Source organism: Vreelandella zhaodongensis (assembly GCF_013415115.1).
Lineage (GTDB): Bacteria > Pseudomonadota > Gammaproteobacteria > Pseudomonadales > Halomonadaceae > Vreelandella > Vreelandella zhaodongensis.
The window spans coordinates 288357-345423 of sequence record NZ_JACCDD010000004.1 but is presented as its reverse complement, the minus strand read 5'-3'; the positions used below and the strand labels follow the sequence as shown (position 1 = coordinate 345423).

The following is a 57067-nucleotide window of genomic DNA, read 5'->3' as shown; positions in this document are numbered from 1 at the left end:
CCCGCTGGGCATTGAGCGTCAGGGTAGTGCCGCTGCTCCAGGTGACTTCGTCGTTGACGAAGATATCGCCGTTGCCGTCTTCTCCGCCTTTAACACTTTCAATGGTGACGTTGTTATCGGCGAGGTTATTGGACAGGGCGTTGCCGGTCATATCGCCGCCGGCTGGTGCGACGGTGTAATCCTGCGGATCAATCAGCCATTCGCCGGTCTCGCCGTTATCGGCGCGGGTGGTCACGGTGGCTTCGTCCATGATGCTGACTTTGGCGGCACTGGTTTCCACAAAGCCGCCGTCGCCGCCGTCAGGGTTCTGCGCAGCAGGCGCCGAGGCATCCAGAGTGCCGGCCACCTGGGTTTCGCCGCTGTCCATATCGCCCATCAACCAGATTTCACCCTGCTCGTTTTCCGCAAGGGTTCTGGCCTGGGTCACACCGGTGTGGTTGATCACGCTGGCGGCCAGGTCACCGGCGGCTTTGGCGGTGAGGTAAACGCGTCCACCGTCGGCCTGTATTGCGCCGCCTTGCTCAATGTAAGTGTCGAGTAGCGCTTCTTCGACCTCAATTTTGATAGGGCCGCCCATGTCCAGGGTGACGCGACTGCCCGCACCCATCATCACATCACCGCGAGGCGCACTGATATTCCCTCGGTTGATGATTTCGGCGGCAATTAGGGCGACATAGCCTTCATTACTGGCGCGGATGTTGCCCTGATTAATAATCGCGCTGCTGCTGGCGCCTTCGAAAGTGAAATCTCCGGCCATGAAGTCTTCAGGGCTAATATCCAGAGTGGAAGCCACCAGTCCGCCGACATCGACCTGGGCGGTGTCACTAAACACAATGCCGTTGGGGTTGACTAGAAAGACCTGACCGTTGGCATTAATCGCACCGCGAATCTGCGATAGCTGATCGCCGGTGACGCGGTTAAGGGCAGCGGCATCACGGCCGGGTTGATGGAAGTCAACGCGATGGCCTTCCTCCACGGAGAAGTCATCCCAGTCAATGGCCATGCGGTCACTGTTCTGATTGATCTGCATGGTGTGGCCAGACTGTTCGATACTACCGCTACCGGCACGTATATCGCCGCCCGAAGGCAAACCGCTGGCAAAGGCGCTTAAGGGAAACAGCAGCAGACTCCCGGCCGCCAGGCTTGCAACGGTACCAACAGTGCCCGAGCGTCGCGATACCGTTTTACCGCGACGTTTGACGTTCTCTGGTGCGACTTGCCATTGGCCCTTGGCTGCGTTCCAAACGGTGCGATAAATCCGGTTCATGCCGTGCCCCTTGCGAATGACGGTTTGTTAAACAGTGTGACTTGTTGGCAAGGGGGGGGCTTCCACTCAGCGCTACACTTTGACCAGTTAATCAATACCTCGAATGGGTAGCGATATGGCGCGCTTCGCCAGGGGGTATCCCAAACCGGTGTTTGAAGGCGCGGTAAAACCAAGAGAGATGATTGAATCCAGCGCGAAAGGCAATGTCGCTGACGGATCGTTGTTGCGTTGCTTGAGTGTTGGTGAGCGCGTCAAACGCAAGTTGTAGCCGCTGTTCGAGCAAGTAGTCGGTAAATGACGTGCCTTTACTATTAAACAGCACACGTATGTAGCTGGGCGATACCGAGTGTCGTAACGCTAAGTCTTCAAGGCACAGGGGAGTGCGAGCATGCATATTGATATCAGCCTTGATGGCTTTTAAGCGGGCATCTCTTAAGCCGCCTCGACGAGAGCGGATGCCTGCATCGCGAGTGGCACCTAGTGAGAGACACGCCAAGTCGAGTAGTTGACCGCTAAGCTGGGCGGTTGAGTGTCCATTGATAGCATCAGAACGCCGAGTAAGCGCCAGCGCGAGGCGGGTGAGGTGCTGAAGTGGCTCTCCAGGTGGCAGTAACGTTTTGGGTAAGCGATCAATGTCATCAATCAGTGGCATTAATTGCGCTCTTGAAAAAGCGATACTGAGGAAGTTGGCGCGCTCACCATAGAAGTCAACGCTACCTAACTGATGATTGAGCACAATGCGTGCACGGCCAGGCGTGCAGGCTAGTGAATCGTGTGCTTGCAGATGAGAAAGCCATCCGCCCGTACCACCAGGGTGGATCAAAAATGTAATATCGTCGTTGCCGTCGGCCACTTGAGGTGACTTGCGTGATGCATGCAATGAAGATGCTGTCACACTAGCTATGGAAACCCCAGGCAACAGCCTAATGCGCGTCTCAACATGAGGCGTTTGCTTTTTTGGCGCCCGAAGTTGCACTTGTGCCATTGCGCTGTAGATATCTTGAGCAGCTTCGAGTCGCTCGTTAGGAGCGAATTGACGGGTCGAAAATGAGAAAAATGCCATAACAAGTCAGCATGATAAGAAGTAATCGTTGTAAGTATGATTTTATTAATAAACATTAAGTGCGTTGAAGGCAAGTAAGCTGAAAAAGCTATGCCTGCCACTCTGGGTCGTGTACCTGGCAACGTGGCTAGCGGATGTCTTAGGGATAAAGCACCGGCTTTTTCGTTTGCACTACTGTTCATGCTCCCAAAAAGCTATTTTTATAACTGTATTTATAAGGCTGTTTGTGCCGCCCACTGCTGATCAAAACGGCAGTGAGGCAACGCTTAATTGGAGAAAACGATGTGAACGCGTTAGCTTAGCCTTAACGTATTTACGACTCTCCAGGGAACGGCCATGACCTCGCTATCACCACAGCAGACGCTGAAGGCAGTATTCGGATTTGATGATTTTCGCGGCGGCCAGCAGGCGGTGGTGTCCAGAGTCTTGTGCGGGCACTCTACCGCGGCGATTTTTGCCACTGGGGCGGGGAAGTCGCTCTGTTATCAACTGCCTGCACTTCATCTTCCGCACCTGACTCTGGTGGTATCACCACTGTTGGCGCTGATGCAGGATCAGCTCGCTTTTTTGGCACGCCATGGTGTTGCAGCGGCCAGTATTGATTCCACCCAGGATCGCGATACGACCCGCGAGGTGATGGAACGTGCCAAAAGTGGTGAGCTAAAAATCCTCATGGTGTCGGTGGAGCGGCTTAAGAACGAGCGCTTTCGGCACTTTCTACGTCAGGTACAGATATCACTGCTAGTGGTTGATGAAGCGCATTGTCTCTCTGAGTGGGGGCATAACTTCCGCCCCGATTACCTCAAACTGCCGGATTACCAGCGAGATTTCGCTATTCCCCAAGTGTTGCTACTGACAGCCACGGCCACGCCAGCGGTTATCGCTGATATGCGTGAGAAGTTTTCCATCGCTCCGGAAAATGTCATTACCACTGGCTTTTATCGCGCTAACTTAGCGCTTCTGGTGGTTCCCGCAATGGAAAATCGTCAGCAACAGCTGATTGATTGGCTTAAACCGCAAATGCCGCCTGGCAACGAAGCGCCCACGATTATTTACGTCACCTTGCAGCAAACCGCCGAGCAGGTGGCAAACGCGCTAGCGGCCCAGGGGATTGCCGCCCAGGCCTACCATGCGGGGTTGGATTCAGTCCGCCGTGACGAGATCCAGGGTCAGTTTATGAGCGGCGAGTCGCCCTGCATTGTGGCTACTATTGCCTTTGGCATGGGGATTGATAAAGGCAATATCCGCAACGTTGTGCACTTTGATCTCCCCAAATCGATTGAGAATTACAGCCAGGAAATTGGCCGAGCGGGTCGCGACGGGTTGCCTTCGACTTGCTTGACGATCGCTAGGCGCGATGGACTGAGGGTGCTGGAGAACTTCGTTTACGGCGACACGCCTGAATACGTGGGTATTCTGCGCTTACTGGAAGAAATCTCATCAGCTGGGCAGGCGCCAGATCGTCAGTGGGAAGTGTTGCTTACTACGCTTTCCCGAGATACCAATATCCGTCTGTTGCCGCTAAAAACGCTGCTGGTGAGGCTGGAAATGCACGGCATTATTGCGCCGCGCTTTGCGTTCTTAGCCGAGTATCGGTTGCGCTACCATATTGAACCTACTGCCTTGGTGGGGCGTTTTGAAGGGGAGCGGGCAGCCTTCGTACGCTTGTTGATCGACAATATTTCTATCGCCCGCACCTGGGGAACGGTGGATTTTGATCGACTGCATCAAGCTGGGCAGGCACTGCAAATTGATGCTTCAAGGGCCCGCGTGATTACCGCGCTTGAGTACTTCCAGGATAAAGGCTGGCTGACCCTGGAAGGTAAACGCATGACCGACGTGTATGAAATTTGTCAGCCGGGATTTTCGGTCGAGGCGGTGGCGAGCCAGTTGTTTAATGAGTGCCTGAATCGGGAGCGAATCGAAATTGAGCGATTACATTCCATGCTGGCGCTGTTTGAATCGGAAAGCTGCCTGACTAGGCGGCTGGCTGAGCATTTTGGGGATGCCACCTTTGATGGGCCTATTGGTACAGAGCAGAACCGCTGTGGTCACTGCTCTGTGTGCTACGGCAACCCAGTTAGGTTGCCGGATGCGCCGCCGTTGCCCGCTCTGTCTGATAATGATTTTACCTGCTATGCCACACCGCTGATTGAGCGCCACACGGAAAAGCTCGGCCAGCCACCCAGCGCCCAGCGGCTGGCACACTTCTTATGTGGCTTAACCATGCCGGTGTTTACTTCGCTCAAAGCGCGCGGCCTTAACGGCTTTGCGGTCTTTGAGCAGCGTGCCTATCCCGAGGTGCGACAGTGGGCAGAGCGCTATTTGACCAGTTCAGGCGGCGACACCTTACTACCAAACGGGGAAAGGATCGGGTAGCTGCTTCCAGGCTTCCATGCCTTCCAGCAGCTCCGCTTCGCTTAGCAAGCAGGCGTCCAGCGCTTCGCGCATGTTGTCTTGGTCTAAGTTCTGGCCGATAAACACCAGCTCCTGGCGCATGTCGCCAAACGGCTCCTGCCACTTTTCCATAATGAACTGGCGGGTTTCAGGATCTTCCGGCCAGTTGGCTTCGGGAATGGCTTTCCAGAACACCCCTGCAGGGCCGTGATGGGCAATGCCGCCTGCTTGGCTCCATTGGCCTGCATAGCGTGGCCGAGTCGCAAGCCAGAAAAAGCCTTTCGAACGCAGCAGTCCTTTACCAAACCACTCTTCGTTGAGTAGGTCGTGGAATTTCTGCGGGTGGAAGGGGCGGCGAGCGTGGTAGGCAAAGCTGCCGATGCCGTACTCTTCGGTTTCTGGTACATGCTCACCACGCATCTCTTTTAGCCAACCAGGCGCTTGCTGGGCGCGCTCAAAATTGAACTTGCCAGTATCCAGCACTTTCTCTAGCGGCACGCTGCCTTGAGAGATAGGTACCAGCTCCGCATCGGGGTTCAGCGAACGTAGAATCGCCTTTAACGCCTCGAGCTCTTTTTCACTGATCAAGTCGGTTTTGCTAATCAACAGCACATCACAAAACTCGATCTGGTCGACCAGCAGGTCGGCGACATTACGCTCGTCGTCTTCACCCAAGCTTTCGCCCGCTTCCGCGAGGCTCTGCGCTTCGCGGTACTGCTCAAGAAAATTGGCGCCATCGACCACGGTGACCAGCGTATCAAGGCGTGCAACCTGGGAAAGACTCTGGCCGCTTTCGTCTTCAAAGGTGAAGGTTTCCGCCACCGGTAGTGGTTCAGAAATGCCAGTGGACTCAATCACTAGGTAATCGAATTTACCTTCCCTGGCCAGTTGGCTAACCTCTTCTAGCAAGTCTTCACGCAGCGTGCAGCAAATGCAGCCGTTGCTCATCTCGACTAAACGCTCTTCAGAGCGGTTCAGCGCCACCTCGCCATCTAATGTTGATTCGCCAGGGCCGCCGCGCACTAATGCCCCGTCGATATTGACCTCGCTCATATCATTGACGATGACCGCAACACGGCGACCTTCGCGGTTAGCTAAAATATGATTGAGTACGGTCGTTTTACCGGCACCAAGAAAGCCCGAGAGCACGGTCACGGGTAGGGGAGAGAACGCGGTCATTGCTGATCACCTCTAAGCGGGTCTATGTTATGTGATAATATAACACTTGGTGGGCGGTTAGAAAGGTCCGTTTAGAAAATGATGGCGTTCCATTATCGTTGGATAAGTGAATTAGCGCTTATACTGCGTTGGGCAGTAGCCGCGTAACACATCAGGTGAGCGCAAAGCCGTATGTTTAGTCGCGCGACCAGTAACGCGTTTACGCCATAGCCGAAACGAAGCAGGCTTGAGCTGGTGGCGCATTACTTCGATAACGTCCGGCTCACCAAGGCCAAACAGTGTTTCTATCGCTTCAAACGGAGTGCGGTCTTCCCAGGCCATTTCAATCACACGGGACTGTTCTTCTTCGGGTAGACGACGAAAGCGTTTTACAGCAGCTTTAGGCATTAGGCACCTTACATATTGATGAAGCGTGCAAGCGACAAATAAGTATTAACTGTACCAGAGTTGGACGCTGATGTTTCTGTTGTACTAATGTCTCGATGGATGTGACGGTGTGACAGGCAGGCGGTTATAAAAGCCAGTCTGCGAATGGTTCAGTAAGGGTTACTTTGCAGCTAACAGCGCGCGAAAAAGGCCATTCATCAATACGGGTTCGTCGCGGCGGATGTTGAAACCTGCTTGTTGAAGCAGTGGCGTTGCCTGGCGGGTGATGTCGGTCGCGATCAATGAGGTAAGCGCATTTAATGCTCGTCGGCTGGGTCCGGCAGGGTGTGTGTCGGGTTGAAATTTATCCATCACACAAAGCTGCCCGCCGCTTCTTAACACGCGGTGTGTTTCGGCTAACCCCCGCTCTGGGTTTGGCATTACGGCTAGAATCAAGTGCATGATAACCACGTCAAAATGTTCATCTGGGTAATCCAGCTGGGTAGCATCCATCACGCGACATACCACGTCTCGTTGGGCATGTTCGGCACGTTCACGCGCCCGTTTCACCATGGCAGGCGTCAGGTCGGTTAAATGAATTTCTAATTCACGGGGCAAGTAGGGTAGGTCTAAGCCGGTGCCAGCGCCCACCAATAAAACACGCATGCCGGGCTCCCAGTCTATTTGTGCTAAGGCTTTCCGGCGTGGTTTGCGAAACGCCCTAGTAGCCACTAAATCGTAGACGGGTGCGTAGACGGTATATCGCAAACGATTCCAAGCCGTGGTGTTGATCATTGGCTACCTCTATAAAACACGTTTACTAAACTGTACTTAGCGTTTGCGAAGGGCTTTCACCAAATTGCTGCTTATAATCATGAGCAAATTGCCCCAAATGCCAAAAGCCCCAGTAGGTGGCAATTTCAGTTACCGTCTGGTGAGGTTCGGCATTGCGCAGGGCGCGGCGCACCCGATTAAGCCGTGTTAAACGTAAAAACTGCAGCGGACTAATTCCTAGGATAGTCGTAAAACTGTACTGCAGCGTACGCCTGCTGACATGGGTGAGTTCGCATAGAGTTTCCATGGTCACTGGGCCTTCTAAATGCTCATCAACATAGCGCTTCACTCGGTCAACTACTGCTTTTCGGTGGGCATAGCTGGGTGGTGGTTCATGGCTTGCTTGGTTGGCTTTTAGTAGCTCTAGCAGGCCCGTTAGCAAAATATCTTGATGCACGTTTTCAGCAATGGCGCCCTGCTGGTGAGAGAGCAGGCGTTCAAGTAAAAACGACACGGCATGGAGTGTTTCAGGCGTCACTCGGCGGCGCGGTGACCCGTGCCATTCATGATCAAGTAGCACACCTTGCCGCTGGGCGGCAGCTTGTAAGATCGGTAGACGTATCACTAATCCATAGATATCAAATACCTCTGGCGTTACCAGCTCAAAATCGCGACCACCAGGGTGGCACATCACGTCATGCTCTTCCAATGACTGCCCGTTGATGCGCGACCCCAGTGCCCGAGTGGGGATGCCCAGCCACAAGGAATCAGCCCACACTCGGCAGTCTTGGCGTAGCGCTTGCCCTGTATGTTCTTTAAATACCTGCATGGCGGGCAGCGAAATTTCATCCAGCCGCCCATAGAAACGGCCAGGACTAAGTTGGTCGTACTGTTGCTGCCAACGGGTCAGGTTTTGGGCATGCTCATCGGCATCAAACGCCTCTTGCATGCACTTCTTTGGTGCGAAGTCTTGGCTCGTCAGGGTCATTTGAAGCTCCTGTGGACGCGATGACAGCGCTATCACGTCACTTAGCTATTCCTAATTTATTGTATTTGTTTTGTTTTTTATCAGTATGGCAGATTTGCCGAAACTCGATACTCCCCGTTAAGTGATAACGCTATTGTAGAAACAAGCAAGTTCTGTTCCTCAACGCGCATGCGGTGCCGTTGTCTTTTAACTATAAAAAAGGAAGGTCCTATGGCGCAGACCTATCACACCACAGTGGGAAGCCGCCGCTACCGCTTTAAAGGTTTGGCAGAATTAATGGCTAAAGCCACGCCGCCACGCTCCGGTGACCGTTTGGCAGGTGTCATTGCAGAATCCGCAGAAGAGCGGGTAGTGGCACAAATGGTGCTGGCAGAGCTGCCGCTTACCACGTTTTTGAATGATGTACTGATTCCCTATGAGAAAGACGAGATTACTCGATTAATCATCGATGAGCACGATGCTGCTGCGTTTGCGCCGCTGAAGCATTTAACCGTGGGTGACTTTCGCAACTGGCTGCTGTCCGACCATGCCACCAGCGATGTTTTAGCTGCGGCTCGCCCTGGCATTACCCCTGAAATGGCCGCCGCTGTTAGCAAGTTGATGCGCAATCAAGATTTGATGCTAGTGGCCAAGAAGTGTCAGGTGACAACCGCATTTCGCAATACTATTGGTTTGCCGGGACGGTTATCCACCCGTTTGCAGCCCAACCATCCTACCGATGACGTGACCGGGATTGCCGCCAGTATTCTGGATGGCCTGTTGTATGGCAGTGGCGACGCGGTCATTGGTATCAATCCTGCTACTGATAATGTCGCCCAAAGCATCAAGTTAATGCGCCTGATGGATGACGTTATCCAGAAATACGAAATTCCCACCCAATCCTGCGTGCTTACCCATGTGACCAATACGCTAGAAGCGATTGAGCAGGGCGCGCCAGTAGATCTTGTCTTTCAATCCATTGGCGGTACCGAAGCCACCAACCGCAGTTTTGGCTTTGATCTGAGTACGCTGGCGGAAGCCGAAGCGGCCGCTCAGACGCTGGATCGCGGTACGGTTGGGCGCAATGTGATGTATTTCGAAACCGGCCAGGGCAGCTCGCTTTCCGCTGACGCCCATCATGGCCTGGACCAGCAAACTTGTGAATCCCGTGCCTATGCCGTGGCGCGTAAGTTCAACCCACTGTTGGTGAATACGGTGGTGGGATTTATCGGTCCTGAGTATTTGTACGATGGCAAAGAGATTACCCGAGCGGGGCTGGAAGACCACTTTTGCGGCAAGTTATTAGGCGTGCCCATGGGCTGCGACGTGTGCTACACCAATCATGCTGAAGCCGATCAAAACGATATGGACAACCTGCTGACGCTATTAGGCGTGGCGGGCTGTAGCTTTGTGATGGGGATCCCCGGTTCTGACGACATAATGCTCAACTATCAAACCACCTCTTTTCACGATGCGCTGTATGCGCGGCGGGTGCTTGGGTTGAAGGCTGCCCCTGAGTTCGAGCAGTGGCTGGCGAAGATGCAAATCTTCCAAGACGTTTCTTCCTATCGGCTAAACGATCAGCTACCAGCCGCTTTCGCTAACAGCCTGCGCCACCTGCCAAAGGAGGCTGCCCGCGATGTCTGATAATGAATCGAAAGAGTCCCCACCTATCGTCATCGCGAACCCATGGGAGCGGCTGAGGGCATTTACCGATGCCCGTATTGGGCTTGGTCGTGCGGGCATCAGCCTGCCTACACATCAGCTGTTGGCGTTTCAGCTGGCTCATGCCCAGGCCCAGGACGCCGTTCACTGCCCCCTTGAGTGCGACGCGTTGGCCAGCGAGTTAACGACAGCGCTTAGCCTGAGCCAGACGCCTATTCATGTACACAGCCACGCGGCAGACCGAGCCATGTATCTGCAACGCCCTGATTATGGCCGTCGTCTTAACGACGACTCGCGAGAGAAACTGCAGCAAGCAGCGGAAAGCGGCCAGCGCTTCGATTTGGCGGTGGTTATTGTCGATGGGCTTTCCGCACTGGCGGTGCAGCAGAATAGCGCGCCGTTTCTTACTGCGCTGTATCGCGCCTTTGAACATGATCAGTGGGAGTGGCAACTCGCGCCGTTAACCATTGTCGAGCAGGGGCGTGTGGCGATTGGCGATGAGGTTGGCGCGCTGCTTAATGCCGATGCTGTGCTGGTGATGATTGGTGAGCGCCCAGGGTTAAGCTCCCCCGATAGCCTCGGGCTGTATATGACCTGGGCACCCGAAGTGGGCTTAAAGGATGACCGCCGTAATTGTATTTCTAACGTTCGCCCAGCAGGTCTGAAACCTGAAGAGGCCGCGCGGCGGTTGCTGTTGCTATTAGTCGAGGCCCGTCAGCGGCAACTGTCTGGTGTTCAACTGAAAGATCGTAGCGAAGATAACGTATTAGAAGGTGCATCGGGTGGCTCACCACAAAACTTCCTGGTGGCCGATTAACGGGGGCTTGCGCGCTAAGCGCAACCCATGAACAACCTGCCAATAACGACATATCAATAACAACACTTATAGAAACGCTCCTAACAACGCTCCTAACAACAATATGGAACCAACCCCCTGACTCAGCACGCCGCTGACAACGATTGCGTTCCACACTAAAAAGGGTAAGACAATGACACAACCTTCTGTCGATCAAGCGTATCTGGCCAAGCGCCAGCTGCGAAAAGGAACCGCTGGCTGGCTATTACTGGCGGGGCTTGGGGTTTCATACGTTATTTCTGGTGACTTTGCTGGCTGGAACTTCGGTATTGCCGAGGCGGGCTGGGGCGGCTTTGCTATTGCCGCTTGTTTAATGGCGCTGATGTACCTTGCGCTGGTGCTGTCTCTGGCGGAGATGTCGGCGGCGATTCCAGCCGCTGGCGGAGGCTACAGCTTTGCCCGTCAAGCGATGGGGCCAACGGGAGGTTACCTAACGGGGCTTGCGGTGTTGATCGAGTATGCCCTTGCGCCAGCCGCTATTGTGATTTTTATAGGCTCGGCAGTTGAAGCGCTGCTGGGCATTAATGGGCCGTTGGTTTACCTGCTGTTCTACGCAGTGTTTATCGGTATTCATTTAGCAGGCGTAGGTGAAGCGCTAAAAGTCATGATGGTGATTAGCGGCCTGGCGGTGTTTGCGATTTTGGCAACGGCAGTGGCGTTGATTGGCAATTTCGACTCAGCGAACCTATTTGATATTGCGCCCACTGATGCTGCTGGCGCGAGTACCTTTATGCCCTATGGCTGGTACGGTATTTGGGCCGCGCTGCCGTTTGGTATGTGGCTATTTTTAGCGGTTGAGGGTGTGCCCCTAGCGGCAGAAGAAGCCAAAGACCCCGCGCGCGATATGCCTAAAGGCATTATTGCTGCAATGCTGTTTTTGCTGTTCACGGCCTTATTAGTCGTGGTGTTACTGGCAGGCGCGGCGGGTGCTGAAATGATTGGTCAAAGCGGTGTGCCGCTGGTGGATGCGCTCAATGCGACGGGCAACCCAACCTTGGCGACATTAGTGAATGTGTTGGGCTTGGCAGGACTAATTGCCTCCTTCTTTTCTATTATTTATGGCTATAGTCGGTTGGTATTCGCACTTTCGCGGGCGGGGTACCTCCCTAAGAAGCTGTCGCTGACCAGCGAGCGTAAAGTGCCTTATCTGGCGTTGATTGTGCCGGGTGTTTTCGGCTTCTTGGCCTCATTAAGCGGCGAAGGCGATCTTATGTTAGCAATGGCGGTCGTCGGCGCAACGATCTCTTACGCGCTGATGGCACTGAGCCATATCCTACTGCGCGTACAGCAACCAGACTTGCCACGGCCTTATAAAACCCCAGGTGGCATCGTGACTTCATCGGTTGCGCTGGTATTGGCAATTGTCGCTCTCACCGGTGTTTATGCTTTCGACCCGCGTGCGTTCAATTACACCATTGTGCTGTTCATTGCCGGTGCGGCGTACTACTTCTTCTATAGCAAAAATCAGCTGGTGGCGAAAACCGCTGAAGAGGAGTTTGCACTGGTGACGGCGTCGCCGGAAGCGTTAGACGATGACGAGTTACTGCCTGCCGCCGCTAAGCTGTAGTTTTTGGTGCTAATCGCCTAGGCTGACTAGGCAGTTGAAGCCTCTGTGCCCTGATGGCCCAGGGGCTTTTTAGTTTAATCAGCAACGAGCAGCGCAACGTTGACTGCTACAGGAGCCAACATGACGTTAACCTTCGGGCCCCGTGTTAACGACCCTAGTGTTAATCAGCGCGGTGAGGAGCAACGCTGGTTCGCAGTAAATGATGGTGTGATGGGGGGCGTGTCTCACAGTACGTTTCGTATCGAGGCGGGGATGGGATGTTTTATCGGTGAGGTATCGCTAGAGAATGGCGGTGGCTTTGCCTCGATACGCCGCCAACCCGACCACTTCGAGCCATCACTCACCAACGGCGAAGGCCTTACACTGCGGGTGAATGGTGACGGTCGCACTTATCAATTGCGCTTGAAAAGTACCGCGTTAGACGAGGCTAGCGCCTACCGAGTGATATTTACGCCTGCCCGAGACCAGTGGGAAACGCTGAAGTTTACTTGGCATATGTTTGAAGCCGTAAGGCGCGGTAAGGTACTTGACGATGCGCCGTCGCTTTCTTCTGATAGCATTTATCAACTGGGCTTCTTGATTGCTGACCGAACAGCTGGACCGTTTCGACTAAACATTGCATCAATTGCACCGCTTTAACGGCCGATTTACTTAAACGCGACAGATGCTTAAACGCGATAGGTGCTCAAATAATAGGGCTAAGGTCGTCTCGAATGTCGTGGGCGGCTAGTGGAGTCTTAGCAGAGAAAATTTCCAATAAGAGCACACCGCCATGAAACACTCCCCAGCGTATCGTTTAGCGGCCACTATTCTGCATGGGTTTGATGGCTACCGTGCTCGCTTTAAGCAGATTACCTTTGATGCCAGCCGCCGCTTTCGAGAGGCGGCGTGGCGGGAGGCTCAGCAAGCCTCAGCGGCACGGATCAATCTTTATGAAGAGAAAGTTGGCGATACGCTAGCGCGTTTGCAGCGTACCTTTGCCCATGAAGCGCTCACGCATTGCGAGACATGGCGTGAAGCGCGTGAGCACTATGCACAGCTGATTAGCCAGCGGTTGGATTACGAATTGGCAGAGACGTTTTTTAACTCGCTGTTCTGCTCGATATTCAACCATCGCCATATTCGCAATGACTGGATGTTTGTTTACAGCTCTCGAGAAGACGCTGCGCATCACTCGGGAATTGAGCTGTGTCGACAGCATTACGTTAATGGGGATTGGCCCCAGGCGCTTGCCTGGGCGCTTGAAGAGGCACCGTTTGATAACGCCTTTGCTGATCTGGAACGCGATATCGAGCTAGGGGCTGATTTGTTGGAAAACCAGCTTCCCGCTGCCATTTTGCAGGCAGATGACGCTCGATTAGAACTGTTGAAAAGCGTTTTTTACCGCAATAAAGGGGCGTACTTGGTAGGTCGTATTCTGGGGGGCGGCGAGCAAGTGCCGTTGGTGTTACCCATTCTGCATGGTGAAGGGTTTGGCGAACAGCAGGGCGGCGACCCCTGCCTGCATTTGGATACCGTGCTAACAGAGACCGATGAAGTCTCGATTATTTTCTCGTTTACCCGAGCCTACTTTCAGGTAGATGTACCGGTCCCGGGAGAGTTCGTTCATTACTTAAAACAGTTGATGCCCCATAAGCCTGAGGGGGAACTGTATGCTGCCATCGGCTTTTTTAAGCATGGCAAAACTGAATTTTTCCGTGCGCTAAACCAGCAGGTGGCTAAGCGTGAGGATCAGTTTGTGATTGCGCCTGGGGTGCGTGGCATGGTGATGGCGGTGTTTGTGCTGCCCAGTTTTCGCACCGTGTTTAAAATCATTAAAGATAAGTTTGATCCTGCCAAGGATGTTACCCATGCCATGGTGCGCGAAAAATACCGATTGGTGAAACGCCACGACCGCGTTGGGCGTATGGCCGACACCCAGGAGTTCTCAAATTTTACCGCGCGGCAAGATCACTTTTCCCCAGAGTGTCTAGAGCACTTGCTTGAAGTGGCACCCTCTACGGTGTCGTTGAAAGATGACAAGGTGATTATCAAGCACTGTTATACCGAGCGCATGATGACGCCGCTGAACATCTACCTTGAACAGTGCAGCGCAGATGAGCGTGTGATGGTGCTCAAAGACTACGGTAACGCCATTAAACAGATGGCTGCGGCCAATATTTTTCCTGGCGATATGCTGTTAAAAAACTTTGGTGTTACCCGCCATGGCCGAGTGATTTTTTACGATTATGACGAGGTGTGCTATCTCACGGAGTGCCGCTTTCGACACATTCCCAAATCGTATGGCAATGACTTCCAGGGTGGCGGTGGCGAAAGCTTTTCTATCGGTCCCAACGATATCTTCCCCGAGGAGTTCGGTCCCTTTATGTTTGCCAACCCGGAGCTGCGCAGTATTTTTATGGGACAGCATCCAGAATTATTTGACCCCGAGTATTGGTTGGAGTTACAGCAGGCGATTGTCGATGGTCGGGTGATCGATGTTTATCCGTATCGTAATAAGCAGCGCTTCGCGGGGACCATAGGGCAGCTGGTATATTAAGTAACCTCTGATTAACTATTGCGCTTGGCCATACTGCGTTAAAAATCGCCTCGTGCGCGAGTCCGATCAAAATGCTCATTTACAACCCGTAAACTCCGCTTTTTCGTTGATTTTTGCCTTGTCTGGCCTGCGCTCATTACATTAATAAGAGGCTCCTTGTGAAACAGTAAGCAGTGATTTAGTCGAGGAAAACATGACAGCACCACCGCACTTAGTGGTTTTTACCGGTTCAGGGATTAGCGCCGAAAGCGGTATTAAAACGTTCCGTGCCAGTGATGGTCTCTGGGAAGACCACCCAGTCGAGGAGGTGGCCACGCCCGGGGGCTGGCGCCGAGACCCACAGCGCGTACTGGAGTTTTATAACCTGCGTCGGGAGCAAATTCGTAAGGCTAAGCCCAATGCTGCCCATAAAGCCCTGGCGGCGCTTGAAAAAGATGGCTTTCGAGTCAGTGTTGTCACGCAAAATATTGATGATTTGCATGAGCGTGCAGGGTCGCGAGATGTGCTGCATCTTCATGGCGAGATTTTGAAGGCGCGCTCTACAGTGGATGTGCGGCTGCGCTATCCGCTGCCGAAAGGTGGCATTGCGCTGGGCGATATTTGTGACAAAGGCAGCCAGCTGCGCCCAGACGTGGTGTGGTTCGGTGAGTCGGTGCCGCTGTTTGAAGACGCCTGTGAACTTGTTAGCCAGGCGGATTTCTTGCTGGTGGTAGGCACGTCCCTAGCGGTAATGCCCGCGGCGTCGCTGCTGTCGTATATTGACTTGGATACCCCGTGTGCGCTGGTCGACCCCGACGCGGATGCCTTAACACCGCCTGGCGTTCTAGCGATTAATACCACCGCAGGAGAGGGCGTTCCAGCGTTGGTAAACCAGTGGCGCAAACAGGGCAATTTGATGCTGCCTTGAACTGTCTATCGCTTCAAAAACCATGCTTTCATTACGTCGGTAATCTGAGTGATGTCGGCGTCGGTAGCGATATAAGCGGGCATGGTGTAAAGCCAGCGGCCGATTGGGCGCAGCCATACACCACGCTCGCGGGCGAACTGCCCGACACCTTTCAGCGCCTCGGCGGAGTGCGCTTCAATCACCGCGGTGGCACCCAGTACTCGCACATCGGCCACGTCTGGGTGGGCGTTCAGCACGGAGTCGTCAATTAACGCTCGGCTAAGCTGTTGGCTGAGAGCCGCAATCTTGTCCAGGTAGTGCTCCTCTTCAAACACGCGCAGGCTTTCCAGCGCGACGCGGCAGGCCAGCGGATTGCCCATAAATGTCGGGCCGTGCATAAAGGCATGGTGGGCGCTGTCGCCAACAAACGCATCGTGAACACGGTCGCTGGCCAGGGTCGCTGCATGGCCGAGGTAGCCGCCGGTTAATCCTTTTGAGAGCACCATAATATCCGGTGTTACGTCAGCGTGATTGGCGGCAAACAGCTTGCCAGTGCGGCCAAAGCCGGTGGCTACTTCATCAAAAATCAGCAACACGCCAAACTCATCGCATAACGCCCGCGCACCGCGCAGGTAGTCCGGCGAGGTCATGTTTAGCCCGCCTGCCGCCTGGAGTAACGGTTCCATCAGCAGGGCAGCAACCTCATGATGGTGGCTCGCCAAGACGTCGCGAAGCGCCGCTAAATCGTCGGCTACCTGTTCCGGTGTGGCGTTAAACGGTGCGGTGGGCGCGGGGGCGAAGTGGTGCTGGGGCAGCAGGCTGGCGAATAGACTGTGCATGCCTTCTTCAGGGTCGCATACCGCCATACAGCCGGTGGTATCGCCATGGTAGGCCTTCATTAACGAAAGCATCTTGCATTTTTCGGGGTGGCCGATGAGCACTTGGTACTGCAGGGCCATTTTCATTGCCACTTCCATCCCAACTGAACCACTGTCGGAGTAGAACACGTGATTAAGCCCGTCAGGGGTGATGCGCACTAGCTCCTGAGCAAGCTGGTCGGCGGGATCATGGGTGAGGCCGCCGAGCATGACATGGCATAGCTCGCCTGCCTGTTCACGAATGGCCGCGACTAAACGTGGATGTCCATAGCCATGAATCATGCACCACCAGGAGCAGGTAGCGTCGAGCAGTTGCTCGCCGCTTTCCAGGGTGAAATGGCTACCGCTGCCGCCGACCACTTTGGGTGCTGGCGCTTGGGTTTTGAGGTGGGCATAAGGGTGCCAAACGGGAGAACTCATAGAGCGGCTTCCTGATTCAAAACTGAGGTGTTGAGCAGCGCGGTTAGTGAAAGCGCGTGGCGCGCATGGACGGCATCAGCGGTGGCTAAATGAGGAATAATGCCTAGACATGGCGCGTTAAGGGTGTTTTTAAGCAGGGTGATGTTGGCGTCAAAGCGCGCTGTGTCAGAGGCGAACTCAGGATCCACTACACTGCCGACCCAACCCGCAAGGGTTAGGCCATCGGCAGCGATGACCTCCGCGGTAAGCCGCGCATGATTAAGGCAGCCAAGTTTTAGTCCCACGACCAGAATGACTGGCAGCTGCATCATCCGGGGTATATCGGAAAAGTCGTCATGCTCATTGAGTGGCACACGCCAGCCTCCAGCGCCTTCAATGAGCGTTAGATCGCGCGGCGTGTCGTTTAGAGTGGCGTTAAGCGAGTCAACCACGCGGTTGACATTAAGAGAGTGCCCCGCCTCGCTGGCGGCCAGATGCGGCGCAATAGCTGGCGCAAATGCCCAAGGGTTAACGGTGGTGTAATCGACCGGCGGAGCGCTTTGTGCCTGTAGCGCCAACGCATCGCTATTGCGCAGCCCATCCGTCGTGATGTGGCTGCCAGAGGCAATCGGCTTAAGCCCCAGCGTGCTGAGCTGCTGATCTTTGGCAGCGCACAGCAGTGCGCTGGTGGCCAGGGTCTTACCCGCATCGGTATCGGTGCCGGTCACGAAATAGACGGTCATGGTGATTTTTCCAGGTGCAGGGTGATGCAGTGGTAACTAACGGGGAGTCCTTGGGGTTCACGTAGTGCTTCAAACCGCTCGCGGGCGGCGGCCAGCTCTCGACGGGTAAGGCGCGCCTTGGGCCGCGCCACCTGGGCGCCTACCCCCTTGATTGAGGCCATGACCGCATTTAGGTCGGGGTAGTAAAACCGCCGCCATTCGGTGATGTGATCAACCAGCGTTAGGCCGCTTAGGGCAACAGCGCGTTCAAGTGCTAGGGCATTCGGCGTTTGCAGTAACGCCTCCGGGCGCTGCCAAGCCGTGGCGACTTCTGCCAGCGTGCCAGGTAAGAGCGTCGTGAGATGCACTTGGCCGCCAGGGGTCAGTGCTCGTTGAAGCTCGCGCATAACAGTATCGATATCGCGGCACCACTGGATGGCGAGGTTGGAAAAGACCAGATCAAATGTGCTGCGCTCAAAAGGCAGCGCAGCGGCATCGCCTTGCTGCCAACGAATATGATTGCCATAGCGCGCCTGGGCATGGGTGAGCATGCCCGGGGCAATATCCAGCCCAGTGACGTGAGCTTGGGGAAACTGAGTGGCTAGTCGTTGTGTCCAGACGCCAGTACCACAGCCAAGATCGAGTATGTTGTCGGCACTAGGCGGAAGCGATGACCATAGCGTTTCCCCTATCTGGCGCTGAGCGCTGGCCAGAGCATCGTAGCGTGGAGCCGCCCGAGAAAAGGCGTGGGCGACTTTTGCCTGCCAGTTTGGTGCGGGCATTGTCGTTAGGTGCATACGTGCTCCTTGGTGACCAGTGCGGCCTGGGAAGCGATGGTCGCGACCAGCTGAGCTGGCTGGGAAAGCATCGGGCAGTGCCCCGCGTGGGCAAGGTTGATGGCCTGAGCGCGGATACCGGAAGCCACTAACAGGTCGTGCTCGCCAACTAATCGGATGACCGGACAGGGCGCTTCTTGCAAACGCTGGGTGTTATCCAGGCTGGCAAGCCAGTGAAGCCCTTGGGACAGCGTGCTGAGCGTGGCGCTTGGGGTGTCACCCAGCATGGCGCGTAGCTGTTGGTGGGCGTGGCGAGCGTTAGGTTCGCCCTGGGTTTGCCAGCGTAAGAAATGCCGCCAGGTGGCATCGGGGTCGCGGCTAAAGGCGCGCTGAAAGCTGGCAAGCTCGGCTTTGCTGACTCCGTCATCGCTACAAAATTGCTCGCCCGTGCCAATCAGCACAAGGCCGAGTGGCGCAGGCAGCTTATCGAGCAGCGCGCTGGCTAACAGCCCGCCCAGCGACCAGCCGACCCACACAGCGTTACTGGGTAGTTGGTCGGCCATGGCGCTGGCAAGAGTATCAAGGGTGGCAGGTTCAGCCAGGGCAGGGGTATCGCCATAGCCTGGCCAGTCCACTGTGTGTACCTTGCTATGGGCGGGCCAGTGGTGTTCCAACGGCTGCCAGATGCGCTGATCGACTCCCCAGCCCGATAGCAGCACCAGATGTAGAGGGGCGGCGTCTAGGCAGGACATCGTGCCTCCTCGCGCTGACAGGCGCTCAGACCTTCGACAAGCCGATCAATATCGCTGGGGGTATGGCGGGCGCTCAGCGTAATACGCAGGCGAGCGGCACCATTGGGTACCGTGGGTGGGCGAATCGCCCCTACTTGGATGCCTCGCTGGGAGAGCTTAGCCGCCCAAGCCATGGTGCGTGGCTCGTCTCCTAGCAACAGCGGTTGAATAGGCGTATGGGAATCGGCAAGGGGCAGCCCTAGTGCCTGGGCTTGCTGGCGGAAGTAGCTGATATGGCGCTGGAGCCGCTGGCGATGTTCAGGCTCGCGCTGCACGATGGTCAGCGCTTCCAGAGTCGCCGCTGCAATGCTGGGGGGCTGGGCCGTTGTATAGATATAGCTGCGAGCAAACTGGGTGAGGTGGTCAATCAACGCAGCGTCACCGGCCACAAACGCGCCAGCGGTGCCCAATGCCTTGCCCAGTGTGCCGACCAAAATAGGCACCGCTTGGCTGTCGAAACCTTCCACACAGCCGCTGCCGTTATCGCCTAAGACACCCAGACCGTGAGCGTCATCAATCATTAGCCAGGCGTTGTGCTGCTGGCTGACGTGGGCAAGGGTGGCAATATCGGCAACGTCGCCATCCATACTGAACACACCGTCGCTGACCACCAGCTTATGGGTGGCGGAGCTGCGCGCTAATAAGCGTTCAAGATCAGCACTGTTGCGGTGATGAAAACGCCGCGAGCGAGCGCCGCTTAACACTGCGCCATCTAACAGCGAGGCATGATTCAAACGGTCTTGAAAAATGGCAGTGTGCGGGGCGGCGAGCGCCTGCAACACGCCAAGGTTAGCCATATAGCCGGTGGAAAACAGCAGTGCACGCTGCCGTCCGGTCCACTCGGCCAGGGCGTCTTCCAGTGCGTCGTGAACCTCCAAATGGCCGCTGACCAAGTGCGACGCGCCCGCGCCTGCGCCAAAGCGGCGCGCACCCTCTGCCTGGGCAGCTTGTACACGTGGATCGCAGGCCAGCCCAAGATAGTCATTACCGGCAAAGTCCAGCGTGCTGTGGGTGTTCACCCGTCGGTGCCGCCAGCGCTGTCCATCGACACGCTGCTGACGGGCGCTGGCTAGTCGCTGCTGCCACGCGTCAGACACTAGCATCTACCGCCAGTGCTGCTGCCCGCTCTGCCTGGGCGCGTTGCTGAGCTTGTTGGGTGAGTCGCTCGGTGTGAGTGGCTTCATCTTCGCAGGTATCACGGCGCTCTGGGTGCAGGCCTAATTTTGCAAATAGCGCGCGGTCGCGATCTGCCTGGGGATTGCCGGTGGTGAGTAGTTTGTCGCCGTAGAAGATCGAGTTGGCTCCAGCCAAAAATGCCAGTGCTTGAGTCGATTCGCTCATCTGCTCGCGGCCAGCGGAAAGCCGCACATGGCTTTGCGGCATCATAATACGCGCCACCGCAATGGCGCAGATAAACTCAAGCGGGTCTAGGTCTTCGACGTTCTCTAGCGGTGTACCCGGTACTTTAACCAGCATATTGATGGGGACGGATTCTGGGTGCGGTGACAGCTTCGCCAGCTGCTGTAACAGCGCACTGCGGTCTTGTGCGCCTTCACCCATGCCTAAAATGCCGCCGGAGCATACTTTCATGCCCGCTTCACGCACGGTGGCCAGGGTGTCCAGGCGGTCGCTGTAGGTGCGGGTGGTGATAATTTCACCATAAAAGTCGGGGGAGGTGTCCAGGTTATGGTTGTAGTAATCCAGCCCAGCAGCCGCCAAACGGTTGGCTTGATCACCGTCGACCATACCTAGTGTCATGCAGGTTTCCAGCCCCAGGGCTTTGACTTGACGAACCATCTCTTCGACCAGCAGTAAATCTTTGTCCCGCGGGCTGCGCCATGCCGCGCCCATACAGAAACGGCTAGCGCCGGCTTCTTTAGCGGCCTTGGCCTGGGCAACGACTTTTTCGATTTCCAGCAGCTTCTCTTTTTCGAGCTGGGTATTGTAGTGACCGGACTGCGGGCAATATTTGCAGTCTTCTGGGCAAGCCCCCGTTTTAATCGACAGCAGGGTAGAAACCTGCACCGCGTTAGCATCAAAGTGGGCGCGATGCACTTGCTGAGCTTTAAATAACAGGTCGTTGAAGGGCAGCGCAAACAGCCCATTAATTTCGTCCAGCGTCCAGTCGTGGCGCGGGGCGGCGGCATTGAAAGCGGTGGCGGTCACGGGTAAACCTTTTTTCTTTTGAAAGTTGACGAGACTCTAGCGGCGTTCTGCTTTTAGTGTCAACTGTTTAGAGTTTTTTGGTTTACGGTTGATGGTTTTAGAGAGCTAGGGTTCGTCATGGCGGCCGGGCTGCTTTATACTCTGCGCCCTTTCTTAATCGTCTTTTCTTGATCGCTTTTTGTTAATCGCCCTTTATGAATTGGAGCGCGGATGTCTGACGCTACGTCACAGCCTCTTGAGTCTTCTTCATTGACTGACTACGACCCTGCTACGGGGCATCCGCGTCCACCTCGGCGTGAATTTAAAGCACGGGGCAGTTTTGTCACACGCTGTGAAGGGTGCAACCTTCCTGAGCTTAATTGTCTGTGCCCTTACCAGGTGAAAGCGGATAGCACCGCCCAGGTGTGGCTATTAACCCACTCTATCGAGCATTACAAGCCGACGAATACGGGCCGGTTAATTGGGGATGTGCTGACGCAAACCAGAGTGTTTACCTGGTATCGCACCGCGCCTGACGAAGAACTAGCCGCACTGCTTGAAGATCCGCGCTACGCGCCTTTTGTGATCTTTCCTGATGACCAGCCCGACTATGCAGATCGTGTGGTGGATATTAATGCCGTGCATGCGGTGAAGCAGCAAGCGCGTGTTCCGGTATTTGTGATTTTAGATGGCACTTGGCGCCAAGCGCGGCGGATGTTTCGCAAGAGCCCTTATCTAGATACGTTGCCGGTACTGCCGCTGCGCACCGAGCGGGAGACTCGCTATCGGCTACGCAAACCTGCCTCAAAAGCACACCTGTGTACGGCAGAAGTTGCTATTGAACTGCTGCGCCAAAGTGGCGATGAGAATGCCGCTAACGTGCTGGACGATTACTTTGATGTATTTAACGATAGCTATGCCGAGAGCCGCTACTATCGCAAAATTGCTGAGCCAACCGCTGCCATGCAGCGGCTGTTAGACCGACAAACTGAGGCAAACGTTAACTAACTAGTGCCACTACCGAACAGTGCGCCCGCAATTCTAAAGCCTGCGACCCAGGTGCCTACTGCTGAGCCTACCGTGGCCAGAATAAATACCAGCAGGGTGCGAGATACGCGGTTTTTCCACCACCCCTTCAGCTGAGTGACGTCATGGCGCAGGGTGGAGAAGTCGCGCACTTTGGGCTTGCGCATGTAAAGCTCGATCCCAGCAGCAACAAAGCCTGCACCAATGGTTGGGTTAAGCGAGGTCAGTGGAGCGGCAAAGAAAGTAGCAATCACTGTCACAGGGTGTGCTAGCGCTGCAATGGTCGCGCCAGCAGATAAAACACCGTTAATTAAAAACCATTCTATAACCAGCTGCCAGCCAAGCTCGGTATTGCGCGAAAACCCGATCGCAAAGCCGGTTAGCACCAATGCGGTAATCAACCATGGCATGGCTTTCCATAGCTTAGAAGGCGGTGGTGTTGCCTCAAGCGACTCACGCTCAGCGGTGGGGTTTTCTGGTAACGGCGCTTCCAGGTGTTCGCCAGTGCCTTTTAAGTGCCCTGCACCGAGTACCACTAACACGTTTTGGTAGCGCCCGGGCGGGGCTTCTTCAGCTAAGCGCAGCGCCATATAACGGTCACGCTCGCGAATGAGCGGTGTATAGAGCGCTTCAGATTCTGCGGCAAACTCGCTGAAGGTCGCCTCCAGCATGTCGCCTTCTTTTAGCTTTTCAATATCTTCTTTGGAAACATCCTGGCGCGACATCACGCTGCCAAGCAGCCCAGAGAACAACGAAAAGCGCTGCCACCATGGCACATTGCGGTAAATGCGTTTAAGTGTAATGCCAACGTCTCGGTCCACCAGCAACAGCGGGAGCTTGCGTGTACGACACTCTTCTATTGCCGCGCGCATTTCAGCGCCAGGCTGGATGCCGGACTGCTCGGCTATGCGCTGCTGAAACGCACCAAGCGCCAGACTCGCCGCTACCATGCCAGCTTTGCCTTGTTTGAACACTTGGAACAGGTCTTGCTCACCCATTGCGTCAGGGTTGTCGATGCTGTGATGACGGGCATCGCATAGCTCGATGGCAACGGCATCAAAGGTACCATTATTGATTAACTGGCGTACATCGTCAGCGCTCTCCGCTGACACGTGAGCCGTACCCAGTAACGTGTAACGAGTGCCGCCAACCGTAATCGTTTTTAAAGGGCCGCTGGTGCTTGGCAGTGCATCTGGCTCCTGCATCAGCGGTGTCGCGTTATCGTGGGTCATTAATGTTACTCAACTCATAAATGTAAAAACGTTAATTCGTCGACGTTAGATCAGCGACGCCAAAATGCCGGTGTAAACAACACCAGCACTGTGAATATTTCTAAACGACCGAGCAGCATAGCCAATACTAATATCCATTTGGCTAGACTGGGCAAGTCGCCGTAATGGCTACTGGCTTCACCCAGTGCAGGGCCTAAGTTGTTCAGTGCAGAGCCGACCGTTGACCAGGCGGTGACTTGGTCGACACCAGTGGCCATAACGCCTACCAGCATCAAGAAAAACAGCATGACGTAGGCAGAGAAAAATCCCCATACCGCCTGGGCGATGCTATCGGGTACGCTGACTTTACCCACTTTAACGGCAATCACTGCGTTGGGGTGAATAAGGCGCATTACCTCCCGCATACCCTGTTTTATGATGAGAATAATACGAATTACCTTCATGCCACCCGCTGTCGAACCCGAACAGCCACCAACAAAAGCCGCGATAAATAGCAGAAAGGGAATGGCTCCCGGCCAACCTGAGAAGTCAGCCACCGCAAAGCCAGCGGTAGTGGCGACTGATACGACTTCAAACAGCGCGTGTCGTAGACCTTCGATATCGTTATAAGTGCCCGTAAACCACAAGGTGATCACGGTAATCACGGTGAGTCCTGCTAAAAAGAGCAGCAAAAAGCGCGCTTCCGGATCCTGAAAATAGTGCAGCAGGCGTTTTTCTCGCCAAGCGATAAAATGCAGGCTAAAGCTAACCGCTGAAATCAGCATAAAGCCGATGCAGATAAGCTCAATGGCGGCGTTGTCAAAGAAGCCGATACTGGCGTCATACGTGGAGAAACCGCCAATCGCCACCGTTGAAAAGCTGTGGCCTAGCGCATCAAACCAACTCATACCGGCCAACATATAAGCGAACATACAGGCCAGCGTCAGCGTCGCGTAGATGTACCAAAGCGCTTTAGCCGTTTCGGTGATGCGCGGTGTCAGTTTGGAGTCTTTCAGTGGTCCAGGGATTTCTGTGCGATATAGAGCCATCCCCCCAACCCCTAGCGTGGGCAGAATGGCGACGGCCAGCACGACAATCCCCATCCCCCCCAGCCACTGCAGCTGCTGGCGGTAGTAGCGCACAGATTCCGGCAGAAAATCGATACCAGTAATGACGGTGGCACCGGTGGTGGTTAGCCCGGAAAACGACTCAAACACCGCATCGGTGATGCCGAGCGAGCCTTCACCAAAGAGCATCAGCGGCAGTGAACCAAACAGCGCTAGCACGGTCCAGAACATGGCGGCAATAATAAAGCCATCGCGGATACGTAGCTCTTTATGAGAGCGACGATTAGGCAGATAAAGCATTAACCCAGTCATGGCGGTAATCGCGATACCGCTCATAAACGCATGCCAAACGCCGTCGCGAAACCATAATGACATCAGCATCGGTGGTAGCATGGTGAGGCTAAACAGCATTAGCAGTAGCCCCAGAATGCGTAGAATAACCCGCAAGCTCATAGCAGTGATTGCCTCATAGCGGTGGCCCGGTTTTTAGTTGAACGCTTCCTAAAAGAACGTTAACCCGACCTGGAACAGACGCTCCACATCGCGAATGCGTCGCTTATCGATAACAAACAAAATGATGTGGTCGCCGCTCTCTACCATGACGTCATAGTGAGCAATCAACACCTCTTTGCCTCGTACAATTGCCCCGATAGTGGTGCCTTCGGGCAAATCAATTTCTGCAATCGTACGGCCGACGACTTTAGAAGACTGCTTATCACCATGGGCGATGGCCTCAATGGCTTCCGCGGCACCACGGCGCAGCGAGTGAACGTTGACAATATCGCCCCGGCGTACGTGGGTGAGCAGGCTGCCGATCGTAGCTTGTTGGGGAGAAATAGCGATATCAATTTCACCACCCTGCACCAAATCTACATAAGCGGCGTTATTGATGAGTGTTAATACTTTTTTCGCCCCGAGCCGTTTGGCCAGTAGCGACGACATAATATTCACTTCGTCGTCGTTGGTTAACGCGCAAAAAATATCGCACTCTTCGATATTTTCTTCTTCAAGTAGCCGTTTGCTGGTCGCACTGCCATGGAGCACCACGGTGCGGTCAAGCCGCTCGGATAGCGTGGTGCAACGTTCCAGGTTGTGCTCAATGATTTTGACTTGGTGGCTGTGCTCCAGGTGTTCGGCTAAACGTTCACCGATATTGCCGCCTCCTGCAATGACGACTCGGCGAAAATCTCGCTCGACTCGGCGTAGTTCACTCATCACCGCGCGAATATCACGCCGTGCTGCCAGGAAAAACACCTCGTCGTCGGCCTCAATCACCGTATCGCCACGGGGGATAATCGGCCGGTTGCGGCGATAGATTGCCGCCACGCGGGTTTCCACGTTGGGCATGTGCTTGCCCAAAAAGGCTAAGTCCTGGCCGACCAGAGGGCCGCCGTAGAAGGCTTTTACCGCTACCAGCTGTACCAGGCCTCCGGCAAACTCCAGTACCTGCAGCGCACCGGGGTGCTCTATCAGCCGGCGCACATGGTCAGTGACTACCTGTTCGGGGCTGATTAACACGTCAATAGGGATGGCTTCGTGGGCGAACAGGCCTTTACGGGTGAGGTACGCGGTTGAGCGCACGCGGGCAATTTTGGTCGGTGTGCGAAACAGCGTATGGGCGACTTGGCAGGCGATCATGTTGATTTCATCGGTGTTGGTCACCGCAATTAGCATGTCGGCATCTTCGCAACCCGCCTGGCGCAGCACGATAGGGTAGGAGCCCGCACCGGTAACAGTGCGTATATCCAACTTGGTGTGCAGTTCGCGTAATTTGGCACCGTCGGTATCGACGACGGTAATGTCATTTTCTTCGCGGGCAAGGTGCTCCGCGAGGGTGCCGCCGACCTGGCCGGCGCCGAGAATGATGATTTTCATTGCTGAGCATCGGTTCCGTTGTAAGCGCCAGCGCGTTCTCGGCAAGAGATGTGTGCGCTGCAATAAAGACGGCGGCCAGTGTAAACCAGCCGCCGTCGAAAAGCAGGTAGGGATTATTCCAGCGTAAAGCCGATTTTTACCGTGACCTGCCAGTGGGCCACACGGCCATCTTCAATATGGCCGCGGGTATCGGTTATTTCGAGCCAACGCATATTCTTGACAGTTTCAGATGCTTTGGCGAGTGCATTTTGAACGGCTTCCTCAATACCCTTCTCGGAAGAACCGGTGAGCTCGATATGCTTATAAGTGTGATGACTCATGCTATCTCCATCGTTGCCATGAATTCGCTGCCCTGTCAGTTAACAGTGCAATGGGCAGTATGTTAAGCAATCTGCTTTTCTAGTCTGGCATAAAAAAAGCCATCGTGACTGCTTTGTGCAGGAAACAGTTGGCGGCCATCGCCACTGACTTCACCCCAAGCAACATCGCTAGGCGTGGTGACCTTCGCATCTGGTGTGCGGGCAATAAATGCCGCAATTTGTTCTGCATTCTCTTCGGGTAATACAGAACAGGTGGCGTATAGCAAGGTGCCGCCAGGACTCAGCAGCGCCCATAAATTATCCAACAACTGACGCTGTAGCTTGGCTAGCTGACGAATGTCATCTTTACGACGCAACGTTTTAATATCGGGATGTCGGCGAATAACGCCTGTGCCAGAGCAAGGTGCGTCGAGCAGGATAGCGTCAAATGGCATGCCGCTCCACCAGTCACGTTGGGTGGCATCGGCGTGCTGTAGCTCTGCGGCAAGCCCTAGGCGGCTGAGCGTGTCTTCTACCTTTGCCAAGCGCTGGTTGTCGCTGTCGATGGCGGTGAGCGCGATATCGAACTGCTCTAATAGGTGTGCTGTTTTACCGCCAGGAGCGCAGCAGGCATCCAGTACGTGCGCGCCAGGGCGTGGCGCTAAAGCGGGGCCAAGCAGTGCTGCTGATAGCTGCGCGGCCTCATCCTGAACGCTGACATGGCCTTCTTCGAATCCAGGGAGCACAGTGACATCGCAGGGAGTCTCCAAGGTGATGCCGTCAGGTGCGTGCAAGCAAAGTCGTGCGCTCAATCCCTGTTCGCTAAGTTGCTGCAGATAGGCTTCGCGGTCGTTATAGCGTTGGTTGACCCGGAGGGTCATGGGGCCTGGGTCGTTGTTCGCTTCTGCGATGGCGCGCCATTGTTCGGGCCACGCATTGCGCAAGGCGTTGAGCAGCCAAGGTGGGTGTTCCAGGGCAACGCTTTCGTCGCGGTCGACCACTTCCTGGAGCGCGTCGGATTCACGCTGGAGGCGGCGTAGGCAGCCGTTAAGCACACGGGTAGCCCACTCTTTGCCTAGCAAGCGAGCAGCGCCAGCGGTTTCACCTACTGCTGCGTGGGCGGGAATGCGCATGTACAGCAATTGATAAATACCTACGAGCAGCAGAGCGTGAATGTCACTATCGCGCTTCTTAAAAGGCTGCTTGAGCAGTGCGCTAGCCAGTGCTTCCAGACGCGGCAAGCGCCGACAGGTGCCGTAACAGAGTTCTTTTAACAGGCTGCGGTCGCGGGCAATCACACTGTGCTCGTCTAGCCCGGCCAGCGAACCTTGATCGGTCAATACCGGCACTAGCGTGCGGGCGGCCGCAGCGCGCACTTCCTGGCCACTGCCACTTTTGGGTGGGCGATTCTGGCTCATTCACTAACTCCTTGATGAGCGGCGGCGTGCCCAAGGCGTGCGCCGACGGTAAGCGGGGTTTGTCGGGCGTTCAGCAAGTCGCGCACGGCCATCGCTTTACCACCAGGTAGCTGGGCGTGGCTAACGCACAGTACTTCTTGGCCTTGCTCGCCACAGGCAATGCGCAGGTGATCCTCACCATGTTCCAGTAGCGTGCCAGGCGGAGAGGGCAGTTGTTCACCCGGTTCGACACTCGCCATTAACAAGCGTAGGCGGTCATTGCCTAGCGTGCACCAGGCCACTGGCCAAGGGTTAAACGCGCGGATTTTACGCGCCAACGGTTCTGCCGACTGGTGAAAGTCCAGTTCGGCTTCCGCCTTGCTTAGCTTGGCTGCGTAGGTAATGCCCTCGTCTGGCTGCGGTGCTGGTGTTAGGTCGTTACTGTCTAGGATATCCAGCACGTTAACCAGCGCATTCGCTCCTTGAATGGCTAGCCGATCGTGCAAGTCGCCGCCTGTGGTGCGGGGAGTGATTGGCGTGCGAACTTCATACAGCATGTCACCGGTATCCAGCCCTGCATCCATTTGCATAATGGTGACGCCTGATGCGTTATCTCCGGCTTCAATGGCGCGCTGGATGGGGGCGGCGCCCCGCCAGCGCGGTAGGAGCGACGCGTGCACGTTGATACAACCTAAGCGAGGGGTATCCAATACGGCTTGAGGGAGTAGTAGCCCGTAAGCAACAACGACCATCACGTCAGCATTTAATGCTGCCAGTTCCGCTTGGGCATCGGCATCTTTTAAGCTAACAGGTTGATAGACAGGTAGCCCATGTTCAAGAGCAAGCTGCTTGACGGGGCTGGGAGTAAGCTTACGCCCACGGCCTGCTGGGCGATCAGGCTGGGTGTACACCGCGACAACCTGATGCTGGCTATCTAGTACGGCAGCAAGGCTTGCGGAGGCGAAATCAGGCGTGCCAGCAAAAATAACGCGCAACTGTGACATGGAGTTGGCTACCTAGCATTGAGTGGGGAGACGACGGGGCGGCGCGTGAAACGAATGAAGGCCGAGAGGCAACGTTGCAAGACACGATGTGAATATTCCGTGCGTTTGCAACGTGTCGGCTCGGCCATCAATAACACGGCGTGAATCGGTTTACGCGTCTTGCAACAACTTATGGCGCTTTTGCATCTTTTTCATCACTCGGTCGCGCTTAAGGGGTGATAAATAGTCAACAAATAGCACGCCTTCCAGGTGGTCATACTCATGCTGAATGCAATGGGCTAACAAGCCATCTGCTTCCAGCTCGTAAGGCTCACCATTACGATCCAGCGCGTTCAACTTTACGTTTAGATAACGCGGTACTTCCGCGTAGTATTCAGGGATCGACAAACAGCCTTCTGAAAGCGGCTCTTTCTCTTCACCAATGGGCTCGTAGCGCGGGTTAATAAGCACCAGCGGCTGGGAGTTATCATCGCTGACATCCATCACCACGATACGGCGATGAACATCTACCTGGGTCGCGGCAAGGCCGATACCACGTGCGTCGTACATGGTCTCCAACATATCGTCGACGAGCTGGCGGACCTCATCGTCAACGGTTTCCACCGGTGCAGCCTTAGTGCGCAGGCGCTCGTCGGGGAATTCGAGAATAGGAAGTTTGGCCATGGCGTTACAATCACCGTTATGCTGAGTCTTTAATGTGAACAGGTCTTCCAGCTGTGTTGGCAGACCTCAGTGCTTTAATGCACCACTATACTATGCATCACTATATCATGCTGTGGGCGTGCCTGGGCATGCACAGTGCCGTGTAACCCCTTCGCCGCTTTCCGAATGATTGCGAAAGGAGAACAAAACCGTGGCAATAAAGCACCCTCTTTATTATAGCGTCTTTGGTGCTGTATTCATTGGTGCTTCGTTAGCGTGTTTGATGCTCTTTCCCAGCAGTGCATTTGCAGGGCAAGCGCCACAAACCGTGGTGTCGCTTTCTCCCCAGGTACGCAGCGTGCCGCATTATCAGGTAGATGCCCCGATTCCTGTAGACACGATTCGTGCCTTTTTGCGCGAACACCGAGTGATCGAGCAGGGGGAGGTCTTGCAGGAGTTGGCCTACGTCATCGGGGGAGAGCATCAACGTCTGATGAGCGGTGCAGGCGATACAATTTATGTCCGCGGCGAACTTCCTCCCAAGGAACGCGTAGGCATTTACCGCCAGGGGGAGCCTTACATGGCGTCTGATGGTTCACCACTGGGAAGAGAGTTAATGGCTATTGGCGAGGCACGCCAGCTTAGCAGTGAGGGAGATATTGCGCGGGTAGAAATACTCAGCGCCCATCAGGAAGTGCGCAGCAATGATGTCTTACTGCCGCTTGAATCTCAAACCGTAGAAAAGGACTTCCAACCTCGGCTACCGTTGAATCATGTCGCTGGCCAGGTGATTGCGGTACCTGGCGGGGTACGCTTTATTGGACGTTTACAGATGGTTGCGCTGGATGTTGGTACTCAGAACGGTTTGCAGCCAGGCCATGTGTTACGTGTGAACCGGCAGGGTGGGCAAGTTAATGACCCGCGCACTCAGGCGCTTCTTCAACTGCCCGCTGAAGAGGTGGGGATGATTATGGTCGTTAAGCCATACAGCCATATGAGCTATGCCTTGGTCATGCAGACAAGCAACGCTTTAGCCGTGGGTGATAAGGTAAGATCGCCTTCCGACTAGGGGGAAGTGAATAGGGGATGCGTATGAACGCCAAGGAGTGGCTGGTAGTAAACGCTCTGCCGGGTATGGGGGCACTGCGAACTGCCCGATTAGTTGCCCGACAGCCCCAGTGGCCTGATGGCTGGCTAGCGGCATTGCCTAGCCAGGCTGCGAGTGCGCTCCGGCTATGGTTAACGCACCCCGAACGCAGCCCGCTACAGGAGGTAGTCGACGACGCGGAAGCGTGGTGTCGGAGCGGCTTCAATCGTCACCTGTTACACCGTGATCACCCAGCATGGCCTGAACTGCTGAATCAGTTGCCTGACCCACCCGTAGTGCTTTGGGCGCAAGGTGATCTCACTGCGCTGAATGGCCCAAAACTCGCCATGGTGGGCACTCGACGTCCAACGTCGGAAGGCAGCGGTAATGCTCAGGCGTTTGCCCGAGAGTTGGCCAGTCGTGGCTGGTGTATCGTCAGTGGTATGGCGCTCGGGGTGGATGGCGTTGTACAGCGTGCAGCGTTAGCGGCAGGTGGCCAGTCGATTGCAGTGCTTGGCTGTGGAGTTGATGTGATTTACCCGCCGCGCCATCGTGATTTACATGAGCAGCTAAGTAGCGTGGCCGGAGGCTTGCTGTTATCGGAACATCCGCCAGGAACCGTCGCTCGCTCAGCCTTTTTTCCACGACGGAACCGAATTGTTACGGGCCTTTCACTGGGCACGCTTGTGGTTGAGGCCGCCGAGAAAAGTGGTTCATTGGTCAGCGCGCGTTTAGCCTTAGAGCAAGGTCGTGATCTGTTTGCCCTGCCGGGCTCGTTGCACAACGTTCAGGCCCGGGGCTGCCTACAGTTATTACGCAGCGGTGCGACGCTAGTGCGTCATGTGGACGACATTCTGGAAGAGCTTCAGCATTGGGCGGAAAGTTTTATGCCAGCAGCATCAGTCGCGAACGATGAGGAAATAAGCGCGAGTGTGTCGAATGATACTGAGCTGCCAGCTGACACTCTGTTAAGTGCCTTGAGCGCCACACCGACGCCAATTGATGTGTTGGTTCAGATCGCAGGCGTTACGGTGAGCGAGTGCCAGCAACGGCTGCTGATGTTGGAACTTGATGGCAAAGTGGCGCAGCAAGCGGGTGGCTGGGTGCGTTTGACGCGGCCATGGTAGGATGTGAGTAACAGTTTTTCATCTGCTGAGGCGGTATCAAGTCTAGGGGGATGAAGGCCCGCGTTTGTGACGAGGAGCATCTATGAAATCGGCTGTTGACGTTAAAGAGGCGGTACGTGCATTGAAAGAGGGGGGCGTCATCGCCTGCCCCACCGAAGCGGTGTGGGGTCTGAGCTGTGACCCGGATAACGATGAAGCGCTAGCGCATTTGATGCGCATGAAGGAGCGTGATCCCGCCAAAGGCGTTATTTTAGTAGCCGCTAGCATTCAGCAATTTCAGCCCTGGCTAAACCAACTGCCGCTTGAGCTGCATGCACCCTTAGCGGCCAGTTGGCCTGGCCCCAACACATGGCTAGTGCCTGACAATGGCCGTAGCCATGGCTTAGTACGCGGCGCCCACCAGAGTGTGGCACTACGAGTGACTGACCACCCTCTAATGAAGGCGCTTTGCGAGGCCTTTGATGGCCCATTAGTTTCCACTTCAGCTAATCGTGCGGGCGACCCACCTGCCATGAGTGCTGAAGAAGTCGCGTCCATTTTCGGCGATGAAATAGCCGCGATTGTCGCGGGTGAGCTTGGGGGAAATGCAAAGCCCAGCACCATTAAAGACTTGGTGACTGGCAAAATAATGCGTTCTTAACCCAGCGTCTCAAACGGCCTCTGCCATTCACTATTCACCAATCACACTTATCCTCGACCCCTTTGGAGTTACTGTGGCTCACGAGCACCTAGATGACGTTAAACATTACCTTCTGGACCTGCAGGAACGGTTATGCGCAGGGCTTGCCGCTGCTGACGGAAAAGCGGAGTTTAAAGAAGATAGCTGGCAGCGTGAAGAAGGCGGTGGCGGTCGTTCAAGAGTCATCGAAGAAGGCGCGGTTTTTGAGAAAGGCGGTGTTAACTTCTCCCATGTTTACGGTGCTCAACTGCCTCCCTCAGCGACGGCTGCACGGCCAGAGCTTGCCGGACGTAGCTTTCATGCGGTTGGGGTTTCCTGGGTGCTCCACCCTGAAAACCCTAATGTGCCGACAAGTCACGGAAATGTGCGCTTCTTTATCGCTGAAAAACCGGGTGAAGCACCGGTATGGTGGTTCGGTGGCGGCTTTGATTTAACGCCTTATTACCCGGTATTTGAAGATGTCGTGCACTGGCATCGGGTTGCCCATGCAGCCTGCGTGCCGTTTGGCGAAGAGGTCTACCCGCGCTACAAAGCGTGGTGTGATGAGTACTTCTATCTTAAACACCGTGAAGAAACCCGAGGTGTTGGTGGGCTATTTTTCGATGATTTAAATGAAGGCGGTTTCGACGACTGTTTTGCTTTCCAACGTGCGGTGGGCGACAGCTTTCTGGATGCCTACGTACCGATTGTGCAGCGCCGTAAAGATGACGCATGGGGTGAAAAAGAGCGTGATTTTCAGCTCTATCGTCGCGGCCGCTATGTTGAATTTAATCTAGTCTGGGATAGGGGCACTCTGTTTGGCCTGCAAAGCGGCGGGCGCACCGAATCCATCTTAATGTCTATGCCGCCGCTAGCCCGCTGGGAGTATGCGTTTACGCCGCCAGCGGATAGCCGTGAGGCGCAGTTGCATGACTACTTGGTGCCTCGCGACTGGCTTGCCGAAGCTGATCAGCAGGGTAACGCATAAGGAGCTTATATGACTGATCGTTACTGTGTGTTTGGCAATCCGATTAAGCACTCTAAGTCACCATTAATTCACGGTGAGTTTGCCAATCAAACCCAGCAATCCATGACCTATACTGCCGAACTTGCACCGGTGGAGGGCTTTTCCAGCGCTTGGCGAGAATTTGTGGCAACGGGTGGCCGCGGGGCAAACGTCACCGTACCGTTTAAGGGCGATGCCTTTGCGTTGTGCGATACCTTGAGCCACCGCGCCAAGCGTGCTCAGGCGGTGAATACGCTGGTTGTCGGCGGCAACGGCCGCACCTACGGTGATACCACTGATGGCATTGGGCTGGTACGTGACCTCGGGTACCACCGCGTCCCCATCCAGGATAAACGCGTGCTAGTGATTGGCGCAGGCGGTGCGGTGCGTGGCGTGCTTGAACCGCTGCTTGCTGAGCAACCCCATGATGTGGTTATCGTCAATCGAACGGCGGAGAAAGCCGCCCAATTAGCAGAAGCGTTTGCCGATTTAGGCACCCTTCAGGGCGGCGGATTTGACACGTTAGAAGGCCAGTTTGATCTAGTGATCAATGGCACCAGCGCCAGTCTTTCCGGTGATTTGCCGCCGTTGCCAGATAGCGTATTTAACCCAGGGGCTTGGGCCTACGACATGATGTATGGCTCAGAACCCACCGTGTTTTTACAGTGGGCAGGGCCACGTGGTGCTAAGCTGCTCGATGGTCTGGGTATGCTGGTAGAACAAGCCGCCGAATCCTTTTTCTTGTGGCGTAACGTGAGGCCCGAAACTGCTTCGGTGCGCACACTGTTACGGCAATCGTTGAACATCGCCAGCGACTAGCTTTCGAACGTTCGACAAAAAAGGCAGCCATCGCGGCTGCCTTTTTTGGTTAATGCGAGTGGTTCTCCCGTTGCTAACGAGATTTGGTATAAAAGCCAATCATGCACATGACTAAGCCAACCACCGAGAGCAACATGCCTCCATTGACCAACAGCGGTGAGCGTTCTAACCATGATACAAACGGCTGTGGCGTGTCGCGGCACACGCTTGCTAGGTAGTCCCAGTGCCCGCCATCCAGCTGGCAGGCGCGTACATCGCCTAGCTCCCAGAAATAAACGCCGAGCAGTACTATGACGGGGAGAACAAGCAGCAGTAAACCAAGTCGAATCATTCAAACCTCAAAGTTAAATCGCCTACGGGCGTGGGCAGTTGGGGGTGCGGCCACTATTGCGCGCTTGCTCATAGCTCGCCAGAGCTTCGTCCATATTGGCTTGCAGGCCTTGAATCCGCTGGCCTTGGCTTGGGTGAGTCGACATCCACGCGGGCGGTGCGCCACCGCTGGAGGCCGCCTGCATATTTTCCCACAGGGTGACACTCTCTCGCGGATCGAAGCCTGCCTGGGCCATCAATTGCAAACCGATTAAGTCGGCTTCACTCTCATGACGACGGGAGAACGGAAGAGCAATCCCGTACTCTGCGCCCATTCCCAGCACCCCCATTAGCTGTTGGCCAGCGGGTGTTTGCATACCCGAGGCGCTTGAGATTACTGACAAGCCAAGAGAGGTTGCACTTTGAGTAGAAGCGCGTTCGTTGGCATGGCGAGCTAATACGTGACCAATCTCATGGCCTACCACGGATGCCAGTTGGTCTTGTGTTGTGGCTATATTGAGCATGCCGGTATTGACGCCCATGTAGCCACCGGGTAAGGCAAACGCATTGGGCTGCTCAGACTCAAAAACACGTATTTGCCAGTCTAGGTTTCGCTGCTCACTGGGCAGTACATCAACAATGGCGTTGGTAATACACTGAACGTAGCGGTGGCTGGCTTGATCAGCGGTAGGGATGTCTTGTTGGTATTGTGCGAAAGCCTGCTGGCCCATTTGGTTCAATTGGTCATCTGAAAGCAGTAAGAGTTGGGAGCGACCGGTGGGGGAGGTCGCACACGCTGCGATCGAGGCGCATAAAGCGGTGACAGCTAAGGGGCGGAGCCAGCGCATAGACGGTTTCCTTGTAGACGAGTAGGGAGCTTTGCACACAAGATAACCACTGTCAGTGGTAAATCAACTCTTATCATAACGCACTATGAGGACGACTATGGATGCTGAATTAAGCCAACGTTTAACGCATCTGTTAGATCATATCGACCATTGGCTGCCTACGGTGCCAACACCAGTTGATTGGGCTACCCATGTAGCGGCTATTTGGCAGCGCCACCCTTTAGGCGGACGCTTGGTGCCTGTGCCGCCTAGGGACACAATGATGCTAGACGACTTACTGGGTATTGAGCGCCAAAAACTGGCCTTGGTCGATAACACGCGTGCTTTTTTACAGGGTTTGCCTGCGAATCATGCCTTGCTGTGGGGATCCAGGGGCAGCGGAAAGTCGTCGGTGATTCGCGCGCTGCTTAACTCACTGGCGAATGACGGGCTACGTTTGATCCAGGTGGATCGCCACGATCTGAGTAGTTTACCGATGTTAGTAGAGCAGTTACGCGATACGCCGCATCGTTTTGTGGTGTATTGCGATGACCTTTCGTTTGAAGGCAATGACGACGCGTACAAGGCGCTAAAAAGCGTGTTAGACGGCGCCTTGACGGGGCCGCCGGAAAACGTCTTGTTGTATGCCACTTCCAATCGTCGTCATTTATTGCCGGAATCCATGGATGACAATAGCGGTACGCGTCTCGTGGGTGAAGAGCTACATCACGGTGACGCTGTTGAAGAGAGAATCTCATTGTCGGATCGTTTCGGCTTATGGTTGGGTTTTCACCCTTTCAGCCAAGCGACTTACTTAGAGGTCTGTGAGCATTGGGTTGCTCGCATTGGTGATAAGCAAGATTGGAGTGACGCTGCACGAGCAGAAGCCGTTCGATTTGCAACGCTAAGAGGCGGGCGCAGCGGCCGGACGGCTTGGCAGTTTGCGGCCCAGTGGGTGGGCCGCAAACGGCTGCATGAGGGAGTTACCTAGCAAGCGTTCAACGCACAGGGGTTAGCTGGCCATCGGCACCTACGTTCAGGCGAATGGTCGGCGTTAAAAGCCCCGCTGGCAGTGTCATGCCTAGGCCGCGCAAGTCGCCTGGGGTAATTGCTAGTTGGCTGCCTGGTGGAAGCTCGCCCTGGGTGGCTAGCTGGCTGGCGAGTTCTAGCATTGGCATCATACGCTGGGTGTCGGTAGTGAGAAGGTCAAATGCAACGGGAAGGCGTAATGTTGAGTCCTTTCCTGATGTGAGCGTGACGTCCTCTTGGTATTGGCCCTGGACTGGGTCGATACCTGGCATATCTAACATCCAGCGGAACCCTGACATTTCAACAGCGGGCATGCCGATGGGTAAGCCCAGCCCCATCGCGAGTGTCGCCTGGACGGGTAAACTGCCTGCGCCAAGACTAGACGCAAGCAGGCTGGTTAGGTCGCGGGTATCCAGCCCCGCCTGCACACTGTAGGGGCCAATACGGACGTCTTCGATGCCTAACGATGTTACCGCCAATCGAAAAGCAAACAAGCCTGTTTGGGGTAGTGCAAGGCAGCCTGTCAGCAAACTGGCCAACAACAATAGAGCCAAGCCGCGCCCGCGGTTAAGAGCGTAGTGCATGCAGATCCCTCCTAAGAAGGGCAAAGGGTAAGAGTGGTGACGGCCGAAAAGCGCGGCTATTTGGGAGTGAACGGCAGTATTTGTCAATAAGCTTGTTGAATGAAATTTGGTGCTCGTACCGCTGATGGTAAATTAATCCGGTATTTAAGGTGGCAAGCTGCATCATTATGGTATAGAAATCATGGTGTGTATAAGCCTTGGTTGATGAGCAATGTTGCGCCTAGGATCTAGAGCCAGCTTAGCTCCTTCCTTGTGTCAGCGTGGATTTACCCACTAAATTGTGCTCATGGACGGGCAGTCTTCTAAGAGAGGCAACGCCATGGGTCAACTGCCCCCCGAGCAATATGGGCTCTACAAGACGCTTCTGGAGTCGACAAAAGCAATTCCCTGGAAGCTGAATTGGATCACAAAAGAGTTTGAATATATTGGTCCCCAAATAGAGGCGCTTCTCGGTTGGCGCCAGGATAGCTGGAAGACTGCACAGGACTGGATAGATCGTATACACCGCGATGAGCGCGAAGACACCGCCAACCTTTGTATTACTCAATCAGACTGTGGCATTGATCATGAAGCGGATTACCGTGCTTTAACCGCTAGCGGTGGTTATGTTTGGGTGCGTGATGTAGTGCATGTTATCCGTGAAGATGGCGTTACAACTGCCTTGGTAGGGTTTATTTTTGATATTTCTGAGCGTAAGAAGATGGAAGACGTCTTGTTACGCCTGAATAAGCAACTGGCAGCGCTCTCCTTTCATGACGGCTTAACCGGTATTGCAAATCGCCGTATGTATGATCGTTCGATCCAAGTTGCCTGGGCTCAAGCGCAAAACAACCGAACCCCCTTGTCGTTGGCGATCTTGGATGTTGATCACTTTAAACATTACAACGATAAAAATGGCCATGCGGCGGGAGATGAGTGCTTATGCCAAGTGGCGAATGCGCTCAATAACTGTGCGGCGATGCGCCCCACCGATATGATTGCACGTTATGGTGGCGAGGAGTTTGTATTAATACTGCCAAATACTGGACCCGAGGAAGCGGTAGATATCGCAGAAACTTTTCGGCGTTTGGTTGCTAACCAGCGGATCCCTCATCCGGGTGTTGGTGTGGCGGATGTTGTTACGGTAAGTGTTGGTTTAAACACGATTATTCCAGGAGAAGAGGATAGTTTGCAGGCTTTCTTCGAAGTGGCTGATAGAATGCTTTATCGAGCAAAAAGCAACGGACGAAACCGAGTTGAGTGCGCGGGGTCGAAGCGAATATTTGCTATTAATTGATGTGTTGATATAAAAAACGCCTGCTGGCATCTGCTAGCAGGCGTTTTATTAAGGCGATGGAAAAAGGGGATTAACGTCGGCTTTTACGCGCCTCTTTGGTGCGATTCAGCTCACGTTTTTTGGCTTTCTCTTTGTCGCTTGCCCCCGCCATATGATCAAACGGATTGTTGCCAGAGCGGAATTCAAAGCGCATTGGCGTACCGCGCACTTTTAACACTTTACGAAACGTGTTGGTTAAGTAACGGCGATAGGCTTCTGGCAGTGATTCAGTCTGGTTACCATGAACGACAATGATAGGGGGGTTGCTGCCACCTTGGTGTGCCATGCGCAACTTGATCCGCCGACCGTTAACCATGGGGGGCGGGTGTTGACTGACCGCATCTTGAAGCAGCGTGGTCAGGCGGTTGGTTGACCAGTGGGCGTTAGCCGCATCGAAAGCCCGCTCAATAGAAGGGTAAAGATCACCCACCGCAGTACCATGCAGCGCTGAGATAAAATGCATCTCTGCGTAGTCGGCGAAGCCCAGGCGTCGCTTGATCTCGGAGCGCATCTTCTCTTTCGCTTCGCTTTCCAAACCGTCCCACTTATTGATGGCCAGTACCAGTGCCCGGCCGGTGGTGAGCACGTAGTCCAGTAGGTGCATGTCTTGCTCTACCAAACCGTTGCGTGCATCTAGCACCATGACGGCCACGTGGCACTCTTTAATGGCGTCGAGGGTTTTGATGATGGAGAACTTCTCCGCGATCTCACTCACATTCTTACGGCGCCGAACGCCTGCAGTATCAACTAATACATAGGGCTTGCCACGGCGTTCAAAAGGAATTTCGATGGCATCGCGGGTGGTGCCAGCCTCATCAAATACAACAACACGTTCTTCGCCTAGTAGCCGGTTAACCAGCGTGGATTTACCTACATTGGGGCGGCCAATGACGCCGATACGAATACCCTTGCTGCCTGTGTCAGCAGGGATGCTGGCGTCACGCTCGGGGAAGGGCGCTAGCACCGTGTCAATCAGTAGCGATACATTGCGGCCATGTGCGGCAGCAATGGGCCAAGGGTCGCCCAGTCCTAAACGCCAAAAGTCGGCCATCGCCGAGTGCTCTTCTAGCCCATCAGTTTTGTTCACCACGAGCCAGGTTTTTTTCTGGTTAACCCGAAGATGGTTAGCAATCGCCTCATCAGCGACGTTCAGTCCTGCGCGAGCATCTACTAGGAACAGTACAATATCAGCCTCATCAATCGCTGCCAGAGATTGTTCGGCCATTGCGGCATCAATGCCTTCTTCATCACCACTGATGCCGCCGGTATCAATGACGGTATACGTCTTGCCGCCCAGCATGCCATTACCGTATTTACGGTCACGGGTTAGGCCGGGAAAATCCGCCACAAGCGCATCACGAGAGCGGGTGAGGCGGTTAAACAGCGTCGATTTGCCAACATTGGGCCGACCGACTAAAGCAATGACGGGTGTCATGGAGTTACTTCCAGGGTTTCCAGGCGACCATTGTTAGCCTGAACATGAATGGTGCTGCCTTCAGTGACAGGTCGCACGCTGACGCCCGACCGATGCACTTGGGTGCGTCCTACCAGGTTCCCTTCACGGGCATCCAGCAGGTGAACGTAGCCCTCAAAATCACCGACAACTAGGCGGCCGTTGGCAAATGCTGGTGCAGTTAACCAGCGATCTTCCATATCATCATTTCGCCAGACTTCCTGACCGTTGTCGGCATTTAACGCCACAATATGACTATTATGGGTGACGACAAACAGCAGGTCTCCTACGATAATAGGGGTATGGCGACTGGAAAGGTTCGCTTCCCAAAGAACGCCGCCTCGCGTGGCTTCCAGTGCAACGACGTTGCCGTTATAGCTGGTGACAAACAGCCGCCCATCAGGAGTGACCACAGGTTGACCAGCTAAATCTACCAAGCGGTCAACGTCGCTACGTCCGCGTGGGGTGGCGATCTGCTGCTCCCACAGGGGTTGACCATTGCGATTGTCTAAGGTGGCTAGCCGACCATTGGCGAAGCCCACAAAGCTAACGGGATCGATAACCATGGGGGTGCCTGTGCCCCGCAGTGTCAATGATGGCTGCGAGGTGGTATAGGCCCATATCTCTTCGCCACTAGAACGGTCTAGGGCAGTCACTTGGCCGTCTACGCTTTGCACAAGCAGCAATTGCTGGTTGGCTTGTGGAGCTGCCAGTACCTCACTGGAAACGCGTGAGCGCCAAGCAATGTTACCATTACGCTGATCAAGGGCGATGACTTCACCGTTACGTGTGCCTAGGTACACGTGACCAGCAATCGCATTTAGGGCACTTGAAACGGGGGTGTCTAGCTTGACTTCCCATTCGCGTTCGCCGTTGTCAGCGTTAAACGCTGCGACAAGGCCGCTAGCATCTGCAGCAAAGAGCGTGTCACCTTCACGAGCTGGCGAAATAGGGTAACGTGCGCGGCCGAGTCCATCGCCGACGTTTCTGCGCCATACACTATTAAGCGAAGATGTTTCTTCAAAGCTGCGAAGCTCTTTTGGAGTGTACGCAGGCTCGCCTTTGCTAGCGCAGCCCGCCAACAGTGCCAGGGCCATTGCCCCCAGCGTGGTGCGAACGAAGCGCTTTGAAAATAGCGGTTTAGAAGGGCTAGTCGTCATCACTGTATCGTCTCCTCGGCGCCGAGATCATCAAGCTTGAACTGCACGCCGTAAAGCGGCTGATTGTGGGTCTGGGCCAGCTCTAGTGCGGTTTGCCAAGCGTCTCGTGCTTGTTCAGTTTGGCCAAGACTCGCATAGGCATCGCCGCGCACGTTGGCTTGTTGGGCTGCTAGAGCGCTGATAATAGGCTGGTCTAGCAGGTTAAGCGCTGCATCGGGGTTGCCGTTAGCGATTTCAATGCGTGCCAAGCGCAGCCACGCAAGGCTGCGCACATAGCGGCGAGATGAGTCGTTAGCTACGCGCTCAAGGGCGCTTTTCGCATCATCAAGATTGCCCTGTTGAACGGCGAGGCGAGCATCTAGCAATGTCGCTAACTCAGCATAGAGCGTTTTGCCATGTTCATCGGTAATCTCGCTAACTAGCTCACGGGCGCTGGCTAACTGATCTTCCGTCAAGGCGTTACCTGCAGTTAGGTTAACTAACTGCTGATAACGCACAGAGGCAGCTTCTGCTTGGCCTTCTTGATAGTTCTGCCAAGCATTCCAGCCAAATACCCCCGCCGCGGCAAGAACAACTCCTGCTATAAGAGAGGTTCCGTTCTCTTTCCACCAGCGTTTGACGACTTCCAGTTGCTCTTCTTCGCTTCTAAGATCCGCCACGGGCGGCCTCCTGTTCTTGAGCGCAGCCGTTAAGGCGGCTGGCAAGTGTTCGTTAAGATTAGTGGGACACTAGGTCTTTCAGTTGGTTGGCGAGCTCAGCTTGAGGCACCCGTTGCTGTTCGCGCTCATCACGCAAAAACTTAAGCGTGACTGTCTGTTCTGCTATTTCGTCTTCACCCAGTAAGATGGCGACGGACGCTGCACTTTTATCGGCTTTTTTCATGCGGCTTTTGAAGCTGCCTCCACCGCAGTGCAATTGCAGCCTAAGCGTAGGTAGTTCGCTACGCAGTGTTTCAGCCAGGGTAAGAGCCGTCACCGTGACGCTTTCATCCATCGGTAAAAGGTATACATCACAGCCGCCAAGCGCTTCATCCGGCACTAGATCAAGCGTTTCAAGCAGCAGTACCAAGCGCTCTATGCCCATGGCAAAGCCTACCGCTGGGGTGGTCTTGCCGCCTAGTTGCTCAACTAAACCATCATAGCGGCCGCCAGCACAGACAGTGCCTTGGCTACCCAGTGCAGTTGTGGTCCACTCGAATACTGTGCGGCAGTAGTAATCAAGGCCCCGTACCAAACGCGGGTTGATCACGTAGCCAATGCCTGACGCATCCAGCATTGCTTTGAGTTGCTCGAAATGCGTCCGCGACTCCTCATCCAGATGATCCATCAATTGCGGCGCGTTATTGAGCATGTCCGCCATCGCTGGATTCTTCGAGTCTAGGATACGCAGTGGGTTGCTGATGAGACGACGTTTGGAGTCCTCATCAAGTACATCTTGATGCTGTTCGAAATAGGCGACTAACTTATCGCGATAGGCCGCACGTGCTTCTGCAGATCCCAGTGAGTTGATCTCAAGCGTTACGTGCGCTGACAGGCCCAGCTCTTGCCAGAGACGAGCAGATAGCAGAATAACTTCGGCATCAATATCGGGGCCTTCAAAACCGAAAGTTTCCACGCCAACTTGATGGAACTGGCGGTAACGACCTTTTTGAGGGCGCTCATGGCGGAACATGGGGCCCTGATACCATAGCCGCTGGGTTTGGTTATGCAGCAAGCCATGTTCCATCGCTGCTCTAACGCAGCTGGCAGTGCCTTCTGGGCGTAGTGTCAGGCTGTCACCGTTGCGATCATCAAACGTGTACATCTCTTTTTCGACGATATCGGTGACTTCACCGATAGAGCGGGCAAATAGAGCCGTTTGTTCAACAATAGGGGTGCGGATTTCATCGAATCCGTAACGCTGCATTAACTGACGTACTTTGGCTTCAAAAAATTGCCAGCGAGGGCTCTCGCTGGGCAATAGATCATTCATACCACGGATAGCTTGAATTTTTTTAGCGGCGGACTTGCTCAATGAAAACTCCTTGTATGGGAGACAGCACAGGTAGCGGAAAATAACGTTATACCCAACTTCCAGGCTGTGTATCTCTTGCTCGACGTTAAACGCTGCGAGCAATCATATCGTCTTGCTGCTGCTGTTTTTGACGCACTTTATCGCGGATCAGTTTTTCTAAATCATCCACGAGATGATCGTTGCGCAGCTTGCTAGCAGGCTTGCCATCGATATACACCAAATTGGCCGGTGAGCCGCCGGTAAGGCCGATATCAGTCTCTTTCGCTTCGCCTGGGCCATTAACCACACAGCCAATTACAGAAACATCCAGGGGCGTCATGACGTCTTCTAGCCGCTCCTCAAGCTGATTCATGGTGCTAATAACGTCAAAATTCTGCCGCGAACAACTGGGGCAGGCAATAAAGTTAATTCCTTTAGCCCGCAGTCGTAAGCTTTTGAGCATATCAAAGCCAACTTTAATCTCTTCTACCGGATCGGCCGCTAGCGATACACGGATCGTGTCGCCGATGCCGTCCATCAGCAGCATGCCAAGGCCAATCGATGATTTGACCGTGCCGGAGCGCAGGCCGCCTGCTTCGGTAATGCCCAGGTGTAGCGGCTGCTCAATACGGGTCGCTAGGTCACGGTAGGCCGCCACTGCCATAAATACATCTGAAGCTTTTACACTGACTTTAAATTCTTGAAAGTCGAGGCGGTCTAGGTAGTCGATATGACGCATGGCCGACTCCACTAACGCTGCGGGGGTGGGCTCGCCATACTTTTTCTGTAGATCTTTTTCCAAAGACCCTGCATTGACACCAATACGAATCGGTATGCCGTTATCGCGGGCAGCGCTAACCACCGCGCGTACTCTGTCTTCACGACCAATGTTGCCTGGGTTGATGCGTAGGCAGTCAACACCAAGTTCAGCAACGCGTAGCGCAATTTTGTAATCGAAATGAATATCCGCGACTAGTGGAACGTCGACACGCTGTTTGATTTTGCCGAAGCTTTCAGCCGCGTCCATATCGGGTACCGAAACGCGCACAATATCCGCCCCGGCTTTTTCCAACTGCTGAATTTGCGCTACAGTCGCGTCAACATCCAGCGTGTTGGTATTGGTCATGCTTTGTACGGCAATAGGTGCATCGCCACCCACGGCCACGTTGCCAACGTGAATCTGGCGGGATGGGCGGCGCTTGATCGGGGAAGGGGCGTGCATAGGGTGGGTCACTCTCCCAAGGTAAAGCGGGCAACATTGTTGGCACCAGCGCGCTGGCGAAGATTGATAGTTTCGCCTTGATAGCGCAGCTCAACACCTGTGGAGTTGCCAATAGTTAAACGAAAAGGTGGTTCGCCCTCAACACTGGCAGTGGTGCCGGGCGTCTGCAGGCCAACGAATACCCGCTGGTTGTTGGCATCAAAGATCTCTGTCCAAGATTGCTCGTTAAATGTTAGCTCAAGGAGGTTCGGATTTGCTGCGGGCTCTGCGTCCGCTACCTCTTCTTCCGAGTCGGCCTGTGCTGAGGTGTCTGCCGTGGCGGTTGCAGTACTTTCCGTTGCCTCTTCAGTTGAAGTAACGGGGTCAATGTCGGCCGAATCAGTGGCAACAATAGCATCACTGACAGTGCTTTCCACCGTTTCCTCCGGCTCTTCCGAGGTGCTGCTAGGAAGCTGAGGTGTGGAAACAAGCGCTTGGTCAGGTGCTGTCGTTGGTGGGGCGGATGGTGACGTAGTAAGGTCGTTTTCCTCCTCTAGGGTCGATGTGCTGCCCATGCTGGGGGGTTCGCTGCCACCACGGCTTTGCCACCACATCACCGTTACCGCAATTAAACCAATGATTACTAAAAGCGTCACGAGTTTGAAGAGCCATGCGCCAATGCGCGAGGGCGGCCTCGTGATCGAGACAGGCGTGACTCTACGGTCTGTCTCTGTATTGCCATGGCTGGCTTGGTAGGCGTCTAGAACCAAGCGATCATCCATCCCTAGGTATCTTGCGTAGGCGCGCAAATAGCCACGGCGATAAGCCGCAACCGGGATCTCATCGTAGTTGTTTTGTTCCAGTCCATCCACGACAGCCGGGCGCAGGTTGAGTGCTCGTGCAGCATCGCTGAGCGGAACTCCTAGAGCTTCGCGTTGGCGTGAAAGCAACTCACCTGGTGTGGCTGTTGAGCTAGTAGTGACATTATCGTGTGACTGTGTATCGCTCATGGCTGAGCATCCTTCAATAATTAGGTGATCAGGGCACTATTAGTCAATATTCAATAAACGCTGGTAGTTCGCTGCTGCAGCATGGTCGCCGCGTGCGTGGGCGATATCGACCGCCATTTCCAGCGCCACTGGGTCTTGCCCAGCCAGTTGCAAATAGCTTTGCAACGGCTCCCAGGCTTGACCGTAATTACCCTGTGAAACTTCAAGTTCGGCTAACAGTAAATATCCGCGCGGGCCACGTGGATCAATACTCACTGCGCGCTGTAAGCGTTTGCGCGCTTCTTCAATCTTGTCGACTGCCAAATAACACTGCCCTAGATTCGTAAATAATTGGGCACGGTTAGTATATTGGGCATCCTGAGATGCGGTTTCCAACTGCTCACAAGCGGCATTGTAATGCCCCTGTTGATATAAAAACGCCGCGTAATTATTGCGCGCGCGTGTGAAAGAGGGAGCTGATTGAACTGCCTGTTGAAAATACTGACGGGCAAGCTCATTTTCGCTCTGCTGTTGATAGACCAGCGCAAGCGCCTGAAGTGCCTCGGCATTGCGAGAATCAATTTCAAGCGCACGCTCAAGCGCGCTTAGTGCGCGAACAAGGTTGCCTCGTTCGAGATAGGCAACACCTAGCTGAGTGTATGCATCTGCAGCCTCGTGATTGGCCTGATTGGGCGCACTGCCTGATGTGGCACAGCCGGCGAGCAACATGCTGCTTAAAAGCACTACTGACAGCATGGGCACCCTGGACGGGTAAAAGCGCCTGCGGTGACCGGTCATGTACACCCTCTTCAAGTATCCAGCTAACGAACTGCCATTTGGCGACTTTAAAACGTGTCCATCAAAGCGCTGTGTTCGATGGAAGTCAAGACAAGGACGTTTTAGTCCGCATCAAGTTGTACGGACTGTATATAGCGAGCACTTCGTTTAGTGCGGTCTTTAACACGACCGACCAACTGACCACAGGCAGCATCGATGTCTTCACCCCGTGTGACACGGACAGTGGCGTTGTAACCCAGGTCGTATAACCACTGTTGAAAGCGCATCACTTGGTTACGTGAAGGCTTTTCATAGCCTGAGTTAGGAAATGGGTTGAACGGTATGAGGTTAATTTTGCAGGGCAGTTCTTTTAACAGCGCCGCCAGTTGCTCGGCATGCTCCTGCTGATCATTCACGTCTCGAATCAACGTGTACTCAATAGTGACTTGGCGGTTATCCGGGCATTTGGACAAATAACGGTGGCATGCATCGAGTAACGCGCGAATATTATATTTACGATTAATCGGCACCAGTTCGTTGCGCAGCTCATCGGTAGAGGCATGCAACGAAATGGCCAAGCTAACGTCAATTTCGTCGCCCAGTTTGTCGATCATTGGTACCACGCCTGATGTAGAAAGCGTGACGCGGCGTTTGGAGAGCCCATAGCCATTATCGTCAAGCATCAGTTTCATCGCGGGTACAACGTTGTCAAAATTGAGCAATGGTTCGCCCATGCCCATCATGACGACGTTGGTCACTGGGCGGTTGGCGGTGTCCCGGCGCGGACCGACACTGCGCTGAGCTACCCATACCTGGCCAATGATTTCGGCGGCGGTCAGGTTACGTTGGAAGCCTTGCTTACCTGTCGAACAGAAGCTGCAATCTAACGAGCAACCTACCTGGGAGGAGACGCATAGCGTCCGGCGCTTGCCATTTTCAGCAGGGATGAGCACCGTTTCCACGTAACTACCATCTTCTACTTCCAAGACCCACTTGCGTGTGCCATCGCTGGAAGTGCCTTCATAGACAACGCCAGGGCCACGAATCTCTGCCACCGTCGCTAGCTTTTCCCTCAGCGGCTTAGATAGGTTGGTCATCGAGGCAAAGTCATCGCTACCTTCTTGATGAATCCACTTCATCACCTGGGCAGCACGAAACTTCTTTTCGCCAATCGATAAAAAGAAGGCTTCCATCTGCTCGCGGGACATACCAAGCAGGTTCTGGCGCTCTGGCGCAGTGGCGGCGTCAGATGAACTGTCGGTCGACGAGAGAGAAGCGGGCATATGTTGAGCTACGGTGGTGGTCATGGTGGTCAGCGTTCAGTGCAAAGGCGGGGGCGTAGCCCCCGCGAAAATGGCCGGCAACGGATGTTGAATCGGCGGCACGCTTGGCTTAGCGCGGGCAAATTTCGTCGTTACCGAAGAAGTAGCTAATTTCGCGCGCAGCGCTTTCTGCAGAATCAGAGCCATGGACAGCGTTGGCGTCGATTGTTTCCGCAAAGTCGGCGCGAATTGTGCCCGGAGCAGCTTCTTTCGGGTTGGTAGCACCCATTAGCTCGCGGTTTTTAGCAATCGCACCTTCGCCTTCCAGTACTTGTACAACAACCGGGCCAGAGGTCATAAAGCCGACCAAGTCTTTAAAGAAGGGACGCTCTTTATGCTCGGCGTAAAAACCGCCTGCTTTTTCTTCAGAAAGATGAACCATCTTAGCGGCTACGACGTTCAGGCCAGCTTTTTCAAAGCGAGCGATGATGTCGCCAATCGCATTTTTAGCGACGGCGTCAGGCTTAATAATAGAAAGAGTACGTTCAGTTGCCATGGTGAAATCTCCTTAAAAGGCGTAAAGCAGAAGTGCCGCCCCGGGAGGCCGAGGCGGCGCAGGAAAAATGAGTCGGCAGGATCTTAATGTCACTGGTTGCCGAGTGGTCGCGATTATAGCGCCTCAAGGTGGGGATGAATACCGGTGATGAAGCGCTAGGCACTTAGACCGTGAAGCTTTCGCCACAGCCACACTGATCCTTGACGTTTGGGTTGTTAAAGCGGAAAAAACGATTGAGCCCTTCGCTCACATAGTCCACTTCGCTGCCGTTGAGTACCTCTAGCGCGTCGGGAGCCACGTAAACACTGGCCCCGTGCTCTTCAAAACGTACTTCGTCGTCGCGAACATCATCAGCAAAGTCGAGTACGTAACTGTAGCCAGAGCACCCGCTAGGTTTTACAGAAACACGCAGGCCAAGCCCCTGACCACGTTCGTCAAGAACGTGACGAATTTGCTGCGCAGCAGCAGGCGTAATATTGAGAGTTGCCATATGGGCGTCCTCCTTCCAGAAGTCTGTCGGTTGATTCTCTAATGAGGCATCAACCATTTAACGCGCTGATGAGCGTAGGCCGCTCAGTGCGTGGCGTAATAATTTGAGTGCGTGATCTATATCGGCGTCTTGGGTAAAGCGCCCAAAGCTAAAACGAAGTGATGAGAGTGCCAGAGCGCGTGGTGTGCCAATTCCTAACAAAACATAGGATGGGTCAACGCTTGCTGAATTACAGGCAGACCCTGTTGAAACAGCAACGTCACGCAGCGCCATTAAAAGCGATTCGCCTTCTACGCCTTGAAACGCAAGGTTTAAAATGTTGGGTACGGCATTTTCTAAAGGTGAATTGGCGACCACGCCATCAACATCGGAAAGACCCTTTAGAAACCGCTCACGCAGCTGAGCAATATGTACTTGATCATCTTCATGCTGCTGTTGCATCAGTGCAAAGGCTTCACCCATGCCGGCAATTTGGTGGGTGGGCAGTGTGCCAGAGCGCATGCCACGCTCATGGCCGCCTCCATGAATCAGCGCTTCTAGGCGTATATCAGGATGGCGTTTGACGTAAAGCGCACCGACCCCTTTGGGGCCGTAAGCCTTATGACCAGACAATGACATCAAGTCAATCTGCTGCGCCACCACATCTAGTGGAATGCGACCAACGGCTTGGGCCGCATCGCTATGAAAAATGGCACCAAACTCATGGGCAACCTCTGCTAGCGCGGCAATATCATTAATGCTACCCAATTCATTATTAACCGCCATTAATGACACGAGCGCGGTGTCGTCCCGCATGGCTGCGCGCAGCTGTTCAGGTGTTGTGCGACCATCTCGGTCCGGCGTTAACCACGTTACCTCAAAGCCCTCATTTTCTAGGGCGTTGGCGGTATCAATAATCGCTTTATGCTCAATGGTTGACGTCACTAAGTGCATGCCGCGCTCACGGTTGGCACGCATATAGCCAATCAACGCTAGGTTGTTAGCCTCTGTGGCACCGCTGGTCCAAACGATTTCACGCGGGTCAGCACCAATCATATCCGCTACCTGACGACGCGCCTGCTCTACCACCTGCTCTGCTTGCCAACCTAGCATATGACTGCGCGAGGCGGGATTAGCAAACAGCTGGTCAACGGTTAAGTAGCGCTGCATGACGTCAGCCACACGTCTATCTACCGGCGTGGTGGAGGCGTAGTCCAAATAAATTGGCAGCGAAGAGGGTGGAGTCATCGTCATAGGTTCCAACGTGCGGTGAAAGCCGTTAAGGAGAAGAGGCGAGAATGCCTGCTTCCGTGCGCTGCTTTTGCCGAGAAGCAATGCGCATAACATCAGGTCGTTGCATTAGTTGTGCAAGGCTGGTGTCGTCAAGAAAGTTGCGAATCTGCCCCGACAACTCGCACCACAAGTGGTGAGTTAAACACGTGTCGCCCTGCTGGCAGTCAGACAGTCCTTGGCAGCGTGTTGCATCTACCGTTTCGTCAACAGCGTCAATCACTTGGGAAACGCTAATGGCATCAGGCGATTTGGCTAGCAAATAGCCGCCGCCAGGGCCGCGCACACTGCTAACAAGGCCTGCGCGGCGTAGGCGGGCAAACAGTTGCTCAAGGTAAGAGAGTGAGATTTCCTGGCGCTGGGAAATATCCCCCAGGCTGGTAGGCCCTTGGGGGCTATTGATCGCCAAATCGAGCATGGCGGTAACCGCGTAACGGCCTTTCGTAGTCAAGCGCATGGCAGGCACCTCGACGCTGAACCTTCAGCGCACTTACGGCAAATGTAATGCCATTATGGAAATCCTGAGTGCTTTGGTCAACTATTGCGCGTTGTTGTATCTGCTGCGGTCGTTTTGGGGGGGCTGTCTTGGCTCTCGCGCCCCAGTCCTGGGCAGCCCGTTTCATGTTCGTCGAGAATGTCGGCGAAGTCTTCATCGCGAAGAGCCGGCAGTTGTCCGTCGCGATAGTTGGCATCAAGCTTGCGCAGTGTTGAGCACATGCGCTCAATGCGCTCATCCACTGCGTGCATGTGGTCAAGCATCGCCTGCATCGAGCGTGCCATGGGGTCGGGCATATCCTGGCTGACTCCGTAAGCGTCAAAACCGAACTTCTGGCAGATAGCCTCTCGGCGGGCAGGGTCGATATCGAGTGCTTCTTCAATATCGGGGTCAGCACGTTTAACGATTTTGCCAGGAATTCCCACCACCGTCGCGCCGGGAGGAACCTCCTTTGTCACCACCGCGTTGGAGCCAACTTTTGCCCCAGCGCCAACGGTAAACGGACCCAAAATCTTAGCGCCTGCACCAACAATCACGCCATCTTCCAGGGTAGGGTGGCGTTTGCCTTTATTCCAACTAGTCCCCCCCAGGGTAACGCCCTGATACAGCGTCACGTCATTGCCAACCAGTGCTGTTTCGCCAATCACTACGCCCATGCCATGGTCGATAAAGAAACGACGACCAATGGTAGCACCTGGGTGAATTTCGATGCCGGTGAGCCAGCGGGAAAATGTCGATAACGTACGCGCTAGCCACTTGAGGTTTTTCTTCCATAGCCAGTGTCCGCAGCGATGCAGCAGCAGGGCGTGCAGGCCAGGGTAGTTGGTCAGCACCTCAAGAAAGTTACGTGCCGCAGGGTCGCGGTCGAATACGCTATTAATGTCTTCACGCAGGCGTTGAAACATGGGTGATCCTTGGGCGTTAAAGGGCGGCAGTCATGGATGCTCTGGGTATCGAATTCTATGGAATATCGTTAGTGCGAAGCGGTTGTTAAGAAGGCGATGTTGGGGCGCATGAGCGTGACTTCAAGTTTAGGCCATTGCCGCTCAACCGGCATGCCAAGCTATGGCTGCCGTTGGTCCGCTGCTTTTTCCGTTGCCGAAAGAATGCCGCGCAGTATGTTCATTTCCATTTTCTCAGGACGTGCGCGCAAGTAAAGGCGGCGAAGTCGTGCCATCAACTGGCGTGGCTGAGCAGGGTCATGGAACTCAATGGCAATTAAAGCGCGCTCCAGATGTTCAAAGTAGCGCTCTAGCTCGACGTGGGTTGCCAGCGCATCATCGCCTTCTTCTTGTGCGGTGCTGGCGGTATCCTCTTGGCTAAGCCATGCCATACGGCACTCATACGCGATAACCTGAACGGCGGCGGCTAGGTTTAGCGAGCTAAAGTCCGCATTGGTGGGAATATGTACGTGGGCGTGACAACGCTGCAGCTCGGCATTGGTCAAGCCACTGTCCTCACGGCCAAATACCAGGGCTACGCGTGCATTTTGGGGCTGGCATTCGCTGGGCAGTCGTTCGGCTAACTCACGTGGGGAAATTATCGGCCAGGGCAATGTGCGCGAGCGGGCACTGGCGCCCACGGCCAGCGTGCAGTCAGCAACGGCGTCTTCAAGGGTAGGGTGAACCGTTGCCTGATGAAGCAGGTGATCGGCTCCCGAGGCGCGGGAGATACTGTCTTGGGTAATCACTTCGCAGCGAGGGGCCACCAGGGCTAAATCGGCCAGACCCATGTTGTGCATGGCGCGGGCGACGCCGCCAATGTTGCCAGGATGACTGGTGCCAATAAGAACAATACGAATGCGCTCAAGCATAATGGGCTCGGTAATCAAGTGCGGAAAACGCGCAGTTTAGCATGAGTCGATGGCATGCCCGAGGGGGCTCTGTTAGAATTGCCCGCCAAAGCAGTGTCCTGCCACTGCCTCCGTTCTTTAACATCACTGTGACAAGGCCCGATCATGAACCCTATGGTCCAATTTACGCTGCGCGCTGCGCGTGGCGCTGTTGAACACTTTTTACGTGTGCGTGAGCGCATTGAGAATGCTCACGATGAATTTAACCTCGACCGCCTGCTAGAAGATACCGCTCGCAAGGCAGAGGCCACTATTGTTCAGCAGCTGCAGCGTGGTTATCCCCTGCACGGTTTCAGCGGCCGCTATACGCCCCATAAAGCGGGCGAAGGCGAAGGTGCTGATATTGTCTGGAAAATTGAACCAATGCACGGCTATTCAAATTTAGCAGTGGCAGGTAAAGGCTTTGCTCTCTCAGTGGTGTGTCTCGTGAAAGGTCGCCCTGAACACGCAGTGGTGCTCTCGCCGTTTGGTGATGACGAATATATCGCCAGCCGTGGTCGCGGTGCCCAACACAACGATAAACGCATGCGTGTTAGCAAGCCGACAGCAATTTCAGGTACGCGAATGGCCATGAGCCTTCCGGAAACCTGGCTGCGCCCAAACCACTTGCCGGCTTATCTGACCATTACTCAACAGTTAGCCCCCCAAGTAGAAGCCATGTTGGCGTCAGGCAGCGGCTTGCTGGATATTTGCGAGCTGGCCTGTGGTCGTGTGGACAGTGCTTTTGTCCTGGGCCTTGAAGAGCAGGACATGCAGGTGGGAACGCTATTACTGAAAGAAGCGGGTGCATTGATGGGCACGCCTGATGGCAAGCCGACAGTGAATGCTGAGGGGCAGCTAATGGCTGCGGGCCCGCGTCTTTACAAAGCCTTGATTAAACAATTGGCACCGCATTTTTAAGCGTTAAACATGATGTAAGTAAAAAGCCCTGCTGGTGTTTCACCAGCAGGGCTTTTTGTTGTGTGCCAACCAACGTTTGGCGCGACAGATCCACTGTTTAAGGCAGTTCTTCTTCCTCTTCGTCCACTTCTTTTTTAGTGGGGATGAGGTCTTCTCGAGATAGCTTGAGCGGAAGTAGTAGCGCACCCGATATATAAATCGAGGAGAAGGTGCCCACGAGAACGCCAATCAGCAGCGCGATGGCGAAGTTCTGGATCATATCGCCACCCAGAAGCAGTAACGCAAGCAGTACAAGTATCGTCGTACCAGAGGTCGCTAACGTACGAGATAGCGTCGCGTTGATCGCTTCATTAAAGATTTGCGGCATATCATCGATACGCGAGGTGCGGATGGCTTCACGGATACGGTCGTAAACGACGATTGTATCGTTGAGTGAGTAGCCAATCACCGCGAGGATGGCGGCGAGTACGGTGAGGTTAAAGTCGAGCTGGAACAGTGCAAAAATGCCCACGACGATGATTACGTCATGTAGCAAAGCAAGCAGTGCCCCGAGTGCAAATTTGTACTGGAAGCGGAACGCTACGTAGAGCATGACCACACCCAGCGCTACCATTAAGCCCAGGCCACTTTGGTCGCGAAGCTGTTCACCTACTTGAGCACCAACGAACTCGGCGCGAACTAGGTCAACGCTAGCGCCGTCAGCGCGTAGCAGGCTGACCACTTCACCGCCTACATCGGGATCAAACGCCTGCTGTAAGCGAATAAGTACTTCTGTGGATGCTCCGAAGGTTTGGACCGACACATCTTGGAAACCGCTGGTTTCCAGTAGTTGGCGAATGGCGTCTAGTGAGGGCGCGGTACCATAGCGCACTTCAACCAGCGTGCCACCTGTGAAATCTAACCCCAGGTTGAGTTGTTGAAAAATAATCGCGCCAATCGATATTACTAGCAGCACAGCAGAGATAACGAACGCAAGGTTTCGTCGTCCCATAAAGTCGATTTGCAGTTGTGATAGGGGTTTCATTACCACCTCTTGAATTCTGGGCTAAGCACGCGGTTTAGATCCGTGCTTTTCAAATCTATGTCATTTAAAACCATGTCATTCAAATCCATGTGATCTAAATCCATAGCTTTTTGACGGGCTTGCGGCCATAAGTAAGGTTGACCATGGCACGTGTCACCAGCAGAGCGGTGAACATCGACGTCAAAATGCCAATCGAGAGCGTAACGGCAAACCCTTTCACTGGGCCGGTGCCAATCGAGAACAGAATCACCGCGACTAGCAGCGTGGTGATATTGGCATCCACAATGGACGTGAAAGCACGTTCGTAACCGGCGTAAATGGCTTGCTGGATTGATAAGCCGTTGCGCAACTCCTCACGGATACGCTCAAATATCAGTACGTTGGCATCCACCGCCATGCCCAGTGTTAGCACGATACCCGCAATGCCTGGCAGTGTAAGCGTTGCCCCTAACATCGACATAATGGCAATCAACAGCGTCAGGTTGAGTGCCAGGGCAATATTGGCAAATATGCCGAACACCTTGTAGCGCACGAGCATAAAGATCACGACTAGTAGCAAGCCGATCTGAACCGAGAGCAAGCCGCGCTCGATGTTTTCGGCACCCAGGCTTGGGCCAATGGTGCGCTCTTGCACAAAGTAGATGGGCGCGGCTAGCGAGCCGGAGCGCAGCAGTAGTGCCAGCTCGGCTGCTTCAGTGGGGGAGTCTAGCCCCGTAATGCGGAAGCTGTTGCCCAGCGCACTTTGTATCGTCGCAAGGCTAATTAGGCCGCGTTCGACGTAAGGGTCACGAACGATGGTCTCTGCGCCGGTCTCTGGGTCGACTTCAACACGGTCTTCGCTTTTATGCTCAATAAACAGCACCGCCATGTTGCGCCCAATATTGGTGCGCGTGGCGCGGTTCATTAATGTTCCCCCGGTGCCGTCCAGGTTGATATTGACTTGGGGGCGGCCGTTCTCATCAAAGCTGTGGCTGGCGCTGGATACGCTGTCGCCAGTAATGATGACATCACGCATCAGGTCAGCAGAGCGGGAAGGATCATTACGGAAAGAAAAGCGTTCGGTTTCGAGGTCGGGCGTGTCGTTACGTGCTTCTAGACGAAACTCAAGGTTGGCCGTTGCGCCGACGATACGTTTGGCGGCAACAGTGTCTTGGATGCCTGGTAGCTCAACAACGATTTGATTGGGGCCTTGGCGCTGAACCATGGGTTCGGCAACCCCGAGTTCGTCGACGCGGTTACGTAAGGTGGTTAAGTTTTGGTTAACCGCATAATCCTGGATTTCATTGATGGTTTGGTCGGTAAGCGTCATTACTAGGCTAGCGGCGCGACCATCGCCTTCATTGCTGTATTCAAAGTCAGGAAAGTCGCGATTGATTAAACGTCGTGCCGTGTCGCGGTCTTCTGAGCTGGCAAAGTCAATGGAAAGAGAGCGTTCTTCAACGGTTGTGTTGCGGTAACGGATGCGCTCGCTACGTAGCAGCTCGCGCATGGCGCTGGCGTTGACTTCTAGCCGCTGGGTAAGCGCCGCATCCATATCGACTTCCAGTAGGAAGTGGACACCGCCACGCAAATCTAGACCTAGTGTCATAGGTGAAGCGGATAAGGCTTGTAACCAACTGGGCGTCGCTTCAGCGAGGTTCAATGCGACCGTCGCTTCGTTGCCTAGTACGTCGGTGGCAACGTCTCTGGCGTTTAATTGGTCGTCGTCATTTTGCAGGCGAATAAGCCACTGGCCACCCTCGTGCTCCATCGCTCTGATTGCGATGCCATTTTCAGCGAGTGCTTCTTCGACGCGGTTTATTTGCCGTTCATCCAGCGCATTGCCTTGGGCATCGCTAATCTGGATGGCGGGATGTGCGGGGAATAGATTGGGAAGTGAATAGATCAGGCCGACTACTAAGATGACCAGTATCAGCAGATACTTCCACAGGGGGTAACGGTTGAGCATGCAAGCCCTGCCTTCAATTACAAACGGAATTGCTGCGCGCGAAAATATCGCGCACAGCAACATTCATCATCGACGCTACCATGTCACCCCTGCCGGGGTGGCTGGCACTGGAACGGCAGGGGGAGGTGCAAGCGTTAGATGGACTTAATAGTGCCCTTAGGCAGCACGGCAGCCACGGCGTTTTTCTGCACGTTAACTTCGTTGCCTTCAGATACTTCCAGGGTCAGGAATTCATCGCTGACTTTGGTGATGCGGCCAACAAGCCCGCCACCGATGACGACTTCGTCGCCTTTGGCCAAGCTAGTCACCAGCTGCTTGTGCTGCTTGGCGCGCTTTGCTTGGGGACGCCACAGCAGGAAGTAAAAAATCAGCACGAAGCCGACCAGCATGACGATTTGCGCGATGCCACCGCCGGCAGCGGCTTCTTGGGCATGGGCTGGTGAGATGAAAAAATCCAGCATTTCAGAGAACTCCTGGGTTAGAAAGTGTAATGGGTGAACGGGTTAAACCACTCGCCATAGGCGAGAGGCATTTAATTCGCTAGGGGAGGCACTGGCAGGCCGCGTTGGGCGTAAAAGCCTTCCACAAAGGTCGTCAATGTACCCGCTTCGATTGCCGCGCGCAAATCAGCCATCACGCGCTGGTAATAGCGTAAGTTATGGATGGTGTTCAGCATGGAGCCAAGCATCTCATTGCAGCGATCTAGATGGTGCAGGTAACCGCGTGAGAAATTCTTGCAGGTATAGCAGTCGCACTCTTCATCAAGCGGACGGGTATCAAAGCGGTGCTTGGCATTGCGGATCTTGACTGTACCTTCGGAGGTAAACAGGTGGCCATTGCGCGCGTTGCGGGTGGGCATCACACAATCGAACATGTCAACGCCTCGGCGCACACCTTCTACCAAATCCTCTGGTTTGCCAACGCCCATTAGGTAGCGCGGGGTGTCGTCAGGCATCCACGTGGGCAGATAATCGAGTACTTTGATCATCTCCTCTTTAGGTTCGCCCACCGACAGCCCGCCAATGGCTAAGCCATCAAAGCCAATGTCTAGCAGCCCTTTTAGTGAACGTTCGCGAAGCTCAGGGTGCATGCCACCTTGAATAATGCCGAACAGCGCTGAGGGCGAGTCACCATGAGCATCGCGGGAGCGTTGGGCCCAGCGCAGCGAAAGCTCCATGG

The 57067-nt window shown here is 54.6% G+C and carries 56 protein-coding genes (2 of these 56 only partly in view); 16 read left to right on the top strand and 40 right to left on the bottom strand.

Annotated elements, in window-relative coordinates:
• Together HZS79_RS09675 and HZS79_RS09670 are read right to left on the bottom strand one after the other, a co-directional pair.
• Positions 1 to 1267, bottom strand: part of the annotated coding region (locus HZS79_RS09675) for a GLUG motif-containing protein (protein ID WP_179927733.1) (this coding region is incomplete at its 3' end). 6883 nt of the annotated region lie to the left of the window's left edge; 1267 of its 8150 annotated nt are in view.
• 91 nt (positions 1268 to 1358) lie between these two features.
• The gene (locus HZS79_RS09670; protein ID WP_179927732.1) at positions 1359 to 2330 is read right to left on the bottom strand and encodes a helix-turn-helix transcriptional regulator; all 972 of its coding nucleotides are present in this window, start codon (positions 2328 to 2330) and stop codon (positions 1359 to 1361) included.
• 336 nt (positions 2331 to 2666) lie between these two features.
• Between HZS79_RS09670 and HZS79_RS09665 the strand changes: the two genes are divergently transcribed.
• Positions 2667 to 4709: a RecQ family ATP-dependent DNA helicase gene (locus HZS79_RS09665; RefSeq protein ID WP_179927731.1), complete on the top strand. Its 2043-nt coding sequence runs from the start codon at positions 2667 to 2669 to the stop codon at positions 4707 to 4709.
• Here HZS79_RS09665 and zigA read toward each other — a convergent pair.
• From zigA to HZS79_RS09645, 4 genes are all read right to left on the bottom strand, one after another.
• Positions 4683 to 5906, bottom strand: a complete 1224-nt coding sequence (zigA, locus tag HZS79_RS09660; RefSeq protein WP_179927730.1) for a zinc metallochaperone GTPase ZigA — start codon at positions 5904 to 5906, stop codon at positions 4683 to 4685. The two genes, HZS79_RS09665 and zigA, sit on opposite strands and share 27 nt — an antisense overlap.
• Before the next feature lie 111 nt (positions 5907 to 6017).
• Positions 6018 to 6293 carry a TIGR03643 family protein gene (locus HZS79_RS09655; RefSeq protein WP_162219711.1) on the bottom strand — a complete coding sequence of 92 codons (276 nt, stop codon included), beginning with the start codon at positions 6291 to 6293 and terminating at the stop codon, positions 6018 to 6020.
• A gap of 159 nt (positions 6294 to 6452) precedes the next feature.
• The gene (locus HZS79_RS09650) at positions 6453 to 7067 is read right to left on the bottom strand and encodes a class I SAM-dependent methyltransferase (protein ID WP_179927729.1); all 615 of its coding nucleotides are present in this window, start codon (positions 7065 to 7067) and stop codon (positions 6453 to 6455) included.
• A gap of 25 nt (positions 7068 to 7092) precedes the next feature.
• Positions 7093 to 8034 (bottom strand): helix-turn-helix domain-containing protein, encoded by a 942-nt coding sequence (locus HZS79_RS09645; protein WP_179927728.1) that lies wholly within the window; start codon positions 8032 to 8034, stop codon positions 7093 to 7095.
• A gap of 210 nt (positions 8035 to 8244) precedes the next feature.
• Here HZS79_RS09645 and HZS79_RS09640 point away from each other — a divergent pair, with 210 nt between their 5' ends.
• The 6 genes from HZS79_RS09640 to HZS79_RS09615 all read left to right on the top strand — a co-directional run bounded on the left by HZS79_RS09640 (position 8245) and on the right by HZS79_RS09615 (position 15547).
• Entirely contained in the window at positions 8245 to 9660 is a 1416-nt protein-coding gene (locus HZS79_RS09640) for an ethanolamine ammonia-lyase subunit EutB (protein ID WP_162219708.1), read from the top strand.
• Entirely contained in the window at positions 9653 to 10495 is an 843-nt protein-coding gene (gene eutC, locus HZS79_RS09635) for an ethanolamine ammonia-lyase subunit EutC (protein ID WP_179927727.1), read from the top strand. Before HZS79_RS09640 ends, eutC begins: the two co-directional genes overlap by 8 nt.
• 172 nt (positions 10496 to 10667) lie before the next feature.
• The gene (gene eat / locus HZS79_RS09630) at positions 10668 to 12101 is read left to right on the top strand and encodes an ethanolamine permease (RefSeq protein ID WP_162219706.1); all 1434 of its coding nucleotides are present in this window, start codon (positions 10668 to 10670) and stop codon (positions 12099 to 12101) included.
• A 120-nt stretch (positions 12102 to 12221) separates the two neighbouring features.
• Entirely contained in the window at positions 12222 to 12740 is a 519-nt protein-coding gene (locus tag HZS79_RS09625) for a CIA30 family protein (protein ID WP_179927726.1), read from the top strand.
• 133 nt (positions 12741 to 12873) lie between these two features.
• Positions 12874 to 14640, top strand: coding sequence for a bifunctional isocitrate dehydrogenase kinase/phosphatase (gene aceK / locus HZS79_RS09620; RefSeq protein ID WP_162219704.1), 1767 nt, complete (start codon positions 12874 to 12876; stop codon positions 14638 to 14640).
• 193 nt (positions 14641 to 14833) lie between these two features.
• A complete protein-coding gene (locus HZS79_RS09615; RefSeq protein WP_179927725.1) occupies positions 14834 to 15547 on the top strand; it encodes an SIR2 family NAD-dependent protein deacylase in 714 nt (237 codons plus the stop codon).
• 5 nt (positions 15548 to 15552) lie between these two features.
• Here the strand turns inward: HZS79_RS09615 and bioA are convergent, their stop codons facing one another.
• From bioA to bioB, 6 genes are read right to left on the bottom strand one after another with little or no spacing between them, the layout of a single operon-like run.
• On the bottom strand, positions 15553 to 16824 hold the full coding sequence (bioA, locus tag HZS79_RS09610; protein ID WP_179927724.1) for an adenosylmethionine--8-amino-7-oxononanoate transaminase: 1272 nt from the start codon (positions 16822 to 16824) through the stop codon (positions 15553 to 15555).
• Complete coding sequence (gene bioD / locus HZS79_RS09605; RefSeq protein WP_179927723.1) at positions 16821 to 17546, bottom strand: dethiobiotin synthase; 726 nt, start codon at positions 17544 to 17546, stop codon at positions 16821 to 16823. The genes bioA and bioD overlap by 4 nt, the downstream gene beginning before the upstream one ends.
• On the bottom strand, positions 17543 to 18322 hold the full coding sequence (bioC, locus tag HZS79_RS09600) for a malonyl-ACP O-methyltransferase BioC (protein WP_179927722.1): 780 nt from the start codon (positions 18320 to 18322) through the stop codon (positions 17543 to 17545). Before bioC ends, bioD begins: the two co-directional genes overlap by 4 nt.
• Positions 18313 to 19053: an alpha/beta fold hydrolase gene (locus tag HZS79_RS09595; protein ID WP_179927721.1), complete on the bottom strand. Its 741-nt coding sequence runs from the start codon at positions 19051 to 19053 to the stop codon at positions 18313 to 18315. Before HZS79_RS09595 ends, bioC begins: the two co-directional genes overlap by 10 nt.
• The gene (gene bioF, locus HZS79_RS09590) at positions 19041 to 20195 is read right to left on the bottom strand and encodes an 8-amino-7-oxononanoate synthase (RefSeq protein WP_179927720.1); all 1155 of its coding nucleotides are present in this window, start codon (positions 20193 to 20195) and stop codon (positions 19041 to 19043) included. Before bioF ends, HZS79_RS09595 begins: the two co-directional genes overlap by 13 nt.
• Positions 20182 to 21258 carry a biotin synthase BioB gene (bioB, locus tag HZS79_RS09585; protein WP_179927719.1) on the bottom strand — a complete coding sequence of 359 codons (1077 nt, stop codon included), beginning with the start codon at positions 21256 to 21258 and terminating at the stop codon, positions 20182 to 20184. Before bioB ends, bioF begins: the two co-directional genes overlap by 14 nt.
• 210 nt (positions 21259 to 21468) lie before the next feature.
• On the opposite strand from bioB, the gene HZS79_RS09580 reads away from it, so the two are divergent.
• On the top strand, positions 21469 to 22245 hold the full coding sequence (locus HZS79_RS09580) for a tRNA-uridine aminocarboxypropyltransferase (RefSeq protein ID WP_179927718.1): 777 nt from the start codon (positions 21469 to 21471) through the stop codon (positions 22243 to 22245).
• On the opposite strand, the gene HZS79_RS09575 is transcribed toward HZS79_RS09580, so the two are convergent.
• The 7 genes from HZS79_RS09575 to def all read right to left on the bottom strand — a co-directional run bounded on the left by HZS79_RS09575 (position 22242) and on the right by def (position 29779).
• Positions 22242 to 23495: a TraB/GumN family protein gene (locus HZS79_RS09575; protein WP_162219696.1), complete on the bottom strand. Its 1254-nt coding sequence runs from the start codon at positions 23493 to 23495 to the stop codon at positions 22242 to 22244. The genes HZS79_RS09580 and HZS79_RS09575 overlap by 4 nt on opposite strands.
• A gap of 50 nt (positions 23496 to 23545) precedes the next feature.
• Positions 23546 to 24994: a TrkH family potassium uptake protein gene (locus HZS79_RS09570; RefSeq protein ID WP_162219695.1), complete on the bottom strand. Its 1449-nt coding sequence runs from the start codon at positions 24992 to 24994 to the stop codon at positions 23546 to 23548.
• A 48-nt stretch (positions 24995 to 25042) separates the two neighbouring features.
• Complete coding sequence (trkA, locus tag HZS79_RS09565; protein WP_162219694.1) at positions 25043 to 26416, bottom strand: Trk system potassium transporter TrkA; 1374 nt, start codon at positions 26414 to 26416, stop codon at positions 25043 to 25045.
• 113 nt (positions 26417 to 26529) lie between these two features.
• Positions 26530 to 26736: a dodecin gene (locus tag HZS79_RS09560; protein WP_162219693.1), complete on the bottom strand. Its 207-nt coding sequence runs from the start codon at positions 26734 to 26736 to the stop codon at positions 26530 to 26532.
• 62 nt (positions 26737 to 26798) lie between these two features.
• Positions 26799 to 28133 (bottom strand): 16S rRNA (cytosine(967)-C(5))-methyltransferase RsmB, encoded by a 1335-nt coding sequence (rsmB, locus tag HZS79_RS09555; protein WP_162219692.1) that lies wholly within the window; start codon positions 28131 to 28133, stop codon positions 26799 to 26801.
• Positions 28130 to 29116 carry a methionyl-tRNA formyltransferase gene (gene fmt, locus HZS79_RS09550; protein ID WP_162219691.1) on the bottom strand — a complete coding sequence of 329 codons (987 nt, stop codon included), beginning with the start codon at positions 29114 to 29116 and terminating at the stop codon, positions 28130 to 28132. Before fmt ends, rsmB begins: the two co-directional genes overlap by 4 nt.
• Positions 29117 to 29266: 150 nt before the next feature.
• Positions 29267 to 29779, bottom strand: coding sequence for a peptide deformylase (gene def / locus HZS79_RS09545; RefSeq protein WP_162219690.1), 513 nt, complete (start codon positions 29777 to 29779; stop codon positions 29267 to 29269).
• 262 nt (positions 29780 to 30041) lie between these two features.
• On the opposite strand from def, the gene HZS79_RS09540 reads away from it, so the two are divergent.
• The 5 genes from HZS79_RS09540 to aroE all read left to right on the top strand — a co-directional run bounded on the left by HZS79_RS09540 (position 30042) and on the right by aroE (position 34455).
• Positions 30042 to 30827, top strand: a complete 786-nt coding sequence (locus HZS79_RS09540; protein ID WP_246311446.1) for a peptidoglycan-binding protein — start codon at positions 30042 to 30044, stop codon at positions 30825 to 30827.
• A gap of 23 nt (positions 30828 to 30850) precedes the next feature.
• Entirely contained in the window at positions 30851 to 31972 is a 1122-nt protein-coding gene (dprA, locus tag HZS79_RS09535) for a DNA-processing protein DprA (protein ID WP_162219689.1), read from the top strand.
• Between the two features lie 82 nt (positions 31973 to 32054).
• Entirely contained in the window at positions 32055 to 32612 is a 558-nt protein-coding gene (tsaC, locus tag HZS79_RS09530; protein WP_009724256.1) for an L-threonylcarbamoyladenylate synthase type 1 TsaC, read from the top strand.
• Between the two features lie 73 nt (positions 32613 to 32685).
• The gene (gene hemF / locus HZS79_RS09525) at positions 32686 to 33618 is read left to right on the top strand and encodes an oxygen-dependent coproporphyrinogen oxidase (RefSeq protein ID WP_179927717.1); all 933 of its coding nucleotides are present in this window, start codon (positions 32686 to 32688) and stop codon (positions 33616 to 33618) included.
• A gap of 9 nt (positions 33619 to 33627) precedes the next feature.
• Positions 33628 to 34455: a shikimate dehydrogenase gene (gene aroE, locus HZS79_RS09520; RefSeq protein ID WP_179927716.1), complete on the top strand. Its 828-nt coding sequence runs from the start codon at positions 33628 to 33630 to the stop codon at positions 34453 to 34455.
• Between the two features lie 73 nt (positions 34456 to 34528).
• Here the strand turns inward: aroE and HZS79_RS09515 are convergent, their stop codons facing one another.
• Entirely contained in the window at positions 34529 to 34786 is a 258-nt protein-coding gene (locus tag HZS79_RS09515) for a hypothetical protein (RefSeq protein ID WP_179927715.1), read from the bottom strand.
• 22 nt (positions 34787 to 34808) lie between these two features.
• Positions 34809 to 35612, bottom strand: coding sequence for a M48 family metallopeptidase (locus HZS79_RS09510; RefSeq protein WP_162218234.1), 804 nt, complete (start codon positions 35610 to 35612; stop codon positions 34809 to 34811).
• A gap of 97 nt (positions 35613 to 35709) precedes the next feature.
• Between HZS79_RS09510 and HZS79_RS09505 the strand changes: the two genes are divergently transcribed.
• The gene (locus HZS79_RS09505; RefSeq protein WP_162218233.1) at positions 35710 to 36582 is read left to right on the top strand and encodes an ATP-binding protein; all 873 of its coding nucleotides are present in this window, start codon (positions 35710 to 35712) and stop codon (positions 36580 to 36582) included.
• 7 nt (positions 36583 to 36589) lie between these two features.
• Here the strand turns inward: HZS79_RS09505 and HZS79_RS09500 are convergent, their stop codons facing one another.
• A complete protein-coding gene (locus tag HZS79_RS09500) occupies positions 36590 to 37204 on the bottom strand; it encodes a hypothetical protein (protein WP_162218232.1) in 615 nt (204 codons plus the stop codon).
• A gap of 319 nt (positions 37205 to 37523) precedes the next feature.
• Here HZS79_RS09500 and HZS79_RS09495 point away from each other — a divergent pair, with 319 nt between their 5' ends.
• Entirely contained in the window at positions 37524 to 38480 is a 957-nt protein-coding gene (locus tag HZS79_RS09495) for a sensor domain-containing diguanylate cyclase (protein ID WP_179927714.1), read from the top strand.
• A gap of 70 nt (positions 38481 to 38550) precedes the next feature.
• Here HZS79_RS09495 and der read toward each other — a convergent pair whose 3' ends face one another.
• The 14 genes from der to trmJ form a co-directional block, all read right to left on the bottom strand.
• Positions 38551 to 39954: a ribosome biogenesis GTPase Der gene (gene der, locus HZS79_RS09490; RefSeq protein WP_162218230.1), complete on the bottom strand. Its 1404-nt coding sequence runs from the start codon at positions 39952 to 39954 to the stop codon at positions 38551 to 38553.
• Positions 39951 to 41132 carry an outer membrane protein assembly factor BamB gene (gene bamB / locus HZS79_RS09485; RefSeq protein ID WP_179927713.1) on the bottom strand — a complete coding sequence of 394 codons (1182 nt, stop codon included), beginning with the start codon at positions 41130 to 41132 and terminating at the stop codon, positions 39951 to 39953. The genes der and bamB overlap by 4 nt, the downstream gene beginning before the upstream one ends.
• Positions 41132 to 41791 (bottom strand): tetratricopeptide repeat protein, encoded by a 660-nt coding sequence (locus HZS79_RS09480; RefSeq protein WP_162218228.1) that lies wholly within the window; start codon positions 41789 to 41791, stop codon positions 41132 to 41134. Before HZS79_RS09480 ends, bamB begins: the two co-directional genes overlap by 1 nt.
• Positions 41792 to 41849: 58 nt before the next feature.
• Positions 41850 to 43145 (bottom strand): histidine--tRNA ligase, encoded by a 1296-nt coding sequence (hisS, locus tag HZS79_RS09475; RefSeq protein ID WP_179927712.1) that lies wholly within the window; start codon positions 43143 to 43145, stop codon positions 41850 to 41852.
• 85 nt (positions 43146 to 43230) lie between these two features.
• A complete protein-coding gene (gene ispG, locus HZS79_RS09470; RefSeq protein ID WP_162218226.1) occupies positions 43231 to 44346 on the bottom strand; it encodes a flavodoxin-dependent (E)-4-hydroxy-3-methylbut-2-enyl-diphosphate synthase in 1116 nt (371 codons plus the stop codon).
• Positions 44347 to 44354: 8 nt separating this feature from the next.
• Positions 44355 to 45335 (bottom strand): RodZ domain-containing protein, encoded by a 981-nt coding sequence (locus HZS79_RS09465; protein WP_162218225.1) that lies wholly within the window; start codon positions 45333 to 45335, stop codon positions 44355 to 44357.
• 39 nt (positions 45336 to 45374) lie between these two features.
• Positions 45375 to 46112, bottom strand: coding sequence for a type IV pilus biogenesis/stability protein PilW (gene pilW / locus HZS79_RS09460; RefSeq protein ID WP_162218224.1), 738 nt, complete (start codon positions 46110 to 46112; stop codon positions 45375 to 45377).
• Positions 46113 to 46213: 101 nt separating this feature from the next.
• Positions 46214 to 47398 carry a dual-specificity RNA methyltransferase RlmN gene (gene rlmN, locus HZS79_RS09455; protein WP_179927711.1) on the bottom strand — a complete coding sequence of 395 codons (1185 nt, stop codon included), beginning with the start codon at positions 47396 to 47398 and terminating at the stop codon, positions 46214 to 46216.
• An 85-nt stretch (positions 47399 to 47483) separates the two neighbouring features.
• Positions 47484 to 47909 carry a nucleoside-diphosphate kinase gene (ndk, locus tag HZS79_RS09450; protein WP_162218222.1) on the bottom strand — a complete coding sequence of 142 codons (426 nt, stop codon included), beginning with the start codon at positions 47907 to 47909 and terminating at the stop codon, positions 47484 to 47486.
• Positions 47910 to 48072: 163 nt separating this feature from the next.
• Positions 48073 to 48399, bottom strand: a complete 327-nt coding sequence (locus HZS79_RS09445; protein WP_179927710.1) for a HesB/IscA family protein — start codon at positions 48397 to 48399, stop codon at positions 48073 to 48075.
• Positions 48400 to 48456: 57 nt separating this feature from the next.
• A complete protein-coding gene (locus HZS79_RS09440; protein ID WP_162218242.1) occupies positions 48457 to 49626 on the bottom strand; it encodes an aminotransferase class V-fold PLP-dependent enzyme in 1170 nt (389 codons plus the stop codon).
• Between the two features lie 31 nt (positions 49627 to 49657).
• On the bottom strand, positions 49658 to 50125 hold the full coding sequence (locus tag HZS79_RS09435; RefSeq protein ID WP_162218220.1) for a Fe-S cluster assembly transcription factor: 468 nt from the start codon (positions 50123 to 50125) through the stop codon (positions 49658 to 49660).
• Positions 50126 to 50202: 77 nt separating this feature from the next.
• Complete coding sequence (gene cysE / locus HZS79_RS09430; RefSeq protein ID WP_162218219.1) at positions 50203 to 51069, bottom strand: serine O-acetyltransferase; 867 nt, start codon at positions 51067 to 51069, stop codon at positions 50203 to 50205.
• A gap of 158 nt (positions 51070 to 51227) precedes the next feature.
• Complete coding sequence (gene trmJ / locus HZS79_RS09425) at positions 51228 to 51977, bottom strand: tRNA (cytosine(32)/uridine(32)-2'-O)-methyltransferase TrmJ (RefSeq protein WP_179927709.1); 750 nt, start codon at positions 51975 to 51977, stop codon at positions 51228 to 51230.
• Positions 51978 to 52121: 144 nt separating this feature from the next.
• Here trmJ and HZS79_RS09420 point away from each other — a divergent pair, with 144 nt between their 5' ends.
• Positions 52122 to 52916 carry an inositol monophosphatase family protein gene (locus HZS79_RS09420; RefSeq protein WP_162218217.1) on the top strand — a complete coding sequence of 265 codons (795 nt, stop codon included), beginning with the start codon at positions 52122 to 52124 and terminating at the stop codon, positions 52914 to 52916.
• Positions 52917 to 53013: 97 nt separating this feature from the next.
• On the opposite strand, the gene secF is transcribed toward HZS79_RS09420, so the two are convergent.
• The 4 genes from secF to tgt form a co-directional block, all read right to left on the bottom strand.
• Positions 53014 to 53940, bottom strand: a complete 927-nt coding sequence (gene secF / locus HZS79_RS09415) for a protein translocase subunit SecF (RefSeq protein WP_162218216.1) — start codon at positions 53938 to 53940, stop codon at positions 53014 to 53016.
• 94 nt (positions 53941 to 54034) lie between these two features.
• Positions 54035 to 55888 carry a protein translocase subunit SecD gene (gene secD, locus HZS79_RS09410; RefSeq protein WP_162218215.1) on the bottom strand — a complete coding sequence of 618 codons (1854 nt, stop codon included), beginning with the start codon at positions 55886 to 55888 and terminating at the stop codon, positions 54035 to 54037.
• Positions 55889 to 56022: 134 nt separating this feature from the next.
• Positions 56023 to 56349, bottom strand: coding sequence for a preprotein translocase subunit YajC (yajC, locus tag HZS79_RS09405; RefSeq protein WP_078088623.1), 327 nt, complete (start codon positions 56347 to 56349; stop codon positions 56023 to 56025).
• A gap of 71 nt (positions 56350 to 56420) precedes the next feature.
• A protein-coding gene (tgt, locus tag HZS79_RS09400; RefSeq protein WP_162218241.1) for a tRNA guanosine(34) transglycosylase Tgt crosses the window boundary here: on the bottom strand, positions 56421 to 57067 show its 3' portion. 472 nt of this gene lie beyond the right edge of the window; only the last 647 of its 1119 coding nucleotides appear in the window; its start codon lies beyond the right edge, outside the window; its stop codon occupies positions 56421 to 56423.

Coding starts and splice junctions, on each gene's coding strand:
- rsmB (WP_162219692.1), bottom strand. CDS start 28,133: ATGAGCCAGAATCGCCCACCCAAAAGTGGCAGTGGCCAGGAAGTGCGC.
- secD (WP_162218215.1), bottom strand. CDS start 55,888: ATGCTCAACCGTTACCCCCTGTGGAAGTATCTGCTGATACTGGTCATC.
- trkA (WP_162219694.1), bottom strand. CDS start 26,416: ATGAAAATCATCATTCTCGGCGCCGGCCAGGTCGGCGGCACCCTCGCG.
- secF (WP_162218216.1), bottom strand. CDS start 53,940: ATGAAACCCCTATCACAACTGCAAATCGACTTTATGGGACGACGAAAC.
- HZS79_RS09560 (WP_162219693.1), bottom strand. CDS start 26,736: ATGAGTCATCACACTTATAAGCATATCGAGCTCACCGGTTCTTCCGAG.
- yajC (WP_078088623.1), bottom strand. CDS start 56,349: ATGCTGGATTTTTTCATCTCACCAGCCCATGCCCAAGAAGCCGCTGCC.
- zigA (WP_179927730.1), bottom strand. CDS start 5,906: ATGACCGCGTTCTCTCCCCTACCCGTGACCGTGCTCTCGGGCTTTCTT.
- HZS79_RS09505 (WP_162218233.1), top strand. CDS start 35,710: ATGGATGCTGAATTAAGCCAACGTTTAACGCATCTGTTAGATCATATC.
- bioA (WP_179927724.1), bottom strand. CDS start 16,824: ATGAGTTCTCCCGTTTGGCACCCTTATGCCCACCTCAAAACCCAAGCG.
- cysE (WP_162218219.1), bottom strand. CDS start 51,069: ATGTTTCAACGCCTGCGTGAAGACATTAATAGCGTATTCGACCGCGAC.
- HZS79_RS09465 (WP_162218225.1), bottom strand. CDS start 45,335: ATGAGCGATACACAGTCACACGATAATGTCACTACTAGCTCAACAGCC.
- trmJ (WP_179927709.1), bottom strand. CDS start 51,977: ATGCTTGAGCGCATTCGTATTGTTCTTATTGGCACCAGTCATCCTGGC.
- eutC (WP_179927727.1), top strand. CDS start 9,653: ATGTCTGATAATGAATCGAAAGAGTCCCCACCTATCGTCATCGCGAAC.
- bioC (WP_179927722.1), bottom strand. CDS start 18,322: ATGCACCTAACGACAATGCCCGCACCAAACTGGCAGGCAAAAGTCGCC.
- HZS79_RS09665 (WP_179927731.1), top strand. CDS start 2,667: ATGACCTCGCTATCACCACAGCAGACGCTGAAGGCAGTATTCGGATTT.
- HZS79_RS09640 (WP_162219708.1), top strand. CDS start 8,245: ATGGCGCAGACCTATCACACCACAGTGGGAAGCCGCCGCTACCGCTTT.
- HZS79_RS09445 (WP_179927710.1), bottom strand. CDS start 48,399: ATGGCAACTCTCAATATTACGCCTGCTGCTGCGCAGCAAATTCGTCAC.
- HZS79_RS09440 (WP_162218242.1), bottom strand. CDS start 49,626: ATGACTCCACCCTCTTCGCTGCCAATTTATTTGGACTACGCCTCCACC.
- der (WP_162218230.1), bottom strand. CDS start 39,954: ATGACACCCGTCATTGCTTTAGTCGGTCGGCCCAATGTTGGCAAATCG.
- HZS79_RS09570 (WP_162219695.1), bottom strand. CDS start 24,994: ATGAGCTTGCGGGTTATTCTACGCATTCTGGGGCTACTGCTAATGCTG.
- HZS79_RS09500 (WP_162218232.1), bottom strand. CDS start 37,204: ATGCACTACGCTCTTAACCGCGGGCGCGGCTTGGCTCTATTGTTGTTG.
- bamB (WP_179927713.1), bottom strand. CDS start 41,132: ATGACGACTAGCCCTTCTAAACCGCTATTTTCAAAGCGCTTCGTTCGC.
- ispG (WP_162218226.1), bottom strand. CDS start 44,346: ATGCACGCCCCTTCCCCGATCAAGCGCCGCCCATCCCGCCAGATTCAC.
- fmt (WP_162219691.1), bottom strand. CDS start 29,116: ATGTCACAGTTGCGCGTTATTTTTGCTGGCACGCCTGATTTCGCCTCC.
- HZS79_RS09580 (WP_179927718.1), top strand. CDS start 21,469: ATGTCTGACGCTACGTCACAGCCTCTTGAGTCTTCTTCATTGACTGAC.
- HZS79_RS09625 (WP_179927726.1), top strand. CDS start 12,222: ATGACGTTAACCTTCGGGCCCCGTGTTAACGACCCTAGTGTTAATCAG.
- HZS79_RS09645 (WP_179927728.1), bottom strand. CDS start 8,034: ATGACCCTGACGAGCCAAGACTTCGCACCAAAGAAGTGCATGCAAGAG.
- pilW (WP_162218224.1), bottom strand. CDS start 46,112: ATGACCGGTCACCGCAGGCGCTTTTACCCGTCCAGGGTGCCCATGCTG.
- aceK (WP_162219704.1), top strand. CDS start 12,874: ATGAAACACTCCCCAGCGTATCGTTTAGCGGCCACTATTCTGCATGGG.
- HZS79_RS09540 (WP_246311446.1), top strand. CDS start 30,042: ATGCTCTTTCCCAGCAGTGCATTTGCAGGGCAAGCGCCACAAACCGTG.
- eat (WP_162219706.1), top strand. CDS start 10,668: ATGACACAACCTTCTGTCGATCAAGCGTATCTGGCCAAGCGCCAGCTG.
- dprA (WP_162219689.1), top strand. CDS start 30,851: ATGAACGCCAAGGAGTGGCTGGTAGTAAACGCTCTGCCGGGTATGGGG.
- HZS79_RS09575 (WP_162219696.1), bottom strand. CDS start 23,495: ATGACCCACGATAACGCGACACCGCTGATGCAGGAGCCAGATGCACTG.
- bioF (WP_179927720.1), bottom strand. CDS start 20,195: ATGCTAGTGTCTGACGCGTGGCAGCAGCGACTAGCCAGCGCCCGTCAG.
- HZS79_RS09510 (WP_162218234.1), bottom strand. CDS start 35,612: ATGCGCTGGCTCCGCCCCTTAGCTGTCACCGCTTTATGCGCCTCGATC.
- HZS79_RS09515 (WP_179927715.1), bottom strand. CDS start 34,786: ATGATTCGACTTGGTTTACTGCTGCTTGTTCTCCCCGTCATAGTACTG.
- tsaC (WP_009724256.1), top strand. CDS start 32,055: ATGAAATCGGCTGTTGACGTTAAAGAGGCGGTACGTGCATTGAAAGAG.
- HZS79_RS09420 (WP_162218217.1), top strand. CDS start 52,122: ATGAACCCTATGGTCCAATTTACGCTGCGCGCTGCGCGTGGCGCTGTT.
- HZS79_RS09655 (WP_162219711.1), bottom strand. CDS start 6,293: ATGCCTAAAGCTGCTGTAAAACGCTTTCGTCGTCTACCCGAAGAAGAA.
- aroE (WP_179927716.1), top strand. CDS start 33,628: ATGACTGATCGTTACTGTGTGTTTGGCAATCCGATTAAGCACTCTAAG.
- def (WP_162219690.1), bottom strand. CDS start 29,779: ATGGCCAAACTTCCTATTCTCGAATTCCCCGACGAGCGCCTGCGCACT.
- bioD (WP_179927723.1), bottom strand. CDS start 17,546: ATGACCGTCTATTTCGTGACCGGCACCGATACCGATGCGGGTAAGACC.
- HZS79_RS09595 (WP_179927721.1), bottom strand. CDS start 19,053: ATGTCCTGCCTAGACGCCGCCCCTCTACATCTGGTGCTGCTATCGGGC.
- ndk (WP_162218222.1), bottom strand. CDS start 47,909: ATGGCAACTGAACGTACTCTTTCTATTATTAAGCCTGACGCCGTCGCT.
- HZS79_RS09495 (WP_179927714.1), top strand. CDS start 37,524: ATGGGTCAACTGCCCCCCGAGCAATATGGGCTCTACAAGACGCTTCTG.
- HZS79_RS09670 (WP_179927732.1), bottom strand. CDS start 2,330: ATGGCATTTTTCTCATTTTCGACCCGTCAATTCGCTCCTAACGAGCGA.
- HZS79_RS09615 (WP_179927725.1), top strand. CDS start 14,834: ATGACAGCACCACCGCACTTAGTGGTTTTTACCGGTTCAGGGATTAGC.
- rlmN (WP_179927711.1), bottom strand. CDS start 47,398: ATGACCACCACCGTAGCTCAACATATGCCCGCTTCTCTCTCGTCGACC.
- HZS79_RS09650 (WP_179927729.1), bottom strand. CDS start 7,067: ATGATCAACACCACGGCTTGGAATCGTTTGCGATATACCGTCTACGCA.
- HZS79_RS09435 (WP_162218220.1), bottom strand. CDS start 50,125: ATGCGCTTGACTACGAAAGGCCGTTACGCGGTTACCGCCATGCTCGAT.